The sequence below is a fragment of the Streptomyces sp. NPDC053560 genome, from assembly GCF_044544605.1.
Classification (GTDB): Bacteria; Actinomycetota; Actinomycetes; order Streptomycetales; family Streptomycetaceae; genus Streptomyces.
This window is the reverse complement of the sequence record NZ_JBITXI010000007.1, coordinates 287,381-343,983: the sequence shown is the minus strand read 5'-3', so window position 1 is coordinate 343,983 and position 56,603 is coordinate 287,381. Positions and strand designations below refer to the sequence as shown.

The following is a 56,603-nucleotide window of genomic DNA, read 5'->3' as shown; positions in this document are numbered from 1 at the left end:
CGGCCGGCCCCCCCCCCCCCCCCCACCCCCCCCCCCCCCCGGGGGGGGGGGGGGGGGGGGGGGCCCCCCCCCCCCCCCCCCCCCCCCCCCCCGCCTCCGTCTTTCGGCCCAGGCCCGCCCCCCTTACCCGGGTTCGCCGCGCACCTGCTGTTAGCCTGCTCTTGCAAATAGATTGCAACTACTGCTGTTGAGCAGCTTGGAGGCTGGGCGTACATGGCGACCTACACACTTCCTGAACTCCCCTACGACTACTCGGCGCTGGCGCCCGTCATCAGCCCCGAGATCATCGAGCTGCACCACGACAAGCACCACGCGGCCTACGTGAAGGGCGCCAACGACACCCTGGAGCAGCTCGCCGAGGCCCGCGACAAGGACCAGTGGGGCTCGATCAACGGCCTGGAGAAAAACCTGGCCTTCCACCTCTCCGGCCACATCCTGCACAGCATCTACTGGCACAACATGACCGGCGACGGCGGCGGCGAGCCCCTGGACAAGGACGGCGTGGGCGAGCTGGCCGACGCCATCGCGGAGAGCTTCGGCTCCTTCGACAAGTTCAAGGCCCAGCTGACCAAGGCCTCGGCCACGACCCAGGGCTCCGGCTGGGGCGTCCTCGCGTACGAGCCGGTCACCGGCCGCCTCATCGTCGAGCAGATCTACGACCACCAGGGCAACGTCGGCCAGGGCTCGGTCCCGATCCTGGTCTTCGACGCCTGGGAGCACGCCTTCTACCTCCAGTACAAGAACCAGAAGGTCGACTTCATCGAGGCCATGTGGCGCGTCGTCAACTGGCAGGACGTCGCACGCCGCTACACCGCCGCCAAGGAGCGCGCGAACAACCTGCTCCTGGCGCCGTAGGCGCCGGAGGCGCCTTGCGGCGCCGGTAAAACGTCCTGCCTCGTGATCGTCTTCTCACCGCTCACCCGGGCAGGCGGAAAAAGGAACCGCCCCCGCGAGGACGTGACTCGCGGGGGCGGTTCTGTACATGCGGCGCGGGGCTCACTCGAAGCTGGGCGCCGCCGTCCTGGTGCGCTTGATTTCGTAGAAGCCCGGGATGGACGCGACCATCAGGGTGCCGTCCCAGAGCTTGGCGGCCTCCTCGCCCTTCGGGTGCGGGGTGACGACCGGGCCGAAGAAGGCGATCTGGTCGCCGTCCGCGCCGGGGACCGCGATGACCGGCGTGCCGACCTCCTGGCCGACCAGGTCGATGCCCTCCTTGTGCGAGGCGCGCAGCCGCTCGTCGTGCGCGTCGGTGTCGGCGGCGTCCGCCAGTTCGGCCGGCAGGTCCGCTTCCTCCAGCGCCGCGAGGATCGTCTCGCGGTTCCGCGGCAGGCCCTGGTTGTGGAAGCGGGTACCGAGCGCGGTGTAGAGCCGGGCGAGTACCTCGCTGCCGTACTTCTCCTCGGCCGCGATGCAGACCCGCACCGGGGCCCACGCCTCGGTCCGCATCATCTCCTGGTACTTCTCGGGCAGGTCGTCGAGCTTGTCCTCGTTCAGCACCGCGAGGCTCATCACGTGCCAGCGGACCTCCACCGGCCGGACCTTCTCCACCTCCAGCATCCAGCGGGAGGTCAGCCAGGCCCACGGGCACAGCGGATCGAACCAGAAGTCTGCGGGGGTCTTACCGGTGTCGGACACGAGAGTCTCCTCTACGAGCGGGTCGGTAGCCGGTTCAACCGCGGCGTGCCGTGCCATGATTCCCAGTGTTCGATATTCGAGACACAGACGAGGGAGTCGCGTCGTGCCCGGTGAAAACCTGTCCCGAGACGAGGCCCGCGAACGGGCCCGGTTGCTGACCGTCGACGGGTACGAAGTGGCGCTGGACCTGCGGTCCGCCGTGGAGCAGGGTGACGCCTCCCGGACGTTCCGCTCCCGCACGACCCTCCGCTTCCGCTGCGCGGAACCGGGCGCCGGCACCTTCGCCGACCTCATCGCCCCCGAGGTCGACCGGGTGACGCTGAACGGCCGTGAGCTGGACCCCGCCGCCGTCTTCGACGGCGCGCGGATCGCCCTGCCCGACCTGGCGGCGGAGAACGTCCTCGTCGTGGACGCGCGCTGCGCCTACAGCCGCACCGGCGAGGGCCTGCACCGCTTCGTCGACCCCGAGGACGGCGAGGTCTACCTCTACACGCAGTACGAGCCGGCCGACGCCCGCCGGGTCTTCGCGAACTTCGAACAGCCCGATCTGAAGGCCCCGTTCACCTTCGAGGTGACCGCGCCCGAGGGCTGGGTGGTGCTCAGCAACGGCGTCGAGGAGGGGCCCGGCGACGGCACCGTGCACCGATTCGCCCGTACGCAGCCCATCTCCACGTACATCACGGCCGTGGTCGCGGGCCCGTACCACTACGTCTCCGACACCTACCGGCGTACGTTCGAGGACGGCACCGAGCTGGAGGTCCCGCTCGGCGCGCTCTGCCGCAAGGGGCTGGCCCGGCACTTCGACGCCGACGACGTCTTCACCGTCACCAAGCAGGGTCTGGACTTCTTCCACGACCACTTCGACTACCCGTACCCCTTCGGCAAGTACGACCAGGCATTCGTCCCCGAGTACAACATCGGCGCCATGGAGAACCCCGGCTGCGTCACCTTCCGCGAGGAGTTCATCTTCCGCGGCAAGGTCACCCAGGCGTCGTACGAGCGGCGGGCCAACGTCATCCTGCACGAGATGGCACACATGTGGTTCGGCGACCTGGTCACCATGGAGTGGTGGGACGACCTGTGGCTGAAGGAGTCCTTCGCGGACTTCATGGGCGCGCTGTCGCTGGCGGAGGCCACCCGCTTCAAGAACGGCTGGATCACCTTCGCCAACGGCCGCAAGGCCTGGGCGTACCGCGCCGACCAGCTGCCCTCCACCCACCCGATCACCGCCGACATCCGGGACCTGGAGGACGCCAAGCTCAACTTCGACGGGATCACCTACGCCAAGGGCGCGTCCGTCCTGAAGCAGCTGGTGGCGTACGTGGGCAGGGACGCCTTCCTGGACGGCGCGCGGCGCTACTTCAAGCGTCACGCGTACGGCAACACCACCCTGGCCGACCTGCTGGCCGCGCTGGAGGAGACCTCGGGCCGCGACCTGGCCGCCTGGTCCCGCTCCTGGCTGCAGACGGCCGGCGTCAACGCGCTCACTCCGCAGGTCACCTACGACGCGCAGGACCGCATCACGGAGCTGTCCGTCCTCCAGGAGGCCACGCCGGCCCGGCCCGAGCTGCGGCCGCACCGGGTCGCGGTCGGCCTGTACCGCCGTGCCGATGCGGGCGGCGCGCTGGTCCGGTACGCCCGCGCCGAGCTGGACGTCTCCGGGCAGCGCACGGTCGTCGAGGAGCTGGCGGGGGCCGAGCGCCCCGACCTGATCCTGGTGAACGACGAGGACCTGACGTACTGCAAGATCCGCTTCGACGAGCGGTCGCTGGCGACCCTGCGCGGCCACCTCGGCGAGATCACCGACCCGATGGCGCGCGCCCTGTGCTGGTCGGCGCTGTGGGGGCTGACCCGCGACGGGCTGATGCCGGCCCGCGACTACCTCGACATCGTGCTGCGGTTCGCCGGGCGGGAGTCCGACATCGGCGTACTGCAGACCCTGCACGCGCAGGCCCGTACCGCGCTGCACCACTACGCGGCCCCCGAGTGGCGGCAGGCCGGCGCGCAGCTGCTGGCCCAGGGCGCGCTGCGCGAGCTGCGGCTCGCCGAGCCCGGCAGCGGCCACCAGCTGACCTGGGCCCGCTTCTTCGCCTCCGTCGCCTCCACCGAGTCCGACCTCCAGCTGCTGAAGGGCCTGCTGGAAGGCACCGCGAAGATCGACGGCCTGGAGGTCGACCAGGAGCTGCGCTGGGCGTTCCTGGAGCCGCTGGCCGCGCACGGCACCGCCGACGAGCGGCGCATCGACGCCGAACTGGCCCGGGACGACACCGCTTCGGGCAAGCGGCACCAGGTCCGCTGCCTGGCGGCCCGGCCGTCCGCCGACGTCAAGGCCCGCGCCTGGGCGGACGTGGTGGAGTCCGACGTGCTCTCCAACGCCCTGGTGGAGGCCACGATTTCGGGCTTCGACCAGCCCGGCCAGCGTGCCCTGCTCGCGCCGTACGCGCCGCGGTACTTCGACGCCGTGCAGAAGGTGTGGCAGGAGCGGTCGATCGAGATCGGAATGGCCGTGGTCCGGGGCCTCTTCCCGGCGCTGCAGAGCAGCGCGGAGACGCTGGACGCGGCCGACGCCTGGCTCATCGCGCACCCGGAGGCCGCCCCCGCGCTGCGCCGCCTGGTGTCGGAGTCGCGCGACGATCTCGCGCGGGCGCTGCGGGCACAGGCTTGTGACGCAAAGGTCGGCGCGAGGCCGTAACCCTCGGTAGGACCAGCACTTATCGGCCGTCGAACGCTCGTACTTTAGGACGCGGTTGTACGTAAACGTCGACGGATCGGTAACAGCGGTTAGGCGGCGGCTCGGGCGAGGGAAAGGGCGGTGACATGAACCACAACACCCCGCTCTCTCCCCGCCCGTTGCACCACCTCTCCGATGTACGGCACCGCGTCCTGACCGCACGGCAGTTGCGCGAGCACGGCATCGCACCGTCCGACCTCGCCGAGCGGTGCCGGCCCGGCGGCCCCTGGCAGCAGATCCTGCCGGGGGTGCACCTGCTCCACCCGGGCCCGCCCACCAGTGAGGAGCGGCTGCACGCCGTCCTGCTGTACGCGGCCCGGCGCACCCCGGCGGCGTCCGCGGGGCCGGACGGGGAGCCCGCCGTACCGCCGCAGGGCGGCGCCGACCGGCACGAGCCCGAGGCGATGATCACCGGGCTGGCGGCGCTGGCCCTGCACCGCTTCTCCTCCGCTCCCCCGCTGCTGTCCCTGGACCGCATCGAGGTGCTGGTGCCGCGCTCGCGGCGGCTGCGCTCTGCGGGCTTCGCGCGGATCGTCCGGGCCCAGACGCCGCCGCCCGCGGTCGAGGTCACGGGCGTGCCGGTGGCCCCGGTCCCCAGAGCGCTGGCCGACGCGGTGGCCCGGCTGACCGGCCCGCAGACCGCCCGTTCGGGGTTCGGGGAGAGCGAGATGACCGCGCTGGAGGCGGTCGGCGGGCCGACGGCCATCCGCCGGCTGCTGAGCGAGGCGGTGCGCGGCGGGCACTGCGATCCGACCGCGGTGGTGCGGGAGCTGAGCCGGGCCCGGCTGCTGGGCAAGCCGCAGGTGATGGACGCGGTGGACGGCCTGCTGGCGGAGGGCAGGGCGCTCGCCGAGGGGATGCTGTACGCGCTGGTGCGGGACCACCGGCTGCCGGACCCGGTGTGGAACGTGGATCTGCGGCTGCCGGGCGGCCCGTACCTCGGCGGGGTGGACGCCTTCTGGCCGGTGCAGGCGGTGGCGCTGACGATCGACGCGCGGTCCCCGAAGTACGCCGACCGAACGCTGTGGCCGGAGCACACGCGCACCCGTGAGCGGCTGGAGCGGCTGGGCATCACGGTCGTGCAGGTGACGCCGAAGAAGCTGCGGGAGGCCCCCGAGCAGCAGGCGATGGTGGTGCGGACCGCCCTCATGGCGGCGGTCGACCGGGAGCCGAGCGCGTACGTGGCGGTGCTGCCGAAGTAGGGCCGGCAGGGAGCGGGCGGGAGGGGCGGGTCCGGTGCCGGACCCGCCCCCGCGCGTTCCGGGCCGGAGCGCCGGTCAGCCGCGCTTGAGGAGGAGTTCGGTGTTGCGGTCCCCCGGCTGCCCGGCGAGGTCGTTGCGGGCCTCCGGCGCGTTGAGGGAGAGCTCCCGGTAGAGGGCGGCGAGGCCGGTCTGCGAGAGGTCGTGGAAGTCCGTGCGGTGCGGCGCCGCCGACTCCACGAGGGTGGTGAAGAGCGAGACCGTCCCGTCGTGGTTGTCCACCACCTCGATCACCCGCGCGAGCTGCGGGAAGTCGATGTGGGACGCGGTGGAGACCTCCCAGAAGCCGTCGTGCGCGGTGATGTCGTTCTTGTGGCTGTGGCCGTTGATCCAGGCCAGCACGTTGCGGTGGCCGGAGAGCAGCCGGACCAGTTCGTCGCCGCCGTGCCGCCCCTCGTCCGGGCGGGCCGGGTCGGGACGGGTGTTGTCCATGGTCTTGCTGGTGTGATGGCTGAAGATCAGGACGTAGGAATCCTTGTGCTCCTTCAGCTGCCGCTCCAGCCAGCGCAGCTGCCCGGTGCCGACCGAGCCGGTGTAGTGACCGCCGGGGTCGGTGGTGTCCAGGCTGATGCCGATCACGTCGTCGGACACCTGGAAGCTGTAGTACAGCTGATCGTCGTGGACGTTGGCCTCGGTGAAGCCGTGGCCGTGCGGGCCCTTGCCGGTGTAGGCGGGGTCGAGGTGGGCCTGTACGTACTCGGCGCGGGTGAAGGGCGCCCGTCGCGGGTCGGGCGTCACCTGCCGGGTGTGCCGGCGGTTCGCCTTCATCAGGGCCTTGAAGTCGGCGCCCGTGGGGTCCAGGCCCTTCTTCACCGCCGTCCAGACCCGCTCCGCCTCGTCCGCCGGCAGCGTCTCCAGCTTCCGGCCGCCGGTCGCGATCTCCGTCCAGTACGAGTCGCCGGGGGCGTAGCAGCCGCCGGGCAGCTGGTCGTGGTTGCCGACGGTGGTGTACCAGGGGATGTCCAGGCCCGGGCTGTGCACGGTGCGGATCGCGGCGTCCAGGAAGCCGGGCAGCCGCGGGAATCCGAGCTGCTTGTCGGCGTCGCGCAGGTCGCTGTCCGGCTGCCAGTACAGCTTCAGGTCGCTGTCCTGGACGCCTTCGTAGTGCCGCGGGTCGCCGGTGTTGGGGATGATGCGGCCGCCGCTCATCGCGGCGAGGAACCAGTCCAGTTCGATCTTGGAGTTGTTGTCGGTGTTGTCGCCGGTGGTCATGGCGAACGCGAGCGGCGAGCCGGTGGCGGGGCCGCCCTTGAGCGCGTTGACCCGCTCGATGAGCGAGACCAGCCCGGCCACCGACAGCGCCTCCTGCGGCCGCCAGGCGCTCGCGGTCTGCGCGCGCAGGTACTCGTAGCGCAGCGGGCTCTGCACGTCGACCAGGTGCAGGTCGGTGAACTGGACGAAGGAAGCGAGCGTGGTCCGCCGCTCGGCGCGGCCGGAGCGGGCCGACGCGAGTTCGGTACGGACGACGCGGGACCAGGCGGGGCCGTCGCCGAGGCGGCGGTAGCCGGTGGTGCCGCGCGGGGTGGCGACGGAGTCGAGGGTGGTGCCGCGGCGGAACGGCACGGGCGGCACGGCGGGCGCGGCGACCGGCTGCGGCGCGAAGGGCGGGGGTCCGGCCTGGGCCGGCACGGCGGTGGCCGTGCGGCCGGTCAGTCCGAGGGTGAGTCCGGCCCCGGCGGCGGCGCCGGCCACTCCGGTGGCGGCGAGGAAGGTACGGCGGTCGAGAGTGGCGGCGGACCGTGTGCGGGACATGCGCGAACTCCCCGAGTGCGGACGCGGTGGTGTCGGGGCGGGCCGGCCGCCCCTCACCAGGGATGTTTCGCACCGGGGGTGGACTGCGCGTGAACATGACCACAACGGCGGCCGCCGATCTCCGCACAGGGATCACGGCCGGGCGGGGGCGTGGTCGGCGCGCAACGGACCGCTCGCGGGCCCGGTGGTCGCGCGTCACGTGGTGTTCACCTCATGGGGTACCGGACCGCGCACGGGGGAAGTGGGGTGTGCGCCGCCTCACCGGTACGCCGGGGCGCGCGTCACCACCAGTACGCCGGGTACTTCCGGGAGCCCGGGCGGTGCAGGCAGACGCCGACGCCGGAGAGGATCACGGTGGCCGCGGCCAGCAGGGCGAGGAAGGGCAGCGGGTCGGGCCCCTGGAAGCCGACGATCACGGACGTGGCCACGGCGGGCGAGTGCGGCGTACGGGCCAGGGACGTCGCCCCGAAGGCCAGCGCGCCGGCCACGACCGCGGTCCAGACGCCGGGCCCCGCGACGGCCACCGCCAGGAAGCCGACGCCGGCCGCGAGCAGATGGCCGCCGATGACGCTCCGCGGCTGGGCGAGCGGCAGCGCCGGGGCGCCGGCTATCAGGGCGGCGCTGGCCGCGAGCGGCGGGATGAGCACCGGGTGTTCGATAACGGCGCCGGTCCCGGCCAGCAGGAGCAGCGCGAGGCCGATCGCGGCGGTCGCGGCCAGCAGGACGAGCGGCCGGGGGCGCGGCGGGGCGGCGGAGCGCAGGGTCCGCCCGGTACGGGCGGGGCGTACGGCGTCGGGGGCGGTGGCCTCCGGGGCAGCGGTCTCCGGGGCGTCTGCGAGAGGAGCGGGGGCGGTCACAACAGCCTTTCTGCGGGCGTGGACGCCCCGTTCGGTACCGGTACGTACGGTTTCTTGTGCCGGCACCTCGTCGTGACCTACGCACTGTCTTCGACTGCGAGATTATGGGAGGTCAGCAGCGACTCAGCAGTTACTTGCCCCTGTGGCAAAGTCCGTGCCCCGCTCCCACTCCGTGAAACGGATTGGACAAGGCGACGGGTGTCACACGCATGATGGACAAACTTCTGAGCAGGGTTTCCTTTCGGAAATCGTCGCCAGTTCCCTAGAAGGAGTGCCATGAGGATCGGAATCGTCGGAGCCACCGGCCAGGTCGGCGGTGTGATGCGAGGGATCCTCGCCGAGCGGAACTTCCCCGTGGAGCAGCTGCGCCTGTTCGCCTCGGCCCGTTCCGCCGGCCGTACGCTCCCGTGGCAGGACACCGAGATCACCATCGAGGACGCGGCGACGGCCGACTACTCGGGCCTGGACATCGTCCTCTTCTCCGCCGGCGGCTCGACCTCCAAGGAGCTGGCGCCGAAGGTCGCGGCGGCCGGCCCGGTCGTGATCGACAATTCCTCCGCCTGGCGGCGTGACCCCGAGGTGCCCCTCGTGGTCTCCGAGGTGAACCCGCACGCGATCGCGGACCGCCCCAAGGGCATCATCGCCAACCCGAACTGCACCACGATGGCCGCCATGCCCGTGCTGCGCCCGCTGCACGCCGAGGCGGGGCTGACCGCCCTGGTCGTCGCCACCTACCAGGCGGTCTCCGGCTCCGGCCTGGCCGGCGTGGCCGAGCTGGACCAGCAGGCCCGCAAGGCGATCGAGCAGGACGCGACGAAGCTCACGCACGACGGTGCCGCGGTGGAGTTCCCGGAGCCGGACAAGTACGTCCGCCCGATCGCGTTCAACGTGCTGCCGATGGCCGGCTCGATCGTCGACGACGGCCTGAACGAGACCGACGAGGAGCAGAAGCTCCGCCACGAGAGCCGCAAGATCCTGGAGATCCCCGAGCTGAAGGTCTCCGGCACCTGCGTGCGGGTCCCGGTCTTCTCCGGCCACTCCCTCCAGGTCAACGCGCGCTTCGAGCGCCCGATCAGCCCCGAGCGGGCGACCGAGCTGCTGGGCGGGGCGCCGGGCGTGGCCCTCTCCGACGTGCCCACCCCGCTGGAGGCCGCCGGCCAGGACCCGTCCTTCGTCGGCCGCATCCGCCAGGACGAGACGGTCGACAACGGCCTGTCCCTCTTCCTCTCCAACGACAACCTCCGCAAGGGCGCGGCGCTCAACGCCGTCCAGATCGCGGAGCTGGTCGCGGCCGAACTCAAGGGCTGATCCCCTCCGGCACCCCCGCGGGGCCCGTACGGACAGGCGTCCGTACGGGCCCCGCGCCCTCTTCCCCCCGCGCTACGGCCTGCGCACCTCGAAGTGCAGGCAGCCGTACTCCACCGCCCGTACGTGCACCAGGGCGGTGCCCGGATCGGCGAAGGCCTCGTCCAGCGCGGCGTCCAGGGCCGCGTCGGCGTCCTCGGGCAGCTCCAGCAGCCGCCCGCCGGCGATGTGCCCGGCCGCCGTGTACCGCCGCAGGACGCGCAGCGCGCCGGTACGGGTGAACGGGTAGCCGGCGGTGTCCGGGGCCGGCCCGCCGCACTCCTCGGCGTGCACGAACACCGGTCCCTGCTCGTCGTACGCCCCCGGCTCGACCCCCGTCTCCGCGGCCCACCGCCGCAGCGGCGCGTACGCCACGAGCGCGACCCGCTCCCCGGCCCGGACGGGCCGCAGACAGCAGCGCAGCGGGGAGCCCACGGAGCCCAGCGGGTCATCGCCCCCGCCGGCGGTGTACGCGAGCACCGGCTGCCCGGCGTCGTCGGCCGTACGCAGTTCCTTCAGTGCGGTGGCGTCGATGGGGCGCGCGGAGTAAGTGGCCATGCGTCCAGCCTGACCACTCGCCTCCCCGCCTTCCGGCAGGAATCGGAGGTGACGCTCGCCGCCCCGCTCAGAGCGCCAGATGCCGGCGCAGCGCCGCGTCGATCTCGGCCATGCGCTGCCGGGGGACCCTGCCGAGGTGCTTCAGCAGGCGCTCCGAAGCCAAGGGACGCACCTGTTCGCATTGAGCCTTGGAGTCCCTCGGGAGGCCGCACTCGGCTCCTGGGAGCAGCACTTGGAAGGGGTAGACGCGGGACGTGTTCGAGGTGAGGGGTACGAGGGTGACCACGCCCCGGCCCGTCCGCGCCACCGTCGCGTTGGCCCCGTCGTTGGAGACGATCACCGCCGGACGCGCTTTATGGGCCGCGCTGCCACGCGCCGGTTCATAATCGGCCAAGTAGACGTCACCGCGCTTCATTACTCAGCCCGTCTGCCGAGAACCGGTCCCAGAGCGCGGCGTCTTCGCCGGCGTCCCACTCGGCGAATGCCGCCTCGTAGTCGGCCTCCGACTCGGCAGCGCGCAACTGCTCGATGGCAGCGTGTATCACCGCGGACCGGGACTCGGCTTCGACCCTCGCGGCGTACTCGTCGAGGAAAGCGACGTCCTCCTGCGGCAAGCTCACACTGATCTTCACGCTCTCAATGCTACCCGGGTAGGAACGCTCATACCACTCTTCATACCACTCGCCGCCGAAGGGGTGCGGCGTGGAAGGATGACGGAAACGTCGCATACGAAGGATCTACACCGAGGAGATGACCGCGTGCCTGGCACGAATCTGACCCGTGAAGAGGCGCAGGAGCGGGCGCGCCTGCTGACCGTGGACGCGTACGAGATCGAGCTGGATCTGAGCGGCGCGCAGGAGGGGGGCGTGTTCCGGTCCGTGACCACGGTGCGCTTCGACGTGGCCGAGGACGGTGCGGATTCGTTCATCGACCTGGTGGCGCCGACCGTGCACGAGGTGGTGCTGAACGGAGCGGCGCTGGACGCCGCCGCGGTCTTCCAGGACTCGCGGATCGCACTGGCGGGGCTGCCGGCCGGAAGCAATGAGCTGAAGGTCGTGGCCGACTGCGCCTACACCAATACCGGTGAGGGTCTGCACCGCTTCGTCGACCCGGTGGACCAGCAGGCCTACCTCTACACCCAGTTCGAGGTGCCGGACGCGCGGCGGGTGTTCGCGTCCTTCGAGCAGCCGGACCTCAAGGCCACCTTCCGCTTCACCGTGAAGGCGCCGGAGGGCTGGACCGTGGTGTCCAACTCCCCGACCCCGGAGCCGGCGGACAACGTGTGGGCGTTCGAGCCCACACCTCGGATCTCCAGCTACATCACGGCCCTGATCGTGGGCCCGTACCACTCCGTGCACAGCAGCTACGAGAAGGACGGGGTGCGGGTGCCGCTGGGCATCTACTGCCGGCCCTCCCTCGCCGAGTACCTGGACGCCGAGGAGATCTTCGCGGTCACCCGGCAGGGCTTCGACTGGTTCCAGGAGAAGTTCGACTACGCGTACCCGTTCGCCAAGTACGACCAGCTCTTCGTGCCGGAGTTCAACGCCGGCGCGATGGAGAACGCCGGCGCGGTGACCATCCGCGACCAGTACGTCTTCCGGTCCAAGGTGACCGACGCGGCCTACGAGGTGCGGGCCGAGACCATCCTGCACGAGCTGGCCCACATGTGGTTCGGCGACCTCGTGACCATGGAGTGGTGGAACGACCTGTGGCTGAACGAGTCGTTCGCCACGTACACCTCGATCGCCTGCCAGGCGTACGCGCCGGGCAGCAAGTGGCCGCACTCCTGGACCACCTTCGCGAACTCCATGAAGACCTGGGCGTACCGGCAGGACCAGCTGCCCTCGACGCACCCGATCATGGCGGAGATCCGCGACCTGGACGACGTGCTCGTCAACTTCGACGGCATCACGTACGCCAAGGGCGCCAGCGTGCTGAAGCAGCTCGTGGCGTACGTCGGCATGGACGAGTTCTTCCGGGGCGTCCAGCAGTACTTCAAGGCGCACGCGTACGGGAACACCCGGCTCTCGGACCTGCTCGGCGCGCTGGAGGAGACCTCCGGACGCGACCTGAAGACCTGGTCGAAGAAGTGGCTGCAGACGGCCGGCATCAACGTCCTCCGCCCGGAGATCGAGACGGACGCGGCGGGCAACGTCACCTCCCTCGCCATCCTGCAGGAGGCGCCCGCGCTGCCCGAGGGCGCGACCGGCGAGCCCGTGCTGCGCCCGCACCGCATCGCCGTCGGCTGCTACGACCTCAAGGACGGCCGGCTGGTCCGCTCCGACCGGATCGAGCTGGACGTGGACGGCGAGCGCACCGAGGTGCCGTTCCCCGCGAACACCCCGCGCCCGGCCGTCATCCTGCTCAACGAGGACGACCTCTCCTACGCCAAGGTGCGCCTGGACGAGGAGTCCCTGAAGACCGTCACCGCGCACCTCGGGGACTTCTCCGAGTCGCTGCCGCGCGCGCTGTGCTGGGCCTCGGCCTGGGACATGACCCGCGACGGCGAGCTGGCCACCCGCGACTACCTGGAGCTGGTCCTCGCCAACATCGGCAAGGAGTCCGACATCGGCGTGGTCCAGTCCCTCCAGCGGCAGGTGAAGCTGGCGCTGGAGCTGTACGCGGCGCCGGAGTGGCGCGAGACCGGCCTCGCGAACTGGACCGACGCCTGCCTCAAGCAGCTGCGGGCCGCCGAGTCCGGCAGCGACCACCAGCTCGCGTGGGCCCGTGCGTTCGCCGCCACGGCCCGTACGGACGCGCAGCTGGACCTGCTCCAGAACCTGCTGGACGGCACGGAGGAGATCACCGGCCTCGCCGTCGACACCGAATTGCGCTGGGCGCTGCTCCAGCGGCTGGCCGCCACCGGCCGCGCGGACGAGAAGGCCATCGCGGCGGAGCTGGAGCGGGACCGGACCTCGGCGGGCGAGCGGTACGCCGCGACGGCCCGCGCGGCCCGCCCGACGGCGGAGGCCAAGGCCGAGGCGTGGGCGTCGGTCGTGGAGACGGACAAGCTGCCGAACGCCGTGCAGGAGGCCGTCATCGGCGGCTTCGTCCAGACCGACCAGCGCGAGCTGCTGGCCCCGTACGCCGGGAAGTACTTCGACGCGCTGAAGAGCGTGTGGGAGGCGCGCAGCCACGAGATGGCGCAGCAGATCGCCGTGGGCCTCTACCCCGCGCTCCAGGTCGCGCCGGAAACCCTGGAGGCCACGGACGCCTGGCTGGCCGCGGCCGAGCCGAGCGCCGCGCTGCGCCGCCTGGTGACGGAGAACCGGGCGGGCGTGGAACGCGCGCTGAAGGCGCAAGCGGCAGACGCGGCTGCCGCCTGACGGCGGCGCGGAGCCGACGTACGTGGGTGCCCCGCTCCTCCGCGCCCGGCTCCCCTGCGCTGTGGCTGAGCGCGCAGTTGCCCGCGCCCCTCAAGGGGCGCGGGCAACTGCGCGAGCAACCGAGACGGCGGGACGGTCGCGGAGAAACGGATGGCGCCCCGGCGTCGGCGTGGTGGTACCGCCCGGCGTCGGCGCGACCGTGCGCTGCCGTCCGCCGGACGAGTCGGTGAATTGCGGCCTACGGCCGCCCCGTCAGCCGTTCAGCTCATCGAACCGGCGGCGCAGCGCGGCGCGGCCGTCCTCCGTGAGGCTGCCGTGGACGCGCATCCGGGCGAGGCCGCCGTCGGGGAAGACGTCGAGCCGTACGTGGGTGGCGGTCACCGCGGCCGGCAGCGCGAACCGGTGCGGGGTGTCCGGCTGGAGCTTCGTCTTCGGCAGGATCTCGAACCAGGAGGACTCGTCCTCCGGCGTGCCGTCACAGCCGTACAGCGCCGCCCACCCGGCGGAGTTGCCCTTGAGGTACGCCGTGTCGATCTCGATCGCGCGGATCTCGCCCTGCGCGGCGAGGCGGAAGCGGACCCAGTCGTTGGTGCCCTTGACCCGGCGGCGGCGGTTCTCCCAGCCGTCGTCCATCTTGCGGGAGAGGTCGGGCTGGATGATCTGGGTGGGCGAGGAGTAGAAGCGGTCCGAGGCGTCCTCGACCGCGCCGCCGTTCAGGACGGAGGCCAGGTCGACGGTGCCGAGCAGCTCCAGCCACGCGGGGTCGGCGACGACCTCGCCGTACACGCGGAAGCGGGCTATGCCGCCGTCCGGGTGCTGCTTGAGGCGGAGGTGGGTGAAGCGGCGCTCGGCGGTGACCTCGAAGCCGTTGGCGGCGTGGCCGCGCACCGGCGTGCGGGGGACGATCTCCTCCCACTTCACGTCGTCGGCGAGCAGCTGCTCCGGGCCGGGGCTGCCCGGTACGGAGGTGGCCTCGACGGTGACCTGCTGCGGGTAGTTGCCGCGGAAGTGGGCGGTGTCGACGACGACGCCGCGGATCACGCCGGGCACGGCGAGGCGGATCAGCGCCCAGTCGTGCTCCTCGTCGGTCGGGAAGGGGTGGTCACCGTCGGCGCCGCGGCGGCGCCGGGTCTCCCAGCCGTCCATGATCTTGCCCTTGTGCCCGAAGTGCTCCGGGTCGAACACCGCGCGGTCCGGCTTCAGCAGGTTCTCGCGCTCGGCGAAGAACTCGTCGTTCGCGGCGATCACACCGGCGCCGAAGCGGCGGTCGGCGAGGTCGACGAGCGAGGTGAAGGCGAAGTCCCCGCCGCGGTAGTCGGCGTAGGGGTCGCCACCGCCGTACGGGGCGGCGTCGTTGGCGTGCGGATCAGTGGAGGAGGCGGCCGGGGTGGTGGTCATCTCTGCCCTTCGTCGTCCGGGGGTGAGGTGTGCTCACCGCACGTAGTGCGTGTTCACACCATCGACCTTCGCAGAGCCGTTCGGGCAGGTCTATCGAAAGTTTCTGCAGTGGACGTGAAGCAAACTTGAAAGGTCCGCTCCCGGTCGGCCTCCGCCTACTGCTCCGACCGCTCCGCCGCCGCCTGATGAAGGGCGGCCAGGACGCGGGACATGCCGGGGGCGTCCTCCGCCCCCCGGCGGACGGCGGCGACGACGTGACGGCGGGGCTGGTCGGCATGGAGGACCCGGACGGCCACGCCCGCGCCGCCCCGCTCCGGGCGCATCGCCATCCGCGGGACGAGCGCCACCCCCATGCCGGCCGCGACCATCGACAGGATCGCCGCCCAGTCGGCCGCCGCGTGCGCCTGCTCCGGTACGAAGCCGGCGTTCTCGCAGACCGTGGTGGTGATCTCGGACCACGGCCCGCTCCGGCCGAAGATCCAGGGCTCGCCCGCGAGGTCGGCCAGCCGCAGTCCGGGCTCGGCGGCCAGCGGGTGCCCGGCGGGCAGGGCCACGTCCAGCGGGTCGGCGAGCAGCGAGAGCCGGGCGAACTTGGGGTCGCGGGGCGTGGGCGCGTGCGCCGCGAGGGAGAGCGCGAGGTCCACGCTGCCTTCGGACAGCAGCTCGTACGCCTCGGCCGCTTCGGCCTCCCGTACCCGGACCGCCAGGCCGGGGTGGGTCTTGCGCAGCCGCTCGACGGCGGGCACCACCAGCGCCGGGATCGCGGTGGAGAACGCGCCGACCTGCACCTCGCCGACCTCGCCCTGGAGGTAGCCGAGCAACTCCGCGTCCGCCCGCTCCAGCTGCGCGAAGACCGCGTCGGCGTGGCGGAGGACGAGGTGGGCCGCGTCGGTCAGCCGGACCCGGCGGCCGTGGGCCTGGAGGAGGGTCACCCCGAGCTGCTTGGCGAGCCCGGTCAGCTGCTGCGAGACCGCCGAGGGCGTCATGTGCAGCGCCTCGGCGGTCGCGGTCACCGTGCCCAGCTCGCCGAGGGTGCGCAGGATCCGCAGCTTCTTGATGTCCCAGTCGGCCATGCGGGCAGCGTATGCGGTCACCGGGCGGCTCTTCGCCGCGCGCCCGCTGCCAGCACGACTCCGCCGAGGATCAGACCCATGCAGAGGATCTGCACCGGGCCGGTGCGCTCGCCGAGCAGGAGGTGGGCGAGCAGGGCCACGCAGACCGGCTGGAGGTAGTAGACGGCGCCCGCGCGGGCCGCGCCGACCAGGGAGATGGCCCTGTTCCAGGCGAAGAAGGCCACGGCGGAGGAGAGGATCCCGACGTAGAGCAGCGGCCCGACCGTGTCGGCGCCGGGCGTGAAGCCGCCCTGCACCGCGAGGCTGACGGCGTACGCGGGTGCCAGCATCAGCGTGCCGAGCACGAAGGTCATGCACAGGAAGACCGGGCCGGCGATCTCCGCCGGCTTGTGGCGCACCAGCGCGCTGTACCCGGCGAAGCAGGCCATGGCCGCGAGCATCCACAGGCTGCCGGCGTTGAGGTCGAGGCGGAACAGGGCCGTCGGGTCGCCCTTGCCGATCAGGGTGAGCACGCCGGCGGTCGCGATCAGCATGCCGGCGGCCCGCCGCGCGCCGATCCGCTCGCCGCCGCGTCCGAACCGCCCGAACAGCACCATCAGCGTCGGCGACGCGGCCATGAACATGCCCATGGTGCCGGCGGGCGTGGTCAGCCCCGCCTGGTGGACCAGGGTGTTGTAGAGGGCGACGCCGAGCAGCGAGGCCAGGAGCAGGAAGCGCAGATGGCGGCGGAGGACCGCGCGCTGCCGCCAGACCTGGCGCAGCGTCAGGGGCGCCACGGCGAGCAGCGCGATCACCCAGCGCCAGAAGACGGCCTGCACGGGCGGCACGGTGTCGTGCAGCGCGCGGGTCGCGACGAAGCTGCCGGACCACGCGACGGTGGCGGTCAGCGCCAGCGCGAGGCCGGTGAGGGCGGCGCTGCGGGCGGTGGCGGTGCGGGTGGCGGCGGGGCCCGCGGGGCTGGGTATGCCCCCGGTGCGTACGGCTTCTCCCTGGTCCAGGACTGTCACGGCTTCCTCTCGTCGGTGCGGAGGCATTCACCGTGACAGCCCAGAACTCCTCAGGTCCATCGAATGTTTTCGATGATTCTTTTCAGCTCAGCTGAAAGGTCGCGCGGAGAAGCGGGCTCAGCCCTTGCGTGCCGCCTTGCGGGCCTCCCGGGCCGCCAGCCGCTCGTCGAACTTACGCGCCTGGTCGTCGAGGCCGTCCATGAAGAGGCCCAGCTCCTCCTGCGCCTGCAGACCGACCGGACCCAGGCCGCCGATCTCCATGACCTTCAGGAAGCGCAGCACGGGCTGGATGACATCGTCGTGGTGGATGCGGAGGTTGTAGATGCCGCCGATCGCCATCCGGGCCGCGGCCCGCTCGAAGCCGGGCATGCCGTGGCCCGGCATCCGGAAGTTCACCACCACGTCGCGCACCGCGCTCATGGTCTGGTCGGGGGCCAGCTCGAACGCCGCGGAGAGCAGGTTGCGGTAGAAGAGCATGTGCAGGTTCTCGTCCGTGGCGATCCGGGCGAGCATCCGGTCGCAGACCGGGTCGCCGGAGTGCCGCCCGGTGTTCCGGTGCGAGATGCGGGTGGCCAGCTCCTGGAAGGCCACGTACGCCACGGAGTGCAGCATGCTGTGGTTGTTGTCGGACTCGAACCCCTCCGACATGTGCGCCATGCGGAAGCGTTCCAGCTGCACCGGGTCGACGGCCCGGCTGGTCAGCAGGTAGTCGCGCATGACGATGCCGTGCCGGCCCTCCTCGGCCGTCCAGCGGTGCACCCAGGTGCCCCACGCGCCGTCCCGGCCGAAGAGGGTGGCGATCTCGTGGTGGTAGCTGGGGAGGTTGTCCTCGGTCAGCAGGTTGACGACCAGCGCCGTACGGCCGATGTCGGTGACCTTGGACTGCTCGGGGGCCCAGGGCTCACCGCCCATGACGCCGTCGAAGTTCCGGCCGTCACTCCAGGGCACGTACTCGTGCGGCATCCATTCCTTGGCTATGCCGAGATGCCGGTTCAGCTCCTTCTCGACGACCTCTTCGAGCGCGTAAAGGAGCTGAGCGTCACTCCAGGCGGTCTGGCCGCGCTCTCCGTCATGGTGGGCGGGGGCGATGGTCATACGGGGTCTCCTGGGGACGTGGAAAACCTTACGGCACCGTAGGTTACGGCATCGTAGGTTAGGACCGCGTCAAGAGAACCCGCCGTTCCGATCGAGCGGCGAATTACAGACAAAAGGGGCTCATGGCATGACAAAAAGCGCCGAACGGTTCATGTGAACCGCTCGGCGCCGTGCAGTGCGTGGTGCCCGGTGAGCCTGGAGGCCGGGTGTCAGCTCTTCTTCGTCTTGCGGGACTTGTCGCCCAGCATGACCAGGCCGGCGATGACCAGGAAGAGGACGACGGGCGCCACGACGTAGAGACCGAGCGTCTCGACGACGCTCAGGCCCGGACCCGGGTCGTCACCGTCGTCGCGGGTGAGCGCGAAAGCAGGGGACGACATCAGCAGCAGCAGCGCGGTACCGGCGGTGATCGTTCCGGCGCGCAGGGCGTGGTTCTTGACCTTGTTGCTCACGTACCTCAACGTATCGGACGCCCGAGCGACCCGCGCGCTCGGGGTGCCCTAACGGCCGATACCCGCCCCCGGCGTCGCCTCGAACTCCTTCAGCAGCGCGCGCAGCCGGGGCGACTCCACGATCTCCTCCAGCGTCATCGGCCGGCCGTCCGCCGCGGCGATCGGCAGTCGCCAGTTCGGGTACTCGTCCCAGGTGCCGGGGAGGTTCTGCGGCCGTCGGTCGCCCACCGCGTCCGGCAGCCAGACGCCGACCATCCTGGCCGGGGTGCGCAGCAGGAAGCGGTGCAGCGCCGCGACCGCGGCCCGCTCGTCCGCCTCCGCGTCGCCGGTCGCCGTGCCCTCCGGCAGCAGCCCCAGCCGGCCGAGCCACTCCAGCCAGGTGGCGACCTCGGCCGCGTCCGCGGCGCGCGCCTTCTCCAGGGAGCCGTCCAGCAGGCCGATGCGGTGCCGCAGCGCGGTGTGCTCGCCGGTCAGCCGCCCCGCCGTACTGGGCAGGTCGTGCGTGGTGGCGGTGGCCAGGCAGTCGGCGCGCCAGCTCTCCGGCGGCAGCGGCGGCTGCCCCTCGGCGGTCCAGTCGCGCTCGAACCACAGGACGGACGTCCCGAGGACGCCGCGCTCCTCCAGGGCCTCGCGCACCCCGTTCTCGACCGTCCCCAGGTCCTCGCCGATGACCGTGGTGCCGGCCCGCGCGGCCTCCAGCGCCAGCACGGAGAGCATCGCCTCGGCGTCGTACCGGACGTACGTGCCCTCCGTGGGTGGCCGGCCCTCCGGGATCCACCACAGCCGGAAGAGGCCCATCACGTGGTCGATGCGGAGCGCTCCCGCGTGCCGCAGCAGGCCGCGCAGCAGCGCGCGGAAGGGCGCGTACCCGGTCGCCGCGAGCGTGTCGGGGCGCCAGGGCGGCAGCCCCCAGTCCTGGCCCCGGGAATTGAAGGCGTCCGGCGGCGCGCCGACGGACATGCCGGCCGCGAAGGCGTCCTGGTGGGCCCAGGTGTCGGCCCCGGTGGGGTGCACGCCGACGGCCAGGTCGTGGACGAGCCCGATGCGCATGCCCGCCTCGCGCGCCCCGTACTGGGCGGCCGCGAGCTGTTCGTCGGTGAGCCAGGCGGCCCTGCGATGGAAGTCGATGCGGTCGGCGAGGGCGTGCCGCATCCGCTCGGTGCGCGCCGAGCGGGGGTCGCGCAGGCCGTCGGGCCAGGCGCGCCAGTCCGGGCCGTGCGCCTCGGCCAGGGCGTACCAGGTGGCGTGGTCCTCCAGGTCCTGGCCCTGGGCGGCGCGGAAGGCGTCGTGGGCGGCCTGCCGTTCGGCGCTCAGCGGCACCGTGCGCAGCAGCTCCAGCGCCTCCGCCTTCAGCTCCCAGACCGCGTCCCGGTCGATCAGCGCGCCGTTCTTCAGTACGGCGTCGCGGAGCGCGGCGGCCTGTCCGGCCAGTTCGCCGGCGCGGCGCCGGGCGGCGCCGGACAGCTGCGCGAACTCGGGGACGTCCGCGATCCGCAGATGCACGGGGTCGGGGAAGCGGCGCGAGGAGGGGCGGTACGGGGAGGGGTCGGTGGGCGGTCCCGGTACGGCCGCGTGCAACGGGTTGAGCTGGACGAAGTCCATGCCGAAGGTCCGTCCGGACCAGTCGGCCAGCCGGGCCAGGTCGCCGAGGTCGCCCATGCCCCAGGAGGCCTGGGAGAGCAGGGAGTAGAGCTGGACCATGAAGCCGTGCCCGCGACCGGACACGGCGGGCATCCGGTCGGGTGCGACGACGAGATGGGAGTGCGCGGCGGCGCCGTCGGGGGCGAAGGCGCGCAGCACGTGCACGCCGGGCGGCAGCGGGGCCGCCCGCCCTCCGGGGACCAGGCCCCAGTCCAGGGTCCGCCCGTCCTCGGTGTCCACGCGCAGCGTGGTGCCGCCGGGCAGCCCGGCCAGGTCGGGCGGGTGGCCCTCACGGGTGACGAGGGTGGGCGGGAGGAGGGCACGCGCGGGGCCGTGGTCGTACGCGTCCAGCGCGGCACGTACGGCCTGCGGCGTGGAGGCGTCGACGCCCAGCGCGGCCAGCACGGCAACGACCGTGTCCTCGGGTACATGGACGGTGCGGCCCGGCGCGGGCTCGTAGGACGTGGTGACGCCGTGCAGCCGGGCGAGCCGCGCTCGGCCCATCAGACCTCCATGGACTCCGTGCCGTAGCCGGCGGCGGCGGGCTCACTGGTGAGCGGCAGCTCGGCGGCGATCGGGGTCTCGCTGGTGAGGGGGGTGCTGTCGGCGAGCGGGGGCTCGCTGGTCAGGGGAGGCTCGGAGAAGGTGAACGAGCCGCATCCGTCCAAGCCGCAGTCCGGGTCGGAGACCCCTGCCAGCAGATCCGGCTCGGTCGGTTTGGAGAGGGCGTCGAGAAGAAGCTGAGCGGACGGAGCCACGAGGGCCTCCCGTTCGTCGAGAGTAGGACAACCGGGCCCTACCCAATCCATGCCGCCGCAGACGTATCCGGTCACTAAACGTGTTCCACCTCACACACCTGCTCCGGCGAACAATTTAGCGGCGGGGCCGGTCACTCACGCAGGAGATCCCGACTAAATGGACATCATAGCGAAACTCCTGCGGCATTTCCCTCGGACCACCACTCCCGGGCGCCCCGGCGGTCACACAGGGCAAACGGGGGCACTTCGGTTGCCGTCGTTGACACCTCGACCCCCGAGTGGTGGGCTCACAGCCCATGGCGGCCGCTCCGCCGACCGACCACACGGAGCCGGCCCGCCGGCGAGGCTGCAGACCGACGGGGACGAGGAGAGGCCGTGCGATTCCGTGGCGCCGGCGCCAGGAAACGGAACGGCGCCGGGTCCGGCGCCAGGGTGGCAGGCACGACAGCGCTGGCCGCCGCCGTCATAGGGGGACTGCTCGGCGGTGTACCGGCCGCCCAGGCCGCACCCGAGGAGCCGCCCGTCGGCGCCCCCGATCGGGCCGCCGACGCGGGGGACCCGCCCGCCGTGTGGCCCCGCCCCCAGTCGCTGCGGAGCCTCGGCACGGCCGTGCCGCTGGGCACCGCCGTCACGGTCGTCACCGCCGAGGACACCGACCCGTACGCCGTCGAGGCGCTCCTGAAGCTGTTGCGGGGCGCGGGGGTGCGCACGGTCCACGAGGCGCGCCCCGGTGCGCCGGTGCCCACCACCGGACCGCTGATCCGCGTCGGCGGGCAGCACGCGGCCGACGCGCTGCGGGCCCTGCACGCCCCGGCCCGCGGCACGGACCTGCCGTCCGGCGGCTACCGCCTGGCCGTCGGCGAGGTCGCGGGCCGTGCCACCGTCGCCATGGACGGCGCGGGCCCCGACGGGGTCTTCCACGCCGTGCAGACGCTGCGGCAGCTCGTCACGGACGGCCCGGACGGCGGCCGGCAACTGGCCTCCGTCGCCGTGCGCGACTGGCCGGGCACCGCGGCACGCGGCACCACCGAGGGCTTCTTCGGCGCGCCCTGGTCCCAGGCCGAGCGCCTCGCGCAGCTGGACTTCATGGGCCGTACGAAGCAGAACCGCTACCTGTACGCGGCCGGCGACGACCCCTACCGCCAGGCCCGCTGGCGCGACCCGTACCCCGCCGCGCAGCGGGCCCACTTCCGCGAGCTGGCCGAGCGGGCCCGCGCCAACCACGTCACGCTGGGCTGGGCCGTCTCCCCCGGCCAGTCGCTGTGCATGTCCTCCGCCGAGGACGTACGCGCACTGAAACGCAAGGTCGACGCCATGTGGGCGCTGGGCGTGCGCGACTTCCAGCTCCAGTTCCAGGACGTCAGCTACAGCGAGTGGCACTGCGACGCCGACGAGGACGCCTTCGGTACGGGTCCCGAGGCCGCCGCCCGCGCCCAGGCACAGGTAGCGAACGCCCTCGCCGCGCACCTGGCCGAGCGCCACCCCGGCTCGGCGCCGCTCTCGCTGATGCCCACGGAGTACTACCAGGACGGCTCGACCGCGTACCGCGACGCGCTGGCGGGCGCGCTCGCGGACCGGGTGGCGGTGGCCTGGACCGGCGTCGGCGTCGTGCCCCGCACCATCACCGGCCGCGAACTGGCCACCACCCGCGAGGCGTTCGGGCACCCCCTGATCACGATGGACAACTACCCGGTCAACGACTACGCACAGGACAGGATCTTCCTCGGCCCGTACACCGGGCGCGAGCCCGCCGTCGCGACCGGCTCGGCGGCGCTCCTCGCCAACGCGATGGCCCAGCCCACGGCCTCCCGCATCCCGCTCTTCACCGCCGCCGACTACGCCTGGAACCCCCGCGACTACCGCCCCCGGGAGTCCTGGCGGGCAGCCATCGACGCCCTCGCCGCCGACCTGACGGACGGCACGGAGGCGCCGGCCGGGAGCCCGGCCGCGGGCGGCACGGCCGCCGAGGACCGCCGGGCCCGTACCAGGGCGGCGCTGCACGCCCTCGCGGGCAACGACGCCTCCTCCGTCCTGCACACCGGCGAGTCCGGCTACCTCCGCCCGCTCATCGACCGCTTCTGGGCGGCCCGCGCCGCCTCGATCAACGGCGGCGACACGGCCGATGACGAGGAGTACATCAAGGCCGCCGCCGCGCTCCGCTCGGCGTTCCGCACCATGAGCGAGGTCCCCGACCACCTGACCGGCGGCCTCGCCGACGAGGTGCGCCCCTGGTCCGAGCAGCTGGCGCGGTACGGCCGGGCCGGGGTGCAGGCCGTCGACATGCTGCGCGCCCAGGCCCGCGGCGACGGGTCCGCCGCGTGGCGGGCCCAGCGGTCCGCCGAGGGGCTGCGCAAGGACATCGCCGAGCGGGCCGCGACGGTGGGCAAGGGCGTCCTCGGCCCCTTCCTCGACCGCGCCCTGCGCGAGTCCGACGCCTGGACCGGCGCCGCCTCCGACACCCCGGCGCCGCACGAGGCGGCCCACGCCACATCCCTGACCGTGCCGTTCGCACGCCCCCGTACGCTCTCCGCGGTCACCGCGCTCACCGACCCGTCCCGGGACGCCGCGCGCGCCACCGTGGAGGCCCGCGTGCCCGGCAAGGGCTGGCGGCGCATCGGACGCCTCGCCGCCTCCGGCTGGACCCAGGCGGCGGCCCACGGCCTGCGCGCCGACGCGATCCGGCTGCACTGGGACGAGGACGGCCCGGCCCCCTCGGTGAAGTCCCTCACGCCGTGGTTCGACGACACGGCACCGGCCGGCCTCGAACTCTCCCGGAAGGACGTGGACGCCGACACCGGCGGCACGGTCTCCGTCGACGCGCTGGTCTTCTCCCGCCGCCCCTCCGACGTCCACGGACGGCTCCGCGTCAAGGCTCCCAAGGGCTTCGCCGTGCACGCCCCCGACCGGCTCACCGCGCCGCGGGGCGGCACCGCGACCGCCCGCCTCCGGATCTCCGTGCCGGAGGACGCCCGCTCCGGGACGTACGAGATCCCGGTCTCCTTCGGGGACGAGGAGCGGACCCTGACCGTACGTACGTTCCCGCCGGCCGGCGGGAAGGACCTGGCCCGCGGCGCGCGGGCGGTCTCCTCCGGCGACGAGACGGCCGACTTCCCCGCCTCGGCGGCCACCGACGGCGACCCGAAGACCCGCTGGTCCTCACCGGCCGAGGACAACGCCTGGCTGCAGTTCGCCCTGGACCGCCCGGTCCGCCTGGGCCGGCTCGTCCTCCACTGGCAGGACGCGCATGCCGCGCGCTACCGCGTCCAGGTCTCGCCCGACGGCCGCACCTGGCGCACGGCCGCCACCGTGCGTGACGGCAAGGGCGGCCGCGAGAGCGTCCGCCTGGACGCGAAGGACGTGCGTCACGTCCGCATCCAGGGCGACAAGCGGGCGACCCGCTTCGGCTACTCCCTGTGGGGCGTGGAGGCGTATGCGGTCTCCGGCCACGGGCACGGGGACGACGGCCACCGGGGGGACGACAGCCGCCGCGAGGGCGGCGAGCGACGCCGGGACGATGACGACGCGCGCCGGGACGAGCATGGCCGGCAGTACGAGCGCGGCCGCGGGGGCGACAGCGGTCGCCGGGAGGAACACGGCCACTCGCCGCGGGGGTGACCGTCCGGAGGCCCGCTCGCTGCGGCCACGTCGTGGCCGGTCGCGCGGTTCCCCGCGCCCCCTGAGGGGGCACGGGGATCACGCGCCGGGAACGTGAATGGCCCGGATCTACGCGGAAACCGCGTCGATACGGGCCATCGCATCATCCGCGCCGTACGGCTGCAGGTATGGCAGCCAGCGCGGGTCCCTATGCCCCGTGCCGATGATCCGCCACGCGAGCCCCGATGGCGGCGCGGGCTGATGCCGCAGCCGCCACCCGATCTCGGCGACGTGCCGGTCGGCCTTGACGTGGTTGCAGCGACGGCATGCGGCCACGACGTTCTCCCAGGTGTGCTGCCCGCCGCGGCTGCGCGGGATCACGTGGTCGACGCTGGTTGCGACGCCACCGCAGTACGCGCACCGGCCGCCGTCACGGGCGAAGAGCGCACGGCGGGTCAGGGGAACAGGGCCACGAAAGGGCACGCGCACGAACCGCTTGAGACGCACCACGCTGGGAGCGGGGAGCGCACGGGTCGCACTGTGCATCAGGGCGCCGGAATCCTCGAGGCTGACGGCCTTCTCATTGAGGACGAGGATGAGCGCGCGGCGGAGCGGTACGACGCCGAGCGGCTCGTACGACGCGTTGAGGACCAGGACATGCGGCACGGGTGCCTCCTTGTACGCCGGCGGCGCGTGGCTCGCGCCGGGACGATCTCCCCACAGTGTCCCCCGGTGCCTGGTCGGAGCGCCACCATGACCAGGTAACGGGTCGGAGGTGTTTTCGACCACACTTCTTTTCTGCCCAGCAATTCGGCTTGGTCTACTCGAACAACGGCGCAGACTGCCCGCGTTGCCCCGTTAGTGTGGTTGGTCTGCCCGATGTGCGGTTACGTGCCGCCCGGGTCTGCTGTCCCGTACGGAAGGTCCTTGCTGTGTTCTGGTCCGCTTCTCCGGTAGCCGCCGCGGCGCCGGACCCGTCCTCCATATCCGAGGCCACGGAGAAGGCCACCGACGCCGCCGGCTGGGTGCAGGAGAACTGGCAGAGCTGGCTCGACGCCGGCCTGCGCATCATCCTCATCGTGGTCATCGCGGTGGTCCTGCGGTCGCTGGTCCGGCGTGCGATCACCAAGCTCATAGGACGGATGAACCGCAACGCCGGCGCGGCGCGCAACGGCCCGCTCGGCGGTTTCCTCGTCAACGCCGAACGCCGCCGGCAGCGCTCCGAGGCCATCGGTTCGGTGCTCCGCAGCGTCGCGTCCTTCGTGATCCTCGGCACAGCCGCGCTCACGGTCCTCTCCGTACTGCGGATCAATCTCGCGCCGCTGCTGGCCAGCGCCGGTGTGGCGGGTGTCGCGATCGGCTTCGGCGCGCGCAACCTCGTCACGGACTTCCTCTCCGGCGTCTTCATGATCCTGGAGGACCAGTACGGCGTCGGCGACTCCATCGACGCGGGCGTCGCCTCCGGCGAGGTCATCGAGGTCGGGCTGCGGGTCACGAAGCTGCGCGGCGCCGAGGGCGAGATCTGGTACGTCCGCAACGGCGAGGTCAAGCGGATCGGCAACCTCAGCCAGGGCTGGGCGACCGCCAGTGTCGACGTGCAGCTGCGCGCCACCGAGGACCTGGAGCGGGTGCGGGAGGTCATCACCGAGGCGGGCGAGGCGATGGCGAAGTCCGAGCCGTGGAACGAGCGCCTGTGGGAGCCGGTCGAGGTGCTCGGCCTGAGCGAGGTCCTGCTCGACACCATGACGATCTCCGTCTCCGCCAAGACGATGCCGGGCAAGTCCTTCGCCGTCGAGCGGGAGCTGCGCTGGCGCATCAAGCGCGCCCTGGACGAGGCCGGCATCCGCATCGTCGGCAACGCGCCGCTGCCGGCGGAGGGCGAGGAGCCGGCCGACCCGTCGGCCGCCGTCGCCGCCCCGTCCGCCTTCGCGAACCCCCTCTCCCCCCAGTCGGTGGCCAGCAACCCGGTCACTCCCCCACCGAACCTGAACAAGTAGCCGCCTGAACAAGCAGCGGACAGCACCGCGCACCCCGCGGAGATCTCGTCGGCCCGCTCCCCTTTCCGGGGAGCGGGCCGATTCGTGTCCGGACCATTGACGGGGCCGGTACGAGGACTTACCTTCCTGGAAGTTGATTGGAAAGTTTCCTAACAGATCAGCTCCCGGCCACCGGACGGTGCGTTCCGGGGCGGGGCGACGGCGGGTGAGCGGAATGGGCGGGACGGGCGGAACGCCGGGGACTCCCCGGGTGCTGCGGGCGATGAACGACCGGGCCGCGCTGGAACTGCTCGTGTCGCAGGGCCCGTTGACGCGCACCCGGATCGGCGAGCTGACCGGTCTGTCCAAACCCACCGCCTCGCAGCTGCTGGGGCGGCTGGAGTCGGCCGGGCTGGTGCGGACGACGGGGAACGTGACCGGGCGGCCGGGCCCCAGCGCGCAGCTGTACGAGGTGAATCCGGCGGCGGCGTACGTGGCCGCCCTGTCGGTGGACCCGGGCGGCGTGACCGCCGTCGTCGCGGACATCACCGGACGGGTCGTCGGCGAGCGGCGGGCCGCCGCGGCAGACACCGTGGACGGCGCCGCGGACGACGCCGTGGACACGGCCGGGCAGGGCGCCGGAAGCGCGACCGCCCGGGTGGTCACGGCCGCCGTGGACGGGGCGCTGGAGAAGGCCGGGCTGGACCGGGGCGCGCTGCACCGGGTCGTCATCGGGACGCCCGGCGCACTGGACCCGCGCACCGGTGAGCTGCGGTACGCCCCGCACCTGCCCGGCTGGCACTCGCGGACGCTGCTCGCCGAGCTGGGGGACGCGCTGGGCGCACCCGTGGTCGTCGAGAACGACGTGAATCTGGCCGCGCTGGCCGAGCAGTACGAAGGCTCCGCGCAGGACCACGACGACTTCGTGCTGGTGTGGGTGGACGAGGGGGTCGGCGCGGCGATCGTCCTCGGGGGCACGCTGCTGCGCGGCGCCACTGGCGGCGCCGGCGAGATCGGGTACATGCCGCTGCCGGGCGCGCCGCTCGCGCGCGGCGGTCCGGACGCGGCGGCCGCGCCGGACGCGGGCGGCGGTTTCCAGAGCCTGGTGGGGCAGCCCGCCGTCCTCGAAATCGCCCGTGAACTGGGCCTGGACCCGGCCGACAGCGGTGCGGCGCTCGCGGACCAGCGGGTCGTGGACGAGGTGGCACGGCGGCTGGCGACGGGGCTGGCCGCCGTGGTCGCCGTGGTCGATCCCGAGCTGGTGGTGCTGTCGGGGCTCGTCGCGCAGGCGGGCGGCGAACGGCTGCGGGTGCGGGTCGAGGAGGAGCTGACCGGGCTCGCGCTCCCCCGGCCGCAGCTGCGGATCAGTGACATCGAGGGCGACCCGATCCTGACGGGCGCCCTGCGGACGGCCCTCGTCCAGGCGCGGGACGTCGTCTTCGACACGGCCTGAGCGACCCGGCCGGAGCGGACGCGGCCGGAACAACACGGCCGGAGCAACACGGCTTGAGCGCCGTACGCGGCGGCCCCGCGTACCCCTCCCCCACCCGTGAGAAGGGTTATGTCATGTTCTCACCAAGACGCGCCGTCGGCTGCACGGCGGCGGCCGTCGCCCTGCTCTTCGCCGCCGGCTGCGCCAATCCCGGCGTCGGCAGCGACCAAGACGATCCGACGAAGCCGGTCACGCTGAAGTTCTGGCACGGCTGGTCGGCGCCGGGCGAGGTGAAGGCGATCGATGATTCGCTCCGCCGGTTCGAGGAACTGCATCCGAACATCCATGTGGTGGCGACCGGGAACGTGTCGGACGAGACCACCAATCAGGCGCTGCGGGCGGGCGGTTCCGACGCGCCGGACGTGGTGTCGTCCTTCACCACCAACAACGTGGGGCAGTACTGCGATTCGGGGATGTGGACGGATCTCGATCCGTTCATGAAGAAGACCGGGCTGGACAAGCACAAGGTGTTCCCGAAGACGCTGCTGGAATACAGCGGTTACGAGGGAAAGCAGTGCGCGCTGCCGCTGCTCGCCGACGCGTACGGGATGTACTACAACAAGGACGCGTTCGAGGAAGCGGGGATCGCACGGCCGCCGCGGACCATGTCGGAGCTGGTGCGGGACGCGGAGAAGCTGACGAAGAAGAAGGCGGACGGCGGGTACGAGCGGGTCGGGTTCATGCCCAACTTCCGGATGTACCAGAACAGTCCGGACCGGCTGTTCGCGCAGTGGGGGCCGCGGTATTTCGACAGCAGGGGGAATGCCCGGCTGGCGAAGGAGAAGACCGTACCGGAATTCTTCCGGACGACCGGCGAACTGATGAAGGCGCAGGGCGGATACGCCCCGCTGGAGAAGTTCCGTACGACGTTCGGCGACGAGATGTCCTCGCAGAACGCCTTTCTCACCGGGAAGGTGGCGATGCATCTCGACGGCGAGTGGCGCGGACTGATGCTGGACGAGGCGAAGGCGGACTTCCGGTGGGGCACGGCGCCGCTGCCGGTGCCGGACGACCGGCCGGAGACGTACGGGCGCGGCTATCTGACCGGGACGGTCGTGGGGATCTCGCACAGCAGCCGGCACCAGAACGCGGCGTGGGAGTTGGTGAGGTTCCTGACCGCGGACACCAAGCAGGTGGTGCGGTTCGCCAACGCCATTCACAACGTGCCGTCGACGAATGCCGCGCTGAAATCCCCGGAACTGGACGCGGACCGCTCGTTCCGCACGTTCCTCGACATCGCGCGTAATCCGTACAGCACGGCGCTGCCGCCGTCCACGAACGGCGGGCAGTACGTGGTCTCGCTCCGGGACTTCGCCTACGACGTCGAGGCCGGGAAAGTGCCCGATCTGCGGTCCGGACTGCGCACGCTCGATGCCCGGATAGACGCCGACACCCTCCAGTCCAAGAGCTGAGGACGTATCCCATGGCTCTCTCCCACGCGCCCGAACTCCGGCGCAAGCACCGCCGCACCCGGCTCCGTACGCTCGGATTCCTCTCGCCGTGGCTGGTCGGCTTCTCGGTCTTCTTCGCGTATCCGCTGATCGCGACGGTCTATTTCTCCTTCATGCACTACAACCAGATCAAGGAGCCGACCTTCGTCGGGCTGCGGAACTGGACGTACGTGCTGACGCAGATGCCGCTCTTCGGGCCCGCGCTGTGGAACACGCTCTGGCTCGTCGTCGTCATGGTCGCGCTGCGGGTGGTCTTCGGGCTCGGCGTCGGCATGCTGATCACGAAGATCAAGACCGGTGTCGGCCTCTTCCGAACCGCGTTCTACGTGCCGTACCTGGCCCCGCCGGTCGCCGCGACCGTGGCCTTCGTCTTCCTCCTCAGCCCCGGCAGCGGGCCCGTCAACGAGATCCTGTCGGCGGTCGGCATCGACTCGCCGCCGACCTGGTTCAACGATCCGGCGTGGGCCAAGCCGTCGCTGGTGATGCTGTCCCTGTGGGGCATCGGCGACCTGATGGTCATCTTCATGGCCGCGCTGCTGGACGTGCCCAAGGAGCAGTACGAGGCGGCGGAGCTGGACGGGGCCGGCGCGTGGGCCCGGTTCCGGTACGTCACCTGGCCGTCGATCACCCCCATCGTGATGTTCGCGGTGGTGACCGGGGTCGTGCAGACGATGCAGTACTACACACAGGCCCTGGTCGCCGGAAAGCTCGCCTCCGGCGTCTCCGTGGGCCCCGGCACCATCATCCAGCCCGGCTACCCGGACCATTCCACCCTCACCGTGCCGCAGCTCGTCTACTCGCTCGGCTTCCAGAACTTCAACACCGGTGCCGCGTGCGTGCTCTCGCTCGTGCTCTTCGCGATCGCGATGGCCGTCACCACGCTGCTGATGCGCAAGCGCGCCGGCCTGCTCTCGGCGGAGGACTGACCGATGACCACCACGACCCTGAGAGCGGCGGCCGACGTCCGTACCGGGAGCAGCGGCGGCCCGGCCGTCCGGGCGGTCCGCCGCAAGCGGGTGCTGCACTGGATAGCGGTGCACTCCCTCGCGGTCGCCGCCGCGCTCTTCTTCGTCCTGCCCTTCGTGTTCGTCTTCCTGACCTCGGTGATGAGCGACGGGCAGGCGATGAGCGGTGAGCTGTGGCCGCGCGCGTGGCACTGGGAGAACTACGCGCAGGTGTTCCGTACGCCGGGCTTCCTGGACTGGTGGCGCAACTCGCTGATGTACGCGGTGCTCGGCACGGTCCTCACGGTGTGCTCGTCCCTCCCGGTCGCGTACGCGCTGGCCAAGTTCCGCTTCCGCGGGCGGCGCACGGCGATGCTGCTGGTGATCTCGACGATGATGCTGCCGCCGCAGGTCATCGTGGTCCCGATGTACCTGGTGTGGGCCCAGCAGCTCCATCTGTCCGGCTCGCTGTGGCCGCTGATCATCCCGATGGCCTTCGGGGACGCGTACTCCATCTTCCTGCTGCGTCAGTTCCTGCTGACGATCCCGAAGGAGTACCTGGAGTCGGCGCGGGTGGACGGCTGCGGGGAGCTGCGGACACTGCTGCGGATCGTGGTGCCGATGGCGAAGCCGGGCATCGCGGCCGTCGCCCTCTTCCAGTTCTTCTACTGCTGGAACGACTACTTCGGGCCGCAGATCTACGCCGCGCAGAACCCGGGCGCCTGGACGCTGTCCTACGGCCTGGAGACGTTCAAGAGCGCCCACATGGTCAACTGGAACCTCACCATGGCGGCGACGCTGCTGGTCATGGCTCCGGTGATCGTCGTTTTCTTCTTCGCACAGAAGGCCTTCGTCGAAGGCGTCACTCTCACAGGGGTCAAGGGCTGAAGCACATATGACAGGTATCAAGCTTGCGGTGGTCGGCGGAGGCTCGACCTACACCCCCGAACTCATCGACGGTTTCGCACGGTTGCGGGACGTGCTGCCGGTGGACGAGCTGGTCCTGGTCGATCCGGCGGCGGACCGGCTGGAACTGGTGGGCGGGCTGGCCCGGCGGATCTTCGCCAGGCAGGGCCACCCGGGCCGGATCACCTGGACCGGGGACCTGGACGCCGGGGTCGACGGCGCCGACGCGGTCCTGCTCCAGCTGCGCGTCGGCGGGCAGGCGGCCCGCAACGAGGACGAGACCTGGCCGCTGGAGTGCGGCTGCGTGGGCCAGGAGACCACCGGCGCGGGCGGGCTCGCCAAGGCGCTGCGCACGGTGCCGGTGGTGCTGGACATCGCCGAGCGGGTGCGCCGCCGCAACCCCGACGCCTGGATCGTGGACTTCACCAACCCCGTCGGGATCGTGACGCGGGCGCTGCTCACCGCCGGGCACAAGGCCGTCGGGCTGTGCAACGTGGCGATCGGCTTCCAGCGGAAGTTCGCGCGGCTGCTGGACGCGGCCCCGCAGGACGTCCAGCTCGAACACGTCGGGCTGAACCACCTGACCTGGGAGCGCGCTGTCCACGTCGGCGGCGAGGACGTGCTGCCGAAGCTGATCGCCGAGCACGGCGACGCGATCGCCGCGGACCTGCACATGCCGCGCACGCTCGTCGAACGCCTCGGCGTGGTCCCCTCGTACTACCTGCGCTACTACTACCAGCACGACGAGGTCGTACGGGAGCTGCGCACCAAGCCGTCGCGGGCCGCGGAGGTCGCGGCGATGGAGAAGGAACTGCTGGCCATGTACGGCGACCCGGCGCTGGACGCGAAGCCGGAGCTGCTGGGCAAGCGCGGCGGCGCCTTCTACTCCGAGGCGGCGGTCGCGCTCACCTCCTCCCTCCTGCGCGACACGGGGGACGTACAGGTGGTGAACGCGCTGAACAACGGGACGCTGCCGTTCCTGCCGGACGACGCGGTGATCGAGGTGCCGGCCACGGTGGGCGCCCGGGGCGCGGTGCCGGTGCCGGTACGCCCGCTGGAGCCGCTGTACGCCGGTCTGATCGCAGGCGTCACGGCGTACGAGCACCTGGCACTGGAGGCGGCTCTGAAGGGCGGCCGGGGCCGGGTCTTCGACGCGCTGCTCGCCCACCCCCTCGTCGGGCAGATCGAGTACGCGGACCGGCTGGCCGACGAGCTGCTCGCACACAACCGGGAGCACCTGGCGTGGGCCTGAGCGGGAACGGGAACGGCCCCCCGGCTGTGCTGGCGGTCGACGCGGGGAACAGCAAGACCGATGTGGCGGTGGCCGGCACGGACGGGAGGGTGCTGGCGTCCGTACGGGGCGGCGGGTTCCAGCCGCCCACGGTGGGCGCCCCGCGGGCCGTGGCGGGGCTCGCCGGACTCGTCGAGGAGGCACTGCGGCGGGCGGGCACCGACCGGGTGGGGCACCTGTCCGCCTGCCTGGCCAACGCCGACCTGCCGGTGGAGGAGGAGCGGCTGACCGAGCTGCTGACGGCGCGCGGCTGGGCGGACACGGTGACCGTTGCCAACGACATCTTCGCGCTGCTGCGGGCCGGGCTGCCGGACGGCGGCCCGCACACCGGCGTCGCCGTGGTCTGCGGCGCCGGCATCAACTGCGCGGGCCTCGGCCCCGGCGGCCGTACCGCGCGCTTCCCCGCCATCGGCCGGATATCCGGGGACTGGGGCGGCGGCGGACACCTCTCCGAGGAGGCGCTGTGGTGGGCGGCGCGCGCCGACGACGGCCGGGGCGTGCCCAGCGCCCTCGCGGACCGGCTGCCCGCCCATTTCGGGCTGCCGTCGATGCCGCGGCTCATCGAGGCGCTGCACCTGAAGGAGGTACCGGCCGAGCGGCGCCACGAGCTGGTGCCGGTGCTGTTCGCGGTGGCGGCCGAGGGGGACGCGGTGGCACGGGCTCTCGTCGCGCGGCAGGCCGAGGAGATCGTCGTCATGGCCACGGTCGCGCTGCGCCGCCTGGACCTGCTCGCCGAGCCGGTCCCTGTGGTGCTCGGCGGCGGGGTGCTGGCGGCCCGGCACCCGGTCCTGCACGAGGCGGTGGTGGCGCTGCTGGCCGAACGCGCCCCGAAGGCGGTACCGCAGGTCGTCGGCGCTCCTCCGGTACTGGGCGCCGCACTGCTGGCGCTGGACACCACGGCCGCACCGGCAACCGCGTACGCCCGGCTGCGCGCGCACTACGCGACGGCCGGACCGTAGCGGCCCGCTAGTGGTCCAACGGCAGCGCCAGGTCCCGTACGTGCCCGGCGAGCAGCTTCACGGCGGCGTCCACCGCGGCCCCCTGGTCCTGCGCCCGGATCGCCTCGACGAGGAGGTGGTGCGGGTCGGTGGGCGCCGCCGTCGCGGTGTCCAGGCAGGCGGCGCGGCGCAGTTCCGCGCGGAGCGCCGTGCTCAGCGAGCGGTAGATGTCGGCCAGTACGGGGTTGGCGCTCGCCTCGGCGACCAGGACGTGGAAGTCGGCGTCGGCGGCGGTGAACGCCTCGTCCTCGTGCGCCGCGAGCGCCGCCCTGCGGCGGGCCAGCGCGGCCTCGATGTCGGCGAGCTGGGCGTCCGTGCGGTGCCGCGCCGCCTGCCGCGCGGCAATGACGTCCAGGCCCTGCCGGACCTGGGTGACATGGGTCAGCTCGGCCCGCTCCAGGCGGCGCCGGAGCGCCACCGCGCTGTCGTCGTCGGAGATCACGAACGTACCGTCGCCCTGGCGGGTCTCCAGCAACCCGGCGTGTACGAGGGCGCGGATCGCCTCCCGTACGGAGGCCCGGCTCACCTGGAGCGTTTCGGACAGGGCGCTCTCGGGCGGGATGCGGCCGCCCACGGGCCAGACGCCCTTGACGATCTGCTCCCGGATCTCGTCGGTCGCCGTCTCCACCAGCGACACCCTGCGCACCGTCCGCACGCCGCCCTCCCCTCCGCCGGCCTCGTGCCCCGGCGTCCGCCGCCGGCCGCCCGCGGTTCACAGGTCACCTGACGTCAGGCAACTCTAGTCAGCCCCGGGCCCCGGTGACTGCCCCGACGGGAACCGAACACCGTGCGAATGCGTCCAGAGGGGCACAAGGGGAGGCAACGGGAGCCGGGGGACGAGCCGCCGGGCGACGGGACCCGAACGAGATCGCGATCCGAACAAGATCGTGGCAATACCGGTGTGGTGACCGGTCCCTGCGGCCATACTGCTGGCCATGCACCCCTGTCCGTGGCCCGGGTCGCGGGTGCACGTCCAGCGACCGAGGGGGAGGTTCCGTGTCATACCCGCCGACCGGCAGCGCGGCACCGCCGGCCCCGGCCCCGGAGCCGGACGCGGCCGCCACGCCTGCCGCCGAGCCCCCGCCGCCCTCCGGTGAGCGCGCTGTCTGGGCCGAAGGGCTGCGACGGCTGCGTGCCGCCGCGACCACCGAGCCGGGCCGGCTGCGCGTCATCGGCGCCGTACTGGCCGCGCTGGTCGTACTGTTCGGCGCGCTGACCGCCTGGCAGGTGACGGACCGGTCGGCCGCCGCGAGCGACGTCCTGGAGAGCAGCCAGCCGCTGAGCCGGGACGCGGCCGACATCTACCGCTCGCTGGCGGACGCCGACACCACGGCCGCCGGCGGCTTCCTGGCCGGCGACCGGGAGAGCGCGGCGTCCCGCAAGCGCTACACCGACGACATCGCCACCGCGGCGCGGCTGCTGGTCCGCGCTTCCGCCAACTCCCAGGGCTCGGCGACGGCCCGCGAGCAGATCGAGCGGCTGAACGACGCCCTGCCGCGGTACACGGGCCTGGTGGAGACCGCCCGGATGTACAACCGCCAGGGGCTGCCGGTGGGCGGCGCCTACCTCCAGTACGCCAACGACCGGATGCGCACCCAGCTGCTGCCCGCGGCCCGCCGGCTCTACGTCACCGAGACCGGCCGGCTGGACGCCGACCACGACGACGCCACCGCCTGGCCGTGGGTGGCGCTGGCCGCCGGAGTGGTGGCGGTCGGCGGGCTCGGCTGGGCGCAGCGCCGCAACTACCTCCGGACGAACCGGGTGTTCAACCACGGGCTGCTGATCGCCACGGCCGCGTCCGCCGTGGTGCTGCTGTGGACGGTGGGCGGGCACGCGGTGGCCCGCGCCGGCCTGGACGACTCCATCGAGCACGGCGCCAGGTCGCTGCGGGTGCTGAACGAGGCGCGCATCGCGACCCTCCAGGCGCGCGGCGACGAGAACCTGACGCTGGTGGCGCGCGGCGGCAAGGTGACCGGCGGCGACCAGCGGGACTTCTACGAGACGGAGTACGCCGCGGGCATGCGGGACCTGGCCGGCACGGGGAAGGGCGCCGGGGCGCCGGCCGGCGGCAAGCTGCGGGAGGCGCTGGCGCTGGCGGACGACGAGGCGGGCCGCGCGCCGGTCCGGGAGGCCCTGAAGAACGTACGGGAGTGGCAGTCGCGGCACGCCGAGGCCCGCGCGGAGAACGACCGCGGCGACTACGAGGGCGCGCTGGCGAAGGTGATCGGCAAGGACCGGCCGACGAAGGAGTCGTTCGACAAGGTGGAGGCGGCCCTCCAGCAGGCGCTCCGGCACGAGCAGACCGAGTTCCGGGACGCGGCGGAGGGCGGCAGGCGCGCGCTGTCCGGGCTGGCCGGGGGCGCCGCCGTACTGGCCGTGCTGGCCGCCGCCGGCGCGGTGCTGGGCATCGGCCGCAGGCTGTCGGAGTACCGGTGACGGGGGCGGGGATGAGCATGCGCGCGCGAATGGCGGACCTCCGCTCCACGCTGGCTCCGGTGGCCGCCGGCATGGGGGTGATGGCCGCCGCCGCTGCGGTGCTGGTGCCGGTGCTCAGCAGCGGCCCCGCCGTGCCGCCCCGGCCGCACGACCCCGCGCCGCCCCGCACCGCCGTGGCCGCCCCCGCCGCCACGGACTCCACGGGCTGCACGGCGGAGAACGCCGCGGAGAGCCTGCGCCCCTCCGACGCCGACGGCGACGCGGTGAAGCGGATCAAGAAGGCGGGCCGGCTGGTCGTCGGCGTCGACCAGAACAGCTACCGCTGGGGCTACCGGGACCCCGACAACCCCCGGAACCTCATCGGCTTCGACATCGACCTGGCGAAGGCCGTCGCCGCGGACATCCTCGGGCCGGACCCGGACATCGTGTACCGCGCCATCCCCACCAACCAGCGCATCGACGCCGTACGGCAGCGCAGGGTGGACATGGTGGTGCGCACGATGACGATCAACTGCGAGCGCAAGCAGCACGTCGCCTTCTCCACCGCCTACTTCAAGGCCGGCCAGCAGGTGCTCGCGCCGAAGAGGTCGTCGATCGACGCGTTCGACGACTCGCTGCGGGGGAAGAAGATCTGCACGGCGAAGGGATCGACGGGCGAGCAGGAACTGAAGCGGGAGGATCATGGCGCGACGGTCATGACCGTGCCGAACCAGCTCGACTGCCTGGTCCGGCTCCAGCTGGGCGAGGCCGACGCCGTCGTGACGGACAGCGCGCTGGCCGCGGGCCAGGCCGCGCAGGACCCGACCGTCGAGCTCAAGGGCGAGCCGTTCAGCACGGACATGTACGGCGTGGCGATGAACAAGGAGGACGAGGACCTGGTGCGGCGGGTGAACAAGGTACTGGAGGAGTACCGCGAAGGCGGCGCCGACAGCCCCTGGACGACCGCGTACGACAAGTGGCTCAAGGCCGACCTGCCGGGCGTCTCCGGCCCGCCGGCCCCGCAGTACAGCGACTGACCGGCCCGGCCGGACGCGCCCCGCTTCCGGCCGTCCGCAGCGCACCGCACGCACTCTGGAGAGGTGATCGATGGGGGTCCCTGGACCCGCCCCGGCCATGGGCCGCGACGAGGTGGACCGCGCCCTCGGCAGGCTCGGCGCCGAGCACGAGGCGATCGAGACCTCCCTGCTGGCACTCCAGGACCACGCGGGCCGCCGCCTCCTGGAGGGGGCCGAGCTGACCGGGGTCACCAAGGACCGCTGGGCGACGGCCGAGCGGCAGATCACCGTGCTCTGGGCGCACTTCGAGGCGTACACCGCGGCGCTGGAGGCCGCCCGCGAGCTGCGCGCCCGCCGCCGCTGGCTCTCCCAGGACGACCTGGTGACCCTCACCGACATGCTCCGCGGCAACGGCGTCACGGTCTCCGGCGGTTCGGCCGCCGGCAGTCCCGGTCGGCTCAGCGAACAGCTCAGCCTGGAGACGCTGGTCGACCGGATGAACGGGCTGTACGCCCGCGCCCTGGACGTCATCGTCAGCGCCGACTCCGTATGGACGGCGCTGCCCGCCCGCATCGACCTGCTCGCCGCCGAACTGCGCCGCACCCGCTCCCTCGCGCACTCCGTCGGCGTACGCCCCGGCGAACACCCCTCCGGCGACGACCTGGAGGACATCACCGCCGAACTGGACCGGCTGCGCGCCGAGGTGCTCACCGACCCGCTCGCCTTCTGGGTGCCCGCCACCGACGCCAGCGCCGCGCCCGGCGGCGGCCGCCCCGACACCGGCAGGTACGACCGCGCGGCGCGCGCCCTGGAGGACGTACGGCGTGAGATCGAGGCGGTCCTCGCCGTGCGGCAGGACGCCGAGCGGCGGCTCATGCAGGTGCGCGACCTGCTCTCGCGCGCCGACCGTACGCTCACCGAGGCGCGGCAGGCGCGCGGCGAGGTGCTGGCGAAGATCGCCGCGTCCGAGGTCCCGGCCGTCTCGGGCCCGTCGGCCGCCCTGCACGAACAGCTCGCCACCGCCGCCGAGTACCGCAGACGCTCCCAGTGGCATCTGCTGTCGCCGCTGCTGGAGAGCCTGGAGGAGCGTGCCGAGGAGGAGTTGCTGCGGGCCCGCGAGTCGCTGACCGCGGTGACCGCGCCGCTGGCCGTCCGCGCCGAGCTGCGCGGCCGGCTCGACGCGTACAAGGCCAAGGTGGCGCGGCACGGCCTGGCCGAGGACCTGCTGCTGGTCGAGCGGTACGACATCGCCCGCCGGATGCTGTGGAGCGCGCCCTGCGACCTGCGTGCCGCCGAACACGCCGTGCTGCGTTACCAGCACGCGGTGGCCGAGGCGGTGGCGGCCGGGCAGCAGGACCGCGAGGAGGAGTCATGAGCGGCGCGCCGGACACCGACTGCCAGCGGCCGGAGTGCGGTGGCACGTACGAGGACGTCGGCGGCGGCGAACTGTACTGCGACACCTGCGGCATGGCGCCGGTCGTCTCCCGGACCGGCATGGTCTCCTCGCCGCCGACCGGTGTCGCTGGCGCCGCCCGCTCCTCCGCCGGGTCCGGTTCCGCGCAGAGCTCCGGCAGCTCCGGCTCCGCGTCCTCCGCCCGCTCCGCCGGCTCCCGGCGCTCGGTGTCCGGGCGCCTCTCGCGCTCCCTGTCCGGCCCTTCGACACAGCTGGTGTCCGTGCGCAGCGGAAGCTCGGGGCAGGGCTCCACGTCCGGCTCCGGCTCCGGCGCGGGGCGCGGACGGCTCGGTGCCGGGCTGGTGGCGGTGCCGGACGTGCCCCGGCCCGACCCGCGCACGGTCGTGCTGGAGAACCCCGAGGTCCCCGAGCGCAAGCGATTCTGCAGCCGAAGCGACTGCGGGGCGCCGGTGGGCCGGGCACGCAGCGGACGCCCCGGCCGTACGGAGGGGTTCTGCACCAAGTGCGGCCACCCGTACAGCTTCGTGCCGAAGCTGCGGGCCGGTGACGTGGTGCACGGCCAGTACGAGGTCGCGGGCTGCCTGGCGCACGGCGGGCTCGGCTGGATCTACCTCGCGGTGGACCGGGCGGTCTCCGACCGGTGGGTGGTGCTCAAGGGCCTGCTGGACACCGGCGACGAGGAAGCGCTGGCGGTCGCGGTCTCCGAGCGCCGTTTCCTCGCCGAGATCGAGCACTCCAACATCGTCCGCATCTACAACTTCGTCGAGCACCTCGACCCCACGACCGGCAGCCTCGACGGCTACATCGTCATGGAGTACGTCGGCGGCAAGTCCCTCAAGGAGATCGCCAACGACCGGCGCACGCCCCAGGGAAGGCGCGACCCGCTCCCGGTCGAGCAGGCCTGCGCGTACGGCATCGAGGCGCTGGAGGCCCTGGGCCACCTGCACAGCCGGAACCTGCTGTACTGCGACTTCAAGGTCGACAACGCCATCCAGCAGAACGACCAGCTGAAGCTGATCGACATGGGCGCGGTGCGCCGGATGGACGACCACGAGAGCGCGATCTACGGCACGGTCGGCTACCAGGCGCCCGAGGTCGCCGAGGTCGGCCCGTCCGTCGCCTCCGACCTCTACACCGTCGCGCGCACCCTCGCCGTCCTCACCTTCGACTTCCAGGGCTACACCAACGTCTTCGCGGACTCCCTGCCGGACCCCGAGCACATCGAGGTCTTCCGCCGGTACGAGTCCTTCTACCGGCTGCTCGTCCGCGCCACCGACCCCGAACCGGCGCGCCGGTTCGCCGACGCCGAGGAGATGGCCGAGCAGCTGACGGGCGTGCTGCGGGAGGTCGTGGCGCTCCAGACGGGCGAGCAACGGCCCGCGCTGTCCCAGCTGTTCGGCCCCGAGCTGCGCGTCGTGGACACCGAGCTGATGCCGGCCGTGGCCGGCGACACCTCGCTGCTGGGCCGCCGGGCCGCGCCGGCCCGCCGCCCGGGCCGGCGCAGGCAGCCGGCCGCGGCCCTCCCCGGCCGGGGGCCGACGGCGGGACTCGTGGGCGCCGCACCGGACACGCCGTCCATCCCCGCTCAGGTGTCGTACGAGGTCTCCCCGCTGCCCGGATACGGGCGCCAGGGCCCCGTGCTGCGCACCCTGGACACCGCGGCCACCGTGCTGGCGCTGCCGGCGCCGCGGGTGGACCCCGGCGACCCGAACTCCGGCTTCCTGGCCGGCCTGCTCGCCGCCGCCCCCGCCGAACTGGTCGCCGCGCTCCGCTCCGCGCCGGCCGACTCGCTGGAGGTCCGGCTGCGCGACCTGCGGGCGCGGCTGGAGATGGGCGACGGGCCCGAGGCCCGGCGGGTGCTGCGGGAGATCGAGACGGACCCGCTGGCGGAGTGGGCGTCGGACTGGCGGGTGGTCTGGAACCGCGGCCTGGTGGCCCTGGCCACCGGCGACAAGGAGACCGCCGCCCTGTCCTTCGACGCGGTGTACGACGCCTTCCCCGGCGAGCCCGCGCCCAAGCTCGCGCTGGGCGTCTGCGCCGAGGTACTGGGCCAGCTGGACAACGCCGCCGAGTACTACCACCTGGTGTGGTCCACCGACCACAGCTACGTGAGCGCGGCGTTCGGGCTGGCACGAGTGCGGCTCGCGGCCGGTGACCGAACGGGTGCCGTACGTGCTCTGGAGGCCGTGCCCGAGTCCTCGATCCACTTCACCGCGGCCCGCATCGCCGCGGTGCGGGCCCGGCTCCGGCAGCGCCCGGCCGGTGAACCGCTACTGGCGGACCTGCGGGCCGCGGCCGGGCAGATCGAACGGCTCGCGGACTTCGGGCTGGACGCGCAGCGCCGGGAGACGCTGACGACGGAAGTGCTGGGCTGCGCCCTGGACTGGGTGCTGTCCGGACGGGCCGGGGAGCGGGTGCCCGGCCCGCCGGACGCGGCGGGCCGGCCGGCGGACGGCCGCCCCGTACTGCTCGGCTGTGCGCTGGACGAGCGCGGACTGCGCTTCGGCCTGGAGCGGTCCTACCGGCTGCTCGCCAGGCTGGCCCAGCGCGGTGATGAGAGGATCGAACTGGTGGAGCGGGCCAACCGCTTCCGCCCCAGGACGTGGGTGTGAGATGGCAGTGACAGGTCCCTCCCGGTGCCCGGGCTGTGCCGAGCCGCTGGAGCCGGGGGACAACTTCTGCGGCGTATGCGGAGTCGAACGCTCCGCCACGGCGGACGGGAACGCCGCGGCCGGGGACCACCCGACGCTCGCGCTCAGCCCCCAAGGCGTGCCCCAGGGGGCGCCCGGCGGTGCGTACGGGAGTTCCGGGGCCGGACGGCCCGACGAGGCGTACCGCGCTGCGCCGCCGCCCGCGCCGGAGACCCGGCTGCCGGACCCGGGCGCCGCGCCTCCGGCCGCACCGGCATCGGCGCCCCCCGTACCGCCCGCGCCGCCCGCTCCGGCGGCTCCCGCTCCGGTGCCCGGCCCGGTGCCGGCGGCGGAGGCCGGCCCGGCCGAGGCCCCCGCCGATCCCCGCGAGACGTTCGCCGCCACGTCCTGCGTCGCGTGCCGGACCGGCACCGTCGACCAGGACGGCTACTGCGAGCACTGCGGCCACGCCCAGCCCCGCGAGCGCGACCACTTCGAACAGGAGCTGTCGCGGGTCGCGGCGGTCAGCGACCGCGGCCACCGCCACCACCGCAACGAGGACTTCTTCACCGTCGCGGACACCACGCTCACCGACGGCTCCCCGGCCGTGCTCGCCGTGGTCTGCGACGGCGTCTCCTCCGCGACCAGGCCCGACGACGCGTCGCGGGCCGCGGCCGAGACGGCGGCCGAGGCGCTGGTGGCGGCGCTCCCCCGGGAGCCGCGGCCCCAACAGGCCATGCACGACGCGATCGTGGCCGCCGCCAAGGCCGTCGACGCGCTCGCGGCCTCGCCCGACGGGCCGCAGGAGCACGATCCGTACCGCCGCCAGAACGCCCCGGCCTGCACGCTCGTCGCGGCCGTCGCGGCGGGCGGGGTGCTGACCGTCGGCTGGATCGGCGACAGCCGCGTGTACTGGATCCCCGACGACCGCACGGCGCCCGGCACCCGGCTCACCGAGGACGACTCCTGGGCCGCACAGATGGTGGCGAACAATCTGATGACGGAGGCGGAGGCGTACGCCGACGAACGGGCCCACGCCATCACCGGCTGGCTCGGCGCCGACGCGTACGAACTTCAGCCGCACACCGCCGCTTTCCGGCCGGACCGCCCCGGCGTCGTCGTGGTGTGCACCGACGGCCTGTGGAACTACGCCGAGACCGCGGACGAACTCGCCGGGATACTGCCCCTGGACGCGGGTGAACGCCCGCTGCACGGCGCCCGGACACTGGTGCACCATGCCCTGGACAGCGGGGGCCACGACAACGTAACAGTGGCCCTGGTGCCGTTCCCGGTCCCCGCCGGCGGGGCAGGATCGGCCTGAGTCACCGCGGCGTCGCCACAGCACAGCAGACCGCAGTGAATCGCAGTGAACGGTCCGGCACCTGGGGAGGTGCCGACGGGGGGGACGGCCTGGGGTACTTCCGCCCGCCCGCATGCCGACGAGCTTCGACGGAGCGTCAAGGAGCGGAACAGATGGCCAACTTCTCGAAGTCCACGGTGCCGCGGTTCTCCGCGGAGGTGTACCAGAACGAGTACCTCCCCGAGGGCGGCCGCGAGGTGAACGCCATCGTCACGGTCACCGCCACCGGCGGCGGCACGTCGGGGGGCCGGCCGCTCGCCGGCGCAGCGGACCGGATGCACTCCGCGCCGGGCGCCCCGGAGGTCGCCGTGGTCGTGATGGTCGACTGTTCCGGCTCGATGGAGTACCCGCCGGCCAAGATGCGCAACGCCCGCGAGGCCACCGCCGCGGCCATCGACACCCTGCGCGACGGGGTGGCCTTCGCGGTGATCGCCGGCACCCACCAGGCCGCCGAGGTCTACCCGGGCGGCGGCCGCCTCGCGCAGGCCTCGCCCGCCACCCGCGGCCAGGCCAAGGAGGCGCTGCGGCGGCTGCGGTCGGGCGGCGGCACGGCGATCGGCACCTGGCTGCGGCTGGCCGACCGGCTGCTGACCTCCTCCGACGCGGCGATCCGGCACGGCATCCTGCTCACCGACGGCCGCAACGAGCACGAGTCGCCCGAGGACCTGCGGGCCACCCTGGACGCCTGCGCCGGGCGGTTCACCTGTGACGCGCGCGGGGTGGGCACGGACTGGGAGGTCGCGGAGGTCACCGGCATCGCCTCGGCCCTGCTGGGCAGCGCCGACATCGTCGCCGACCCGGCCGGGCTGGCGGCGGACTTCACGCGGATGATGGAGACCGCGATGGGCAAGGAGGTCGCGGACGTCGGGCTGCGGGTGTGGACGCCGCAGGGCGCCGAGATCCGGTTCGTGAAGCAGGTCGCGCCGACCGTCGAGGACCTGACCGGCCGGCGCACCGACGCCGGGCCGCGGGCCGGCGTCTACCCGACCGGCTCCTGGGGCGACGAGTCCCGCGACTACCACCTGTGCGTACGGGTCCCGGACGCCGGTGTCGGCCGGGAGATGCTGGCCGCGCGGGTGGCACTGGTGCTCCCTGTGCCCGGGGGCGAGGGGCCCCGGACGCTCGCGCAGGGCTTGGTACGGGCGGTGTGGACGTCGGACATGGCCGCATCGACGCAGATCAACCCGCAGGTGGCGCATTACACGGGGCAGGCGGAACTGGCGCGCGCCATCCAGCAGGGACTCGATGCGCGCAAGTCCGGCGACGCGGACGGAGCGACCGCCCGGCTGGGCCGTGCCGTCCAGCTCGCGAGCGCCTCCGGCAACGAGGACACCGCGAAACTCCTTGCGAAGGTGGTGGACGTCGTCGATGCCGCGACCGGTACTGTGCGGCTGAAGGCGAAGGTTGCGGAAGCGGACGAGATGACACTCGAAACACGCTCAACCAAGACAGTTCGCGTCAAAAAGTGACACACGAGTGACGAGCGAGACGTAACACCGTCGGAAGACGGTACGGAGGGGGACATACCGACATGCCGACCTGCCCGAACGGCCACCAGTCAGTGGCCGAAGACTGGTGCGAGGTGTGCGGCCACCGCATGGCGGGCCCTGTCGCTCCTCCTCCCCCGCCGCCCGGCTTCCCCGGCGCCCCGGCACCCCAGCAGGGGGGCTACGGCTTCCCGCCGCCCCCGCCCCCGCCCGGCGCCGGCCAGGCCCCCGGCCCCGGTACCGGCCAGGCCGAGCTGTGCCCGCAGTGCGGCACACCGCGCGAGGCCATGGCGCCGTTCTGCGAGGAGTGCCGGTACAACTTCCTGACGCACTCCTCGACCTCCGCCTCGTACCCGGCGCCGCCGCAGCAGCAGTCCGCGCAGCCGCCCGGCTTCCCGCCCCAGCCCGGCCCGCCGGACCAGTACGAGTACCAGGGCTCCCGCCCCTCCCAGATGAACCGGCCCGCCGAGCCGCTGGGCCCCGGCCAGCAGCCGGGCCCCGCCGGCCCGCCCCCGCCGTACGGTGACGCGACGCCGCCGCCCGCGCCCTTCGGTGACGCGGGCCCGCCGCCCCCGCCGCAGCCGCAGGGCCAGTCCCAGGGCGGCGACGACTGGCTGCTCCCGCCCCCCGGCGGCCCGCAGCCGCCCGGCGCACCGCAGAACGCCGCCCCGCAGGCCCCGGCACCGGCACCGCCCGGCGGCCCCGGCCCGTACGGACCGCCCGTCCCCGGCCAGCACGGTCCCGGCCCCCAGGGTCCCGGCCCGCAGGGCTTCGACCAGACCGGCCCGCAGGGTCCGGGCCCGCAAGGCCCCGGTCCGCAGGGCTTCGACCAGCCCGGTCCGCCGCCTCCGCCGTACGAGCAGTCCGCGCCCCCGGCGCCGCCCGGCCCGTACGACTCGCAGCAGTCCGCCCCGTGGGAGCAGCCGCAGCAGCAGCCGTTCCCGCAGCAGCCACCGCCGTACGACCAGCAGGGCCGGCAGGGCCAGCAGCAGCCGTACGACCAGGGTCAGCAGCAGGCCCGGACCGGTGAGCAGCCGTGGCCCCCGGGCGGCGGCACCGGCCCCGTGCCGACCGCGGCCGGCTGGGTCGCGGTGATCGCTCCGGACCGTGAGTACTTCATGGCGATGATGGGCCGCAGCGGCCCGGAGGCCGCCGGCCTGAACCTGCCCGCCTACTCCCCCGAGCAGCAGCTGCCGCTCTCCGGCCAGCAGGTCACCATCGGCCGCCGCCGGCAGAGCACGGGCGAGTCGCCGGACATCGACCTGGCGCGCCCGCCGGAGGACCCGGGCGTCTCGCACCAGCACGCGATGCTGGTCCAGCAGCCCGACGGCGGCTGGGCCGTGGTGGACCAGAACTCCACCAACGGCACGACGGTCAACGGCGGCGAGGAGCCGATCCAGCCGTACGTCCCGATCCCGCTCCAGGAGGGCGACCGGGTGCACGTCGGCGCCTGGACGACGATCACGGTCCGCCGGGGCTGAGCTCCGACGCCCCGGCCGGGGTCAGTCCCGGCCGGGCAGCGGCCAGCGGTGCGGGCCGTCGGGGTCGTCCAGCCACGCCCACTGCCGCTCGCCCGCGACCGTCACCCCGTACCGCTCCCGCTCCGGCCGGTGCTCCGCGCGCCACAGCTCGTACGCGCCCTGCGGGTCCAGCGTCCCGGCGCTCAGCGCGCGCAGGAAATGGAAGCGCTCGTCGCGCAGCGCTTCCGTGGGCAGCGCGGCGGTCTCGGCCCGCGCCCGGTCGTGCCCGTCGTCCCCCGAAGCGCCGCGGGGCCGGTCGGCGGGCGCCTCGGACCCGCCGCGCAGCCGCACGAAGTACGCCGGGGTCGACAGGAACCGTCCCTCCGCGTGCTCCGGCCCGGTCACTCGCAGCAGGACCAGCCCGGTGGCCAGCGGCGTGAGGATCAGCCCGCCGGTCCGGCACTGCGCCGGCCATGCCGGCGGCACGGACGGCAGCCGGCAGGTCGCCATGATCCGGTCGAACGGGGCCCGCTCCGGGCAGCCCGCCGCGCCGTCCCCGGTGACCACCAGAGGCCGGTACCCGGCCGCCGCCAGATGCTCCCGGGCCGGCCCGGTGATCTCCTCGTCGAGGTCCACGGTGGTGACCCGCCCGTCGCCGAGCCGGTGCGCGAGCAGCGCCGCGTTGTAGCCCGTGCCCGTGCCGATCTCCAGCACCTCGTGCCCGTCCTCGACCGCCAGCGCGTCGAGCATCATGGCCATCAGCGACGGCTGGCTACTGGAGGAGACCAGCTCCCCCTCCCGTACGTGGGTGGCCAGCGCGCCGTCCGTGTACGCCCCGCGCAGCCATTCCGCCCGACGCTGCGGATCGGGGTGGTCGGCGGCCCGCCGCTCGTACCCGCCGGCCGCGCCCACGTAGTACACGGGGACGAACAGATGCCGGGGCACCTCGGCGAACGCCGCCCGCCAGCGGGGGTCCGCGAGCCCGCCGCCCAGCGTGATCAGCCGCACCAGCCCGGCTCTGGCCGCCGCGGCCTCGACGGCGTAGGGATCGTGCGTCGGTTCCGCGCCGTTACCGCTCATGCCTCCACTGTGCTACGCCCGTGCCCCGGCCGTCCTCCCGCTGCCCGTGGTCCTAGATCTTCCGTACTCGGCCGGTGCGTCTGAGACGATGGAGGGGTGAACGAGATTCCGCGCGGCACGCTTCAGGACCAGACCTTCTACGAGCAGGTCGGTGGCGAGGAGACCTTCCGGCGTCTGGTGCACCGTTTCTACCAGGGCGTCGCCGAGGACCCGCTGCTCCGGCCCATGTACCCGGAGGAGGACCTCGGCCCGGCCGAGGAGCGCCTCACGCTGTTCCTCATGCAGTACTGGGGCGGTCCCCGTACGTACAGCGAGGGCCGCGGCCACCCCCGGCTGCGGATGCGGCACGCACCCTTCACCGTCGACCGCGCGGCGCACGACGCCTGGCTGCGGCACATGCGGGACGCGGTGGACTCCCTGGAGCTGGCGCCCGAGCTGGAGACCCAGCTGTGGAACTACATGACGTACGCGGCCGCGTCGATGGTCAACTCCGAGGGCTGACTCGGAAGGCTGACGACCCACGCGACGCCCGTCCGGCGAACGGCGAGAGGCCGGGCTCCCCTTTCGGGGCGCCCGGCCTCTTTCTGCTGTATACGTCTTGCTGCTGTGTACGTCGCTCAGGCCGGCGTGACCGAGAGGCCCTGGAGGCCGCCCGTGCGGACGGCGATGGAGCCGTGCGGCGTACGGAACCGGAGCCAGCCGCCCGCGGCGAGCAGCGTGTACGGCTCCGGGAGGCGCCCGGCGCCCGCAGCGCCGACAGCGGCGCGCACCGGACGAAGGAAGCCCAGGGACTGCGCAGCGTGCACGGCGCGCAGCGGGAGATGCGTGTCGCCGACCGTGCGCGACCAGATCTCCCGGCCGATGCGGTCCCGTTCCGTACGGGTCCGCCGCTCCGGCGACAGCTCCGCGTCACGGGCGCGGAACTCGGCGACCGAGGCCGCGAGCATCCGGCCCAGCGCGTCGGGCGCGGGCAGCCCCGGCACCCGGCGCCAGCCGCCCTGCGGCGGCAGCACCCCGGCCCACGGCGGGCCGGTGACCGCGGCGGGTACGGCGAGCGTGCCCGCCGGTTCCGCGAGGCCGTCGAGCAGTTCGCCGGCCGAGACGGTGGCGTCCAGCCGGGCCGGCTCCGCGAGCCGCGCCGTGCGGATGGCCAGCACCTCGAAGGACGGCGGCCGGCCGAAGACGGCGAGCACGCCGCCGTCACCGGCTCCGCCGGGCGCGGCCTGCAGACGCACCGCGGCGGCCCGGTCGTAGTGCAGCAGCCGGGACAGGAAGGCGGCGAGGTCCGCCGCCTCCCCCTCGTCGGCGAGGCGCAGAACCGTCATGCGGCGACGGCCTCCGAGCGGTCGGCACTGCCGCTGCCACTGTCGTCGGCGTCGTCCCGGTACTCCTGCAGGAACGACTTCTCCTCGGCCGTGATGCGCCGCGGACGCCCCGCTTCGAGGTCGTAGGGCACCACGACGGTCGAGGCCCGCACGTAGACGGTCTCCCCGTGTTCCGGCGTAGCGGCGTCCTTGATCTCGTACTGGATCGTCAGGGACGCCGCGGTGATCCGCGTCACCCACGACTCGATGGTCACCGGCGCATGCCGGTGGACCAGCGGACGCACGTAGTCGATCTCGTGACGGGCCACGACGGACCCGCCGGAGAACGACGGGCTGCCGTCCCCCGGCGCCAGCCGGAACATGAAGTCGATCCGCGCCTCTTCGAGGTAGCGGAGGAAGACCACGTTGTTGACGTGGCCGAACGCATCCATGTCCGCCCAGCGCAGGGGGCAGGAGTAGACGTGTCGCACGCGATCAGCCTCAGCCTCGGGTCAGCTTCTTGTAGGTGGCGCGGTGCGGGCGGGCGGCGTCCGGGCCGAGCCGCTCGATCTTGTTCTTCTCGTACGACTCGAAGTTGCCCTCGAACCAGAACCACTTGGACTCGCCCTCGTACGCCAGGATGTGCGTGGCGACGCGGTCCAGGAACCAGCGGTCGTGGGAGACGACCACGGCGCAGCCCGGGAACTCCAGCAGCGCGTTCTCCAGCGAGGACAGGGTCTCGACGTCGAGGTCGTTGGTCGGCTCGTCGAGGAGGAGCAGGTTGCCGCCCTGCTTCAGGGTCAGCGCGAGGTTCAGACGGTTGCGCTCACCACCGGAGAGCACGCCGGCCGGCTTCTGCTGGTCCGGGCCCTTGAAGCCGAACGCGGAGACGTACGCGCGGGACGGCATCTCGACCTGGCCCACGTTGATGTAGTCCAGCTCGTCCGACACCACGGCCCACAGGGTCTTCTTGGGGTCGATGTTGGCGCGGTTCTGGTCCACGTACGAGATCTTGACCGTGTCGCCGACCTTGATCGAACCGGAGTCCGCGGTCTCCAGGCCCTGGATCATCTTGAACAGGGTCGTCTTGCCGGCACCGTTCGGGCCGATGACACCCACGATGCCGTTGCGCGGCAGGGTGAAGGACAGGTCGTCGATGAGGACCTTGTCCCCGAACGCCTTCGAGAGGTGCTCGACCTCGACGACGATGTTGCCCAGACGCGGGCCCGGCGGGATCTGGATCTCCTCGAAGTCCAGCTTCCGGGTCTTCTCCGCCTCGGCCGCCATCTCCTCGTACCGCGTCAGACGGGACTTGGACTTGGCCTGCCGGCCCTTGGCGTTGGAGCGGACCCACTCCAGCTCTTCCTTCAGACGCTTCGCGCGCTTGGCGTCCTTCTGGCCCTCGACCTTCAGGCGCGTGGCCTTCTTGTCCAGGTACGTGGAGTAGTTGCCCTCGTACGGGTGCGCCCGGCCGCGGTCCAGCTCCAGGATCCACTCGGCCACGTTGTCGAGGAAGTACCGGTCGTGGGTGACGGCGACGACGGTGCCGGCGTACTGCGCGAGGTGCTGCTCCAGCCACTGCACGGACTCGGCGTCCAGGTGGTTGGTGGGCTCGTCGAGGAGCAGCAGGTCGGGAGCCTCCAGGAGCAGCTTGCAGAGCGCGACGCGGCGCTTCTCGCCACCGGAGAGCTTGGTGACGCCCCAGTCGCCGGGCGGGCAGCCCAGCGCGTCCATCGCCTGCTCCAGCTGGGTGTCCAGGTCCCACGCGTTGGCGTGGTCCAGGTCCTCCTGCAGCTTGCCCATCTCGTCCATGAGCGCGTCGCTGTAGTCGGTCGCCATGAGCTCGGCGACCTCGTTGAAGCGGTGCAGCTTGTCCATGATCTCGCGGGCGCCGTCCTGGACGTTCTCCAGGACCGTCTTGGACTCGTCCAGCGGCGGCTCCTGCAGCAGCATGCCGACGCTGTAACCGGGCGACAGGAACGCGTCACCGTTGGACGGCTGCTCCAGGCCCGCCATGATCTTCAGCACCGTGGACTTACCGGCACCGTTGGGGCCCACGACACCGATCTTCGCTCCCGGCAGGAAGTTCAGGGTGACGTCGTCGAGGATCACCTTGTCGCCGTGCGCCTTGCGCGCCTTGCGCATGGTGTAAATGAACTCAGCCAAGAGAAACCGTCCGGCAGTCTGGATCTGGAAGTGGGCAGTACTACCCATCTTGCCGTACGCCGGTCCCCCGATGAAAACGGGTAACGACTCGAACCCCCTGAACCCGGGGCGGGAGCCCCTCCGGGAAGCCACTCCGAGGGGCCACTCCGGGGGGGGCCACTCCGGGGGGCCACTCCGGCGGGGTGGGCGGCCCGCGAGGGAGCGCTCCCGGGGCGGGGAGTCGAGTCTCGGAGCAGCCGTCAGCCGTCAGCCGACGGCCCGTGGGCGGGCAGCCGTCGGCCCCGGGCGCCAGGGGCGCTCCGGGGCCGGGGCCTGCTGCTTGCGGTGAGCGTCGCTCACCGCGGGTCACGCCACTGCTACAGCGGTGCCCTTACTGCACTTACCGCTCTAACCGCTCTTACTGCGTGACGCCGGCCTTCTTCTTACGGAGGAAGAACACCGCCGCACCGCCGATCACGACCAGCGCGACCGCGACACCCGCGATCATCGGCGTGGCGTTGCTGGAACCGGTCTCCGCCAGGTCGCCACCGGTGTCACCGGCCGAGTCGCCACCCGTACCACCGGCCGACGCCGGGCTGGGGTGCGCGGACGGGGCCGGGGTGCTGCCGCCGCCGCTGCCCGCGGTCTTGCAGTCCAGGACGCCGGTGAACTGCTTCGAGAAGCCGTTGTCACCCTTGACCGTGATGTCGTACGACTGGTCCTCGGCGACCGGCACGGTCACCGTCTGGGACTTGCCGGGCGCGACCTCGTAGTCCTTGCCCGCCAGCTGGAAGTGGAACGCCTCGTCACCCTTGTTGCTGGCGGTGACGTCGACGCCGCCCTTCTTGCAGTCCTTCTCGGCGGTCACGGCCGGAACCGCGCCCTGCTTCGCCCAGGAGGCCGTGGCCACGGCGGAGACGGTGGACTCGCTGGAGCCCGCCAGGATCTGCGTCTGGCTCTTGGCGTGCTCACCGACACCGGTGAACGCGCGGCCCACCGGCACCTTCGTGGCGGCCTGGACCGTCAGCGAGGTGGAACCGTCCTCGGCACCGGCCGGCACGTCGAAGAACAGCTGCGAACCGTTGGGCGCGCTGGTGACCGGCTTGCCGCTCTTGTCGACGACCTTGACACCGGACGGGGCGTCCGCCGCAGGGGTGACCGCCGCGCTCTGCGCGTTGGTGTGGACCGTGACGGGGCCGATCCGGCTGCCGGACTTGCCGGAGACGGCCGGCGGGTCGAGCGTCAGGGACGCCGTCGGCTCCGCGAGGTTCTGCGCGCTCTTCTCGAGGTAGTCCGCCAGCTTCTCCGCCGCGGGGTTCACCGCGTCGACGTCGGCGTGGTCGGAGAAGCGCCAGATCGCGACCTGCGTACCGGCCGCAGCGGTCTTCTCGGTGAGCGTCCCGGCACCCGCCTTCTGCGCGAGCGCGGCCAGGTCGTTCACCTGCGGGTAGGAGTTCTGCAGGATCCAGCGGATCTTGCCGGCGTCGCCGTTGTTGTGCAGCGACGACTGGCTCCAGGGCACTTCCTGGTACTTGGCCTGGTTCTGCGTCGGGTTGTGGATGTCGATGCAGTACGTCTGGAGCGCACCGCCCTTGTCGACAGCCATCTCGAACAGCCCGGCACCGATCTTCTGGTTCCGGCCGTTGTCGTGGATGACGGCCTGGTCGTAGACCTTCAGGCCGCCGAGTGTGGCGGTGACGCCGCTGTGCGCCGGGGGCGCGTCATCCGCGACAGCAGGCCCCGCAGTGGCTATCGCGCCCGCCGCCGCCAGGCCTGAGGCCAGGACCGCGGCGGCAAGGCGGGCCGCACCGCGCCTCTTCACAGAAATCATGAAATTCCCCTCTGGGCGAGGCAGGTCGATGGGAGGTGGCCTCGCCGGAAAGAACCGAGAACTCAACAGCCGAACGGAACGATCAGCCCCCGTGAGTGCTCGTGATGATCAGCCCCCGTGAGTCACTCGTGGATCCTAGAGAGCGAGCGCAACAGCGTCCCCAGCGATGCCGCACGACAAGCGATCCGAATCGCAATCGTTACCGAACGAAGCGCCGCTGACCTGGGATTATCGACAAATCCCCGGGGGCAATTCAGGACACTGGCACCTTCTCCGGCGAATCACTTTCCATCACGGAAGCATCAATTCCGGCCCAGTGGGCGTCATTTGCCGCTACGGAACGTGGAGTTCCGTTCGTGAAGGGGCCACTTTCCGGCTGTGGCCGGTCAGTTGTATTGCCGTCCGTTGTCGCACCTTCCGCTGTATTGCCTTCTGCTTCAGAAGTGGTGCCTGGGTCGGTCCTTGGGTCGGGGCTTTGGCCGGCGCCTGCGTCGGCCGTGGGTGCGGTTGCGGTTGCGGTTCCGGTCGCGGCGTTGGGGGTGGAGGCGGCGGCGGAGGTGGTCGCGTCAAAGTCCGTGCCGGAGAGGGCCGTCGTCCGGGCGGCGCGGCGGAAAGCGGCCGTGCCGCGGGTGAGATCGTGCCCGATCGCCACGGCGTCGACCTCCGCCGCGAACCACCGGCCGCCACCCCGCTCCGGCGGGTGCTCCCCCTCGCGCATCGTCAACCTCCCCCGTACGAGGAGTGGTTCGCCGACCGCCACCGAGGCGGCGAGATTGTCGGCGAGGGTGCGCCAGGCCCGCACGGTGTAGAAGCTCGTGGGGCCGTCCGTCCAGCGGCCCTGCTCCCTGTCGAACCGGCGCGGTGTGCACGCCATCCGGAACCTCGCCGCTGCCGCGCCGTCCTTGGTATAGCGGTGCTCCACCGCCGTCGCCGCGTTCCCCGTCAGCGTCACCATCGTGTCGGTCATCGTCATCTCCCCCGTTCTGTCACGGCCGTTCCGTTCTCCCCGGCGAGCTCCGAGCCCGCCGCCGGCCGCGTCGTGAAAACCATGCTGCCCGGATTCGCGAAATCGCGTCGGGGCTGTGGACAACCACCGAACGGGACGGGTCGGGAAGGACGTCGGCGAGGGGTTGGGGGCCGGGTGGGGAAAAGACCGCCACTCGTGTGGGTGAGAAGCACCGGCGGCCGGGGCCGCCGCAGCCGCTCGCTCGCCCCGAACTCGCCCCGGACTCACCTCGGCCGGTCAGGCGGTCACGCGCCCGTCGCCACCGCGTACTGCTCGCGCACCTCCCGGTACCGCAGCAGTTCGGCCGCGACCGGCTCCAGCACCCGGGCCCGGCCCGCCCCCGCCGCCGCGGCCCGCAGTTCCCGCTCGGCTTCCTGGCCGTACCGCCGCGCCGGACCGCGCGCGGCCACCCCGCACAGCCAGGACAACGCGGGCCCGCCGACCGTACCGATCGTGATCAGCGCCAGCGCCGGCAGCCAGCCGGCTGCGCCGGACGCCCGGTCCACCCCGCACAGCAGACCGACCATCCACACGGCGCCCAGCACCTGGAGCCCGACCAGCAGCCCCTGCCCTGCGGCAGCCACGGTCCACCACCGCGGCTTCGCCGGCGGCCCGGCCTGCAGTGCCTCGTCGGCCGCCTCCGCCGCCCGGTCCAGCGCTTCCGGCAGCCCGAGCGCTCCCTTGTCCGCCGCCTCGCGCACGGCCTGCGCCCACGGCACGGGCAACCCCCGCGCCGCCCCACCTGCCACGGCCCGTACCGCCTGCTCCGTAACGGTCCGCGAAGTCTGCGCGGTGGGGGCGGTGGAGACGACGGAGGCAGTGGAGGCAGTGGAGGCAGATGGGTCGGTCGAAGCGGCCGCCACGGACCGCGCGGACGGTACGGAGGGAACGGACGCTCTGGAGGCGTTGGCCGGGCCGACGGCACCCGGCGACTCGGCAGCCCGCCCGTTCACACGGGCTTGTCCATACACATGGGCCTGGCCGTACACATGGGCCTGGCCGTACTCGCTGCGCTGCCCGCCCCCCGCTCCTGTCGCCGCTCCCTCGGCCGCTTCCGTCGCCGCTCCGGTGACCGGGCCGCGTGGCCTCTCGGCAGCGGCTTCTCTTCGTCTCGCGGCGTCCGCGCGCCAGTTGCGGAGGCGCACCCACGGAGTGGCGCAGGCGCGCTCCGCGTGGCGCAGCCAGTCACGTTCCGCTGCACGTCCGGTAGCCGCGGCGCCCACCGCCTCGGCGAGCCGCTCCTCGAAGTCCTCACGCGCCTGCTCGGTCAGGCCGACCTGGCCGTCCGCCACGTACACCGGCTGCAGCCGTTCCGCCGCCGCGTCCACGTCCGCGGCCAGGCGGCGCCCCGCCGCGCCCCGCTCCCCCACGAACTGCCGCAGCGCGTCCCGCAGTTCCTCCACACCCTCTCCGGTCGCCGCGGAGAGCGCGAGAACCGTGGCGCCCGGCTCGCCGTGTTCGCTGAGCGCCAGCCCGTCCTCGTCGAGCAGCCGCCGCAGATCGTCGACCACCTGGTCGGCGGCGTCGCCCGGCAGCCGGTCCACCTGGTTGAGCACCACGAACGTCACCTCGGCGTAGCCCGCCAACGGACGCAGGTACCGCTCGTGCAGCACCGCGTCCGCGTACTTCTCCGGGTCCACGACCCAGATGACGGCGTCGACGATCTTCAACAGCCGGTCCACCTGGGCACGGTGGCCGACGGCGGCCGAGTCGTGGTCCGGCAGGTCGAGCAGTACGAGTCCGCGCAGGGAGTGGTCGCCTGCGGGGCCGCCGGCCCGCCCGCCTTCGGGGGCGCCGTCCGATTCAGCACCCTGGCCACCGCCCGGCCCGGCCGCCGTACCGGGGGCGTACCGCCGCGATACGGAGATCTCCAGCCGGTGCAGCAGGGCCTCGGCGCCGGCCCGGTCGCCCGGCCACACGCACGCCACGGGCTGCGAGGTGGTCGGCCGGCGCGCGGCCACCTCCGAACACGGGGCGCCGGAGAGTGCGTTGAAGAGCGACGACTTGCCGCTGCCGGTCGCGCCGGCGATCGCCACGACCGTGTGCTCGCCCGACAGCCGGCCCCGCTCGTCCGCCGCGTCCAGCACCTGTCCGGCCTCGTCCAGCGTCCGCCCGTCCAGCCGCGTCCGGGACAACCCGATCAGCTCACGCAGCGCATCGATACGGGGCTGCAGCTCGTCCTCCACGGTGCGCCGTACGGGCGGCACGTACGCATACGAGGGGGCGGCGTCCCGTGTCGCCTCGACCGCCGGCTCTCCTGGTCCCGCATCCGCCGCGCCCCCTGAAGCGGCGGGAGCCGCCGCCTGCGGTGCCGCGAGATCGGCCTCAGGTACGCCGCGTCCGTCCTGCGGAACGGGGTGCCGGTCCTGCGGGACGGAGGGCCGGTCCTGCGGAACGGGGTGGCCCTCCCTGGACATGGCGCGGTAGCCCGACTGCATGGCGCGGTACCCCTCCGGCGCGGCACAGTCATCCTCCGAAGCGGCGCGGTACCCCTCCGGGTCGGCAGGCACGCCCCCCGACCCGGCGCGATAGTCCTCCGGCGCGGTCGAGTCGCCCTCCGGCACAGCCCGCCGGCCCGCATGCCCGCCGTGATCGGCGCGGGCCCCGCGACCGGCCCGGCTCCCGTCAGTAACACGCTCCCCGTGACCGGCCCGGCGCGCGATCAGCCCGTCGTCCCAGCCGCTCTTTCGTACAGCGCCGCCGTCCGTGCCCTCGCGCTCACCGCTCACCAGAAGCCCTTTCCGTGCGAACCAGCAGAGTCCTCAACGTCATGGAGATCACCGACGGCAACCGAGGCCGCCGTGACCGCCACCGCCCGGGGCGTCCCTGACCAAGACGTCCCCGTGGGCGCCCCTCACCCGGCCATCGCCCCCTCCGCCACCGGGCCGTGTTCGGCGGCCAGTTCCGTGCGCAGGACCGACAGGGCGGCGATCAGTCCGACCTGCTGGTCGGGCGGGACGGTCAGTTCGTCCAGGGGGGCCAGCCGGCGCTCGCGTTCGGCGGCCAGCGCCCGGCCCACGTATGTGTCGAGCAGCGCGCCCCCTTTGTCGCGCAGCCGCAGCGCTCCGTGGGCGCCGAGCAGCTCGGCGAGGTTCTCGCCCGCCGTACGGGCCCGGCGGCCGCCCAGCAACGTGGTGGCCAGCAGCGCCGCAGCCTCTTCGGGTACAGCGGCCCCCGTACGTTCCGGGCTGCGCAGCTCTCCGGGTACACCGCGCGCTTCGCGTGTCAGCCCTCGTACGCCGCCGAGCAGCCCACGGGCGTCCCCGGCTGCCTCCCGTGCCGCGCGGGCCTCGCGTGCCTCCTCCTCCGCGAGTTCCTCCAGGCAGCGGCGCCAGCGCCGGGCAAGGATGCCGAGCCGTCCGGCGGTACTCGCGTCTCCGGAGGCGGCAGGCCCGGCCGCTCCCCCGTGTCCCGAGGAGCCCTGCCCCAGTAGGGCGAGTCCGGCCGCCGCCGGGTCGCGCCGCCAGACCTCGGCCGTCCGCTCGTCCGCCTCCTCGACCGCGCAGCACAAGAGGGAGGCGAGGCCGCGGGTGAGGGAGTCCAGCAGTTCGTCGGGGCGGCCGCCGAGGGCGTGGTCGCGCCAGTTGGCGCGGGCGTCGCCCGAGAGGACGTCGCCGCCGGTCACCGCGGCCCGTACCCGTGCGGAGGCCCTCTCGTACGCCTCGTCGACCCGGTCGGCCAGCCGGACCGCCGCGGCGTGCTGAGCGGCGGAGGCGCCGGCCAGCGCGGGCAGCCGGCCGCGCAGCGAGGCGATCGCCCCGGCCACGGAGCGGGCCGCTGCCGCCTCCCGGGCGACCGGGTCCTCGGCGTGCCGCTCCAGCCAGGCGCGGAGCGCGGCGACCGCGGTGGCAGGCAGCAGGCCGCTGCCGCCGCCCGCCGACTCGGGCAGCTCGGGAATGGTGAAGCGCGGCACGGCA

General features: G+C 73.0%; 44 protein-coding genes (1 of these 44 cut by a window edge). 21 read left to right on the top strand and 23 right to left on the bottom strand.

Going from position 1 to position 56,603, the window contains the following annotated elements:
* Positions 1-213: 213 nt before the first annotated feature.
* Entirely contained in the window at positions 214-855 is a 642-nt protein-coding gene (locus tag ACIGQF_RS19290) for a superoxide dismutase (RefSeq protein WP_399711504.1), read from the top strand.
* 141 nt (positions 856-996) lie between these two features.
* Here the strand turns inward: ACIGQF_RS19290 and ACIGQF_RS19285 are convergent, their stop codons facing one another.
* On the bottom strand, positions 997-1,635 hold the full coding sequence (locus ACIGQF_RS19285) for a DsbA family protein (RefSeq protein WP_399711502.1): 639 nt from the start codon (positions 1,633-1,635) through the stop codon (positions 997-999).
* 103 nt (positions 1,636-1,738) lie between these two features.
* Here ACIGQF_RS19285 and pepN (ACIGQF_RS19280) point away from each other — a divergent pair, with 103 nt between their 5' ends.
* Entirely contained in the window at positions 1,739-4,327 is a 2,589-nt protein-coding gene (pepN, locus tag ACIGQF_RS19280; RefSeq protein ID WP_399711500.1) for an aminopeptidase N, read from the top strand.
* Between the two features lie 125 nt (positions 4,328-4,452).
* The gene (locus ACIGQF_RS19275; RefSeq protein ID WP_399711498.1) at positions 4,453-5,568 is read left to right on the top strand and encodes a hypothetical protein; all 1,116 of its coding nucleotides are present in this window, start codon (positions 4,453-4,455) and stop codon (positions 5,566-5,568) included.
* Positions 5,569-5,643: 75 nt separating this feature from the next.
* Here the strand turns inward: ACIGQF_RS19275 and ACIGQF_RS19270 are convergent, their stop codons facing one another.
* Positions 5,644-7,377 (bottom strand): TIGR03767 family metallophosphoesterase, encoded by a 1,734-nt coding sequence (locus ACIGQF_RS19270; RefSeq protein ID WP_399711496.1) that lies wholly within the window; start codon positions 7,375-7,377, stop codon positions 5,644-5,646.
* 281 nt (positions 7,378-7,658) lie between these two features.
* Positions 7,659-8,234 (bottom strand): HPP family protein, encoded by a 576-nt coding sequence (locus ACIGQF_RS19265; protein ID WP_399711494.1) that lies wholly within the window; start codon positions 8,232-8,234, stop codon positions 7,659-7,661.
* 276 nt (positions 8,235-8,510) lie between these two features.
* Here ACIGQF_RS19265 and ACIGQF_RS19260 point away from each other — a divergent pair, with 276 nt between their 5' ends.
* Positions 8,511-9,542 (top strand): aspartate-semialdehyde dehydrogenase, encoded by a 1,032-nt coding sequence (locus tag ACIGQF_RS19260; protein WP_399711492.1) that lies wholly within the window; start codon positions 8,511-8,513, stop codon positions 9,540-9,542.
* A gap of 72 nt (positions 9,543-9,614) precedes the next feature.
* On the opposite strand, the gene ACIGQF_RS19255 is transcribed toward ACIGQF_RS19260, so the two are convergent.
* The 3 genes from ACIGQF_RS19255 to ACIGQF_RS19245 form a co-directional block, all read right to left on the bottom strand.
* On the bottom strand, positions 9,615-10,136 hold the full coding sequence (locus tag ACIGQF_RS19255) for a DUF1203 domain-containing protein (RefSeq protein WP_399711490.1): 522 nt from the start codon (positions 10,134-10,136) through the stop codon (positions 9,615-9,617).
* A gap of 67 nt (positions 10,137-10,203) precedes the next feature.
* On the bottom strand, positions 10,204-10,551 hold the full coding sequence (locus ACIGQF_RS19250) for a type II toxin-antitoxin system PemK/MazF family toxin (protein WP_399711488.1): 348 nt from the start codon (positions 10,549-10,551) through the stop codon (positions 10,204-10,206).
* A complete protein-coding gene (locus ACIGQF_RS19245) occupies positions 10,538-10,768 on the bottom strand; it encodes a type II toxin-antitoxin system ParD family antitoxin (RefSeq protein ID WP_399711486.1) in 231 nt (76 codons plus the stop codon). Before ACIGQF_RS19245 ends, ACIGQF_RS19250 begins: the two co-directional genes overlap by 14 nt.
* Positions 10,769-10,894: 126 nt before the next feature.
* Here ACIGQF_RS19245 and pepN (ACIGQF_RS19240) point away from each other — a divergent pair, with 126 nt between their 5' ends.
* Entirely contained in the window at positions 10,895-13,462 is a 2,568-nt protein-coding gene (pepN, locus tag ACIGQF_RS19240; RefSeq protein ID WP_399711484.1) for an aminopeptidase N, read from the top strand.
* 252 nt (positions 13,463-13,714) lie between these two features.
* Here pepN (ACIGQF_RS19240) and alc read toward each other — a convergent pair whose 3' ends face one another.
* The 7 genes from alc to ACIGQF_RS19205 all read right to left on the bottom strand — a co-directional run bounded on the left by alc (position 13,715) and on the right by ACIGQF_RS19205 (position 20,886).
* Positions 13,715-14,860: an allantoicase gene (alc, locus tag ACIGQF_RS19235; protein ID WP_399711482.1), complete on the bottom strand. Its 1,146-nt coding sequence runs from the start codon at positions 14,858-14,860 to the stop codon at positions 13,715-13,717.
* Positions 14,861-15,015: 155 nt separating this feature from the next.
* Positions 15,016-15,933 carry a LysR family transcriptional regulator gene (locus tag ACIGQF_RS19230; protein WP_399711480.1) on the bottom strand — a complete coding sequence of 306 codons (918 nt, stop codon included), beginning with the start codon at positions 15,931-15,933 and terminating at the stop codon, positions 15,016-15,018.
* A 17-nt stretch (positions 15,934-15,950) separates the two neighbouring features.
* Positions 15,951-16,940 (bottom strand): DMT family transporter, encoded by a 990-nt coding sequence (locus tag ACIGQF_RS19225; RefSeq protein WP_399711477.1) that lies wholly within the window; start codon positions 16,938-16,940, stop codon positions 15,951-15,953.
* Positions 16,941-17,057: 117 nt separating this feature from the next.
* Positions 17,058-18,035, bottom strand: a complete 978-nt coding sequence (locus ACIGQF_RS19220; protein WP_399711475.1) for an acyl-ACP desaturase — start codon at positions 18,033-18,035, stop codon at positions 17,058-17,060.
* Between the two features lie 209 nt (positions 18,036-18,244).
* Entirely contained in the window at positions 18,245-18,487 is a 243-nt protein-coding gene (locus ACIGQF_RS19215; protein ID WP_399711473.1) for a hypothetical protein, read from the bottom strand.
* A 48-nt stretch (positions 18,488-18,535) separates the two neighbouring features.
* Entirely contained in the window at positions 18,536-20,632 is a 2,097-nt protein-coding gene (malQ, locus tag ACIGQF_RS19210) for a 4-alpha-glucanotransferase (RefSeq protein ID WP_399711470.1), read from the bottom strand.
* The gene (locus tag ACIGQF_RS19205; protein WP_030614919.1) at positions 20,632-20,886 is read right to left on the bottom strand and encodes a hypothetical protein; all 255 of its coding nucleotides are present in this window, start codon (positions 20,884-20,886) and stop codon (positions 20,632-20,634) included. Before ACIGQF_RS19205 ends, malQ begins: the two co-directional genes overlap by 1 nt.
* A 432-nt stretch (positions 20,887-21,318) precedes the next feature.
* On the opposite strand from ACIGQF_RS19205, the gene ACIGQF_RS19200 reads away from it, so the two are divergent.
* The gene (locus ACIGQF_RS19200) at positions 21,319-24,501 is read left to right on the top strand and encodes a beta-N-acetylglucosaminidase domain-containing protein (RefSeq protein WP_399711682.1); all 3,183 of its coding nucleotides are present in this window, start codon (positions 21,319-21,321) and stop codon (positions 24,499-24,501) included.
* 108 nt (positions 24,502-24,609) lie between these two features.
* Here the strand turns inward: ACIGQF_RS19200 and ACIGQF_RS19195 are convergent, their stop codons facing one another.
* Positions 24,610-25,146 (bottom strand): HNH endonuclease, encoded by a 537-nt coding sequence (locus ACIGQF_RS19195; protein ID WP_361566593.1) that lies wholly within the window; start codon positions 25,144-25,146, stop codon positions 24,610-24,612.
* Between the two features lie 266 nt (positions 25,147-25,412).
* Here ACIGQF_RS19195 and ACIGQF_RS19190 point away from each other — a divergent pair, with 266 nt between their 5' ends.
* From ACIGQF_RS19190 to ACIGQF_RS19160, 7 genes are all read left to right on the top strand, one after another.
* Positions 25,413-26,477 (top strand): mechanosensitive ion channel family protein, encoded by a 1,065-nt coding sequence (locus ACIGQF_RS19190; protein WP_399711468.1) that lies wholly within the window; start codon positions 25,413-25,415, stop codon positions 26,475-26,477.
* A 262-nt stretch (positions 26,478-26,739) separates the two neighbouring features.
* The gene (locus ACIGQF_RS19185; protein WP_399711466.1) at positions 26,740-27,909 is read left to right on the top strand and encodes an ROK family transcriptional regulator; all 1,170 of its coding nucleotides are present in this window, start codon (positions 26,740-26,742) and stop codon (positions 27,907-27,909) included.
* Between the two features lie 113 nt (positions 27,910-28,022).
* A complete protein-coding gene (locus tag ACIGQF_RS19180) occupies positions 28,023-29,360 on the top strand; it encodes an ABC transporter substrate-binding protein (RefSeq protein WP_399711464.1) in 1,338 nt (445 codons plus the stop codon).
* A gap of 11 nt (positions 29,361-29,371) precedes the next feature.
* Positions 29,372-30,325: a carbohydrate ABC transporter permease gene (locus ACIGQF_RS19175; protein WP_399711462.1), complete on the top strand. Its 954-nt coding sequence runs from the start codon at positions 29,372-29,374 to the stop codon at positions 30,323-30,325.
* A 3-nt stretch (positions 30,326-30,328) separates the two neighbouring features.
* Positions 30,329-31,231: a carbohydrate ABC transporter permease gene (locus ACIGQF_RS19170; RefSeq protein ID WP_399711460.1), complete on the top strand. Its 903-nt coding sequence runs from the start codon at positions 30,329-30,331 to the stop codon at positions 31,229-31,231.
* 7 nt (positions 31,232-31,238) lie between these two features.
* Positions 31,239-32,501, top strand: a complete 1,263-nt coding sequence (locus tag ACIGQF_RS19165) for a 6-phospho-beta-glucosidase (protein ID WP_399711457.1) — start codon at positions 31,239-31,241, stop codon at positions 32,499-32,501.
* The gene (locus tag ACIGQF_RS19160) at positions 32,492-33,499 is read left to right on the top strand and encodes an N-acetylglucosamine kinase (protein ID WP_399711455.1); all 1,008 of its coding nucleotides are present in this window, start codon (positions 32,492-32,494) and stop codon (positions 33,497-33,499) included. Before ACIGQF_RS19165 ends, ACIGQF_RS19160 begins: the two co-directional genes overlap by 10 nt.
* A gap of 7 nt (positions 33,500-33,506) precedes the next feature.
* Here the strand turns inward: ACIGQF_RS19160 and ACIGQF_RS19155 are convergent, their stop codons facing one another.
* Positions 33,507-34,193 carry a FadR/GntR family transcriptional regulator gene (locus ACIGQF_RS19155; protein WP_399711453.1) on the bottom strand — a complete coding sequence of 229 codons (687 nt, stop codon included), beginning with the start codon at positions 34,191-34,193 and terminating at the stop codon, positions 33,507-33,509.
* 341 nt (positions 34,194-34,534) lie between these two features.
* Between ACIGQF_RS19155 and ACIGQF_RS19150 the strand changes: the two genes are divergently transcribed.
* The 7 genes from ACIGQF_RS19150 (at position 34,535) to ACIGQF_RS19120 (ending at position 45,341) form a co-directional block, all read left to right on the top strand.
* On the top strand, positions 34,535-35,974 hold the full coding sequence (locus ACIGQF_RS19150) for a hypothetical protein (protein ID WP_399711451.1): 1,440 nt from the start codon (positions 34,535-34,537) through the stop codon (positions 35,972-35,974).
* A gap of 17 nt (positions 35,975-35,991) precedes the next feature.
* The gene (locus ACIGQF_RS19145) at positions 35,992-36,990 is read left to right on the top strand and encodes a glutamate ABC transporter substrate-binding protein (RefSeq protein ID WP_399711449.1); all 999 of its coding nucleotides are present in this window, start codon (positions 35,992-35,994) and stop codon (positions 36,988-36,990) included.
* 70 nt (positions 36,991-37,060) lie between these two features.
* Positions 37,061-38,344: a hypothetical protein gene (locus tag ACIGQF_RS19140; protein ID WP_399711447.1), complete on the top strand. Its 1,284-nt coding sequence runs from the start codon at positions 37,061-37,063 to the stop codon at positions 38,342-38,344.
* Positions 38,341-40,995: a tetratricopeptide repeat protein gene (locus ACIGQF_RS19135; RefSeq protein ID WP_399711445.1), complete on the top strand. Its 2,655-nt coding sequence runs from the start codon at positions 38,341-38,343 to the stop codon at positions 40,993-40,995. Before ACIGQF_RS19140 ends, ACIGQF_RS19135 begins: the two co-directional genes overlap by 4 nt.
* 1 nt (position 40,996) lies before the next feature.
* Complete coding sequence (locus ACIGQF_RS19130) at positions 40,997-42,334, top strand: protein phosphatase 2C domain-containing protein (protein WP_399711443.1); 1,338 nt, start codon at positions 40,997-40,999, stop codon at positions 42,332-42,334.
* Positions 42,335-42,486: 152 nt separating this feature from the next.
* A complete protein-coding gene (locus ACIGQF_RS19125; protein ID WP_399711441.1) occupies positions 42,487-43,842 on the top strand; it encodes a VWA domain-containing protein in 1,356 nt (451 codons plus the stop codon).
* A gap of 62 nt (positions 43,843-43,904) precedes the next feature.
* Positions 43,905-45,341, top strand: a complete 1,437-nt coding sequence (locus tag ACIGQF_RS19120) for an FHA domain-containing protein (RefSeq protein ID WP_399711439.1) — start codon at positions 43,905-43,907, stop codon at positions 45,339-45,341.
* A gap of 21 nt (positions 45,342-45,362) precedes the next feature.
* Here the strand turns inward: ACIGQF_RS19120 and ACIGQF_RS19115 are convergent, their stop codons facing one another.
* Positions 45,363-46,400 carry a methyltransferase domain-containing protein gene (locus ACIGQF_RS19115; RefSeq protein WP_399711437.1) on the bottom strand — a complete coding sequence of 346 codons (1,038 nt, stop codon included), beginning with the start codon at positions 46,398-46,400 and terminating at the stop codon, positions 45,363-45,365.
* Between the two features lie 96 nt (positions 46,401-46,496).
* On the opposite strand from ACIGQF_RS19115, the gene ACIGQF_RS19110 reads away from it, so the two are divergent.
* A complete protein-coding gene (locus ACIGQF_RS19110) occupies positions 46,497-46,901 on the top strand; it encodes a globin (protein WP_361566550.1) in 405 nt (134 codons plus the stop codon).
* 116 nt (positions 46,902-47,017) lie between these two features.
* On the opposite strand, the gene ACIGQF_RS19105 is transcribed toward ACIGQF_RS19110, so the two are convergent.
* The 7 genes from ACIGQF_RS19105 to ACIGQF_RS19075 all read right to left on the bottom strand — a co-directional run.
* A complete protein-coding gene (locus ACIGQF_RS19105) occupies positions 47,018-47,725 on the bottom strand; it encodes a hypothetical protein (protein ID WP_399711435.1) in 708 nt (235 codons plus the stop codon).
* Positions 47,722-48,195, bottom strand: coding sequence for an acyl-CoA thioesterase (locus ACIGQF_RS19100; protein ID WP_399711433.1), 474 nt, complete (start codon positions 48,193-48,195; stop codon positions 47,722-47,724). Before ACIGQF_RS19100 ends, ACIGQF_RS19105 begins: the two co-directional genes overlap by 4 nt.
* Positions 48,196-48,205: 10 nt before the next feature.
* Positions 48,206-49,870, bottom strand: coding sequence for an energy-dependent translational throttle protein EttA (ettA, locus tag ACIGQF_RS19095; protein WP_399711431.1), 1,665 nt, complete (start codon positions 49,868-49,870; stop codon positions 48,206-48,208).
* Positions 49,871-50,267: 397 nt separating this feature from the next.
* Positions 50,268-51,680, bottom strand: a complete 1,413-nt coding sequence (locus tag ACIGQF_RS19090) for a Cys-Gln thioester bond-forming surface protein (RefSeq protein WP_399711429.1) — start codon at positions 51,678-51,680, stop codon at positions 50,268-50,270.
* Between the two features lie 253 nt (positions 51,681-51,933).
* Complete coding sequence (locus tag ACIGQF_RS19085) at positions 51,934-52,647, bottom strand: single-stranded DNA-binding protein (RefSeq protein ID WP_399711427.1); 714 nt, start codon at positions 52,645-52,647, stop codon at positions 51,934-51,936.
* 284 nt (positions 52,648-52,931) lie between these two features.
* A complete protein-coding gene (locus ACIGQF_RS19080; protein ID WP_399711425.1) occupies positions 52,932-55,124 on the bottom strand; it encodes a GTPase in 2,193 nt (730 codons plus the stop codon).
* A gap of 416 nt (positions 55,125-55,540) precedes the next feature.
* Positions 55,541-56,603, bottom strand: partial view of an ATP-binding protein gene (locus ACIGQF_RS19075; protein ID WP_399711423.1) — the 3' portion only. Its footprint extends 812 nt past the window's final position; the window shows 1,063 of its 1,875 coding nt (coding positions 813-1,875); its start codon lies off the right edge, out of view; its stop codon occupies positions 55,541-55,543.

Bases quoted from the DNA above. Each gene is read 5' to 3' on its own strand.
- ACIGQF_RS19290 (WP_399711504.1), top strand. From the start codon at position 214: ATGGCGACCTACACACTTCCTGAACTCCCCTACGACTACTCGGCGCTG.
- ACIGQF_RS19275 (WP_399711498.1), top strand. From the start codon at position 4,453: ATGAACCACAACACCCCGCTCTCTCCCCGCCCGTTGCACCACCTCTCC.
- ACIGQF_RS19270 (WP_399711496.1), bottom strand. From the start codon at position 7,377: ATGTCCCGCACACGGTCCGCCGCCACTCTCGACCGCCGTACCTTCCTC.
- ACIGQF_RS19260 (WP_399711492.1), top strand. From the start codon at position 8,511: ATGAGGATCGGAATCGTCGGAGCCACCGGCCAGGTCGGCGGTGTGATG.
- ACIGQF_RS19255 (WP_399711490.1), bottom strand. From the start codon at position 10,136: ATGGCCACTTACTCCGCGCGCCCCATCGACGCCACCGCACTGAAGGAA.
- ACIGQF_RS19250 (WP_399711488.1), bottom strand. From the start codon at position 10,551: ATGAAGCGCGGTGACGTCTACTTGGCCGATTATGAACCGGCGCGTGGC.
- alc (WP_399711482.1), bottom strand. From the start codon at position 14,860: ATGACCACCACCCCGGCCGCCTCCTCCACTGATCCGCACGCCAACGAC.
- ACIGQF_RS19230 (WP_399711480.1), bottom strand. From the start codon at position 15,933: ATGGCCGACTGGGACATCAAGAAGCTGCGGATCCTGCGCACCCTCGGC.
- ACIGQF_RS19220 (WP_399711475.1), bottom strand. From the start codon at position 18,035: ATGACCATCGCCCCCGCCCACCATGACGGAGAGCGCGGCCAGACCGCC.
- malQ (WP_399711470.1), bottom strand. From the start codon at position 20,632: ATGGGCCGAGCGCGGCTCGCCCGGCTGCACGGCGTCACCACGTCCTAC.
- ACIGQF_RS19185 (WP_399711466.1), top strand. From the start codon at position 26,740: ATGAACGACCGGGCCGCGCTGGAACTGCTCGTGTCGCAGGGCCCGTTG.
- ACIGQF_RS19180 (WP_399711464.1), top strand. From the start codon at position 28,023: ATGTTCTCACCAAGACGCGCCGTCGGCTGCACGGCGGCGGCCGTCGCC.
- ACIGQF_RS19175 (WP_399711462.1), top strand. From the start codon at position 29,372: ATGGCTCTCTCCCACGCGCCCGAACTCCGGCGCAAGCACCGCCGCACC.
- ACIGQF_RS19170 (WP_399711460.1), top strand. From the start codon at position 30,329: ATGACCACCACGACCCTGAGAGCGGCGGCCGACGTCCGTACCGGGAGC.
- ACIGQF_RS19165 (WP_399711457.1), top strand. From the start codon at position 31,239: ATGACAGGTATCAAGCTTGCGGTGGTCGGCGGAGGCTCGACCTACACC.
- ACIGQF_RS19145 (WP_399711449.1), top strand. From the start codon at position 35,992: ATGCGCGCGCGAATGGCGGACCTCCGCTCCACGCTGGCTCCGGTGGCC.
- ACIGQF_RS19140 (WP_399711447.1), top strand. From the start codon at position 37,061: ATGGGGGTCCCTGGACCCGCCCCGGCCATGGGCCGCGACGAGGTGGAC.
- ACIGQF_RS19135 (WP_399711445.1), top strand. From the start codon at position 38,341: ATGAGCGGCGCGCCGGACACCGACTGCCAGCGGCCGGAGTGCGGTGGC.
- ACIGQF_RS19130 (WP_399711443.1), top strand. From the start codon at position 40,997: ATGGCAGTGACAGGTCCCTCCCGGTGCCCGGGCTGTGCCGAGCCGCTG.
- ACIGQF_RS19125 (WP_399711441.1), top strand. From the start codon at position 42,487: ATGGCCAACTTCTCGAAGTCCACGGTGCCGCGGTTCTCCGCGGAGGTG.
- ACIGQF_RS19120 (WP_399711439.1), top strand. From the start codon at position 43,905: ATGCCGACCTGCCCGAACGGCCACCAGTCAGTGGCCGAAGACTGGTGC.
- ACIGQF_RS19115 (WP_399711437.1), bottom strand. From the start codon at position 46,400: ATGAGCGGTAACGGCGCGGAACCGACGCACGATCCCTACGCCGTCGAG.
- ACIGQF_RS19105 (WP_399711435.1), bottom strand. From the start codon at position 47,725: ATGACGGTTCTGCGCCTCGCCGACGAGGGGGAGGCGGCGGACCTCGCC.
- ACIGQF_RS19090 (WP_399711429.1), bottom strand. From the start codon at position 51,680: ATGATTTCTGTGAAGAGGCGCGGTGCGGCCCGCCTTGCCGCCGCGGTC.
- ACIGQF_RS19085 (WP_399711427.1), bottom strand. From the start codon at position 52,647: ATGACCGACACGATGGTGACGCTGACGGGGAACGCGGCGACGGCGGTG.
- ACIGQF_RS19080 (WP_399711425.1), bottom strand. From the start codon at position 55,124: ATGCAGTCGGGCTACCGCGCCATGTCCAGGGAGGGCCACCCCGTTCCG.